Genomic DNA, 56,405 nt, shown 5'->3' with positions numbered 1-56,405 from the left:
TCTCGCGCGCGCGGGCGGGCGCGCGCGCCCGCGCCCGCCCCCGCGCGGGCGCGGGCGCGCGCGCCCGGGCGGCCCCTCCCCCCCCGCGCCCCCCCCCCCCCCCCCCCCGGGAGACCCTTTAGGCTTCGCCTCATGGCATTGACCTTCAACGAGGCGACCAAAGCTCTCCTCGACGGCAAGAACTTCCCGGTGCTGGCCACGCTGAACAAGGACGGCTCGGCCCAGACGTCGGTCCTGTGGGCGAAGCGGGACGGCGACACGCTGATCTTCGCGACGGTGCGCGGACGGCTCAAGGAACGCAACATGACCCGCGACCCGCGGGTGTCCGTGTCGATCTTCGACCAGGACAACCCGTACAACTACGTGGAGATCCGCGGCCGCGCGGAGCTGACCGACGAGGGCGGCCGGGAGCTGATCGACGAGCTGTCGCACAAGTACCTGGACAAGCCGTACCCCGAGGAGCCGCCGGAGGTCGTGCGCGTGCTGGTGCGCGTCATCCCCGAGAAGATCGTCGGCAACGCCGCCTGATTGCGTCCTCCGCAACTCGCCGCCGAATCGCCGGATTTCAGTGCGTGGGACGCCACAATTCGGCGGCGAGTCGCAGGTGGACGCGGCTAATGTGGCGGACGTGACCACGATTCGGGCTGTGCTCTTCGACTTCTCCGGCACGTTGTTCCGCCTCGAGCAGGACGAGACCTGGCTGACCGACCTCACCGACCACGACGGCGAGCGGCTCGACCTCGAGGCGCAGACCGAACTCATGCGGCGGATGACCGCCCCGGTCGGCCAGGTGGTCGACCTCGACGCCGAGCATCTGCACGCCTGGCACAACCGCGACCGCGACCCGGTGCTGCACCGGAAGGTCTACCTCGAGGTGCTGCGCCAGTCCGGCGTCCCGCGTCCCGAGCAGGCCGTCGCGCTGTACGACCGGCTGATCGACCCGAGCCAGTGGACGCCGTACCCCGACGCCGAGGCCGCGCTCAAGGGCGCCGCCGGCAAGGGGCTGAAGGTGGGCGTGCTGAGCAACATCGCCTTCGACATCAAGCCCGCGTTCACGCAGCGGGGCTGGGACACCCACGTCGACGAGTTCGTCCTCTCGTACGAGGTCGGCGCGGTGAAGCCGGAGCTGGAGATCTTCCGGACCGCCGTGCAGCGCCTCGGCGTACGCGCCGAGGAGACGCTGATGGTCGGCGACAGCGAGGAAGCCGACGGCGGGGCCAGGGCGCTGGGCTGCGAGTTCGCGCTGGTCGACCCGCTGCCCACGGCCGAGCGGCCGGACGCCCTGCTCGGCGCGCTGCGTGCGCACGGGCTGCTCTGAGCGGCCTTATCCCGCACTGCCACCTTCTGACCGGTTGCGACATCGACCACAGCGACCCCGTACCCTTTGAAGGGTGACCCTCCACCTTTTCGACACCGCGACCCGGAGCGTGCGGGAGTTTCATCCCGTCCGTAGCGGAACGGCGTCCATCTACGTGTGTGGGGCCACCGTGCAGGGCATTCCGCACATCGGGCACGTCCGCGGCTCGCTCAACTACGACGTGCTGCGCCGCTGGCTCGTCCACAGTGGACTCGACGTCGTCCTGGTCCGCAACGTCACCGACATCGACGACAAGATCCTGACCAAGGCCGCCGAGCACGGCAGGCCGTGGTGGGAGTGGGCGGCGACGCACGAGCGCGCGTTCGAGGACGCGTACGACCAGCTCGGCTGCCTGCCGCCGTCGATCAACCCGCGCGCGACCGGGCATGTCACCCAGATGGTGCAGCTCATGGAGCGCCTGATCGAACGCGGCCACGCGTACGCCTCCGACGGCGACGTCTACTTCTCGGTCAAGTCGTTCGACGCTTACGGCAGCCTGTCCGGGCAGCAGCTCGACGACGTCCAGCAGGGCGAGACGCCGACGAGGGGCAAGCGCGACCCGCGCGACTTCACGCTGTGGAAGAGCGCGAAGCCCGGCGAGCCGTCGTGGCCGACGCCGTGGGGCGACGGCCGTCCCGGCTGGCATCTGGAGTGCTCGGCGATGGCGACGACGTACCTCGGCGCCGAGTTCGACATCCACGGCGGCGGCGTCGACCTGGTGTTCCCGCACCACGAGAACGAGCGGGCGCAGTCGAACGCGGCGGGCGATCCGTTCGCGCGGTTCTGGCTGCACAACGCTTGGGTCACCATGTCCGGCGAGAAGATGTCGAAGTCACTGGGCAACACCGTGTCGATCCCGCAGATGCTGAAGGACTACCGGGCGCCCGAGCTGCGGTACTACCTCATCCAGCCGCACTACCGCTCGACCATCGAGTACTCCGACGGCGCGCTGTCGGAGGCCGCGCAGGGCTACCGGCGGATCGAGCAGTTCCTGCGGCGGGCCGCGAGCCAGGCCGGGGTGGTGCCGATCGGCAAGCTCCCCGCCGACTTCGCCGCCGCGATGGACGACGATCTGGCCACCCCGCAGGCGTTCGCCGTGGTCCACAACACGGTCCGCGACGGTAACGCGGCGCTGGACGCGGGCGACACTCCCAAGGCACTCGAAGTCGCCGCCGCCGTGCGCGCGATGACCGACGTGCTCGGTCTCGACCCGCTCTCCGCGCGCTGGTCCGAGGCGGGCGGCTCCGAAACGCCCACCCGGCAGGCGCTGGTCGAACTCGTGGAAGGGCTGCTCGCCGAACGGCAGCAGGCCCGCGCCGAGAAGGACTTCGCCCGCGCGGACGCCGCCCGTGACCGCCTCCAGCAGGCGGGCATCGTGGTGGAGGACACCCCCAACGGTCCACAGTGGACGGTCAGGAACTCCTGACCCGTCCCGGCCGTAACCGAGAACAAGGATCTTCAGCATGGCAGGCAACTCCCGGCGCCAGGGCGCTATCCGCAAGCCCGGCACCAAGAAGGGCCAGGTCGTCGGCTCCGGCGGCCAGCGCCGGAAGGCCCTCGAGGGCAAGGGCCCGACGCCCAAGGCGGAGGACCGGCCCGGACACAAGGCGTACCGCGCGGCCCAGGCGTCGAAGCGTCGTGACGAGCAGCGTACGAAGAAGGCCGACAAGCCGGAGCTGATCGCCGGGCGCAACCCGGTCGTCGAGGCGCTGCGTGCCGACGTACCCGCCGTCGCGCTGTACGTCGCGCTCAACATCGAGCTCGACGACCGCGTCAACGAGGCCGTCCGGCTCGCGGGCGACAAGGGCATCTCGATCCTGGAGATCCCGCGCGAGGAGCTCGACCGCAAGACGAACCGCGCGATGCACCAGGGCCTCGGCCTGCAGGTTCCGCCGTTCGAGTACGTGCACCCGGACGACCTGATGGCGGTGGCGCGGGACTCGGGCCAGACCCCGCTGTTCGTCGCGCTCGACGGCGTCACCGACCCGCGGAACCTGGGTGCGGTGATCCGTTCGGCGGCCGCGTTCGGTGCGCAGGGCGTGCTGCTTCCGGAGCGGCGCAGCGCCGGGATGACCGCCGTCGCGTGGCGGACCAGCGCCGGGACGGCGGCGAAGCTGCCGATCGCGGTGGCGACCAACCTGACCCGCCAGCTCAAGGCGTGGGCTAATGAGGGCCTCATGATCGTGGGTCTCGACGCCGACGGTTCGGTGGACATCGACGAGCTTTCGCTGGCGGCCGACCCGCTGGTCGTCGTGCTCGGGTCGGAGGGGCGCGGGCTGTCGCGGCTCGTGCGGGAGACGTGCGACGCGACCGTGTCCATCCCGATGGCCGCGGGTGTCGAATCGCTGAACGCGTCGGTCGCCGCGGGCGTGCTGCTCGCCGAGGTGGCGCGGCGCCGTCGTATCGCCGGACGGGTCTGAGTCAGCGCCTCATTGGGGCTTTGTCGGTAGTGGGCGGTTGCGTTCGCCCCGGGCCACGCCTGGCGCGGGCTTTCGCGCTGGTCAGCGACGTCGTGAATGGCACATTGGGGACGTTCAACGCCGTCGATGTCCCCTTCGCGACACTCCGGTGCCGGGTCTCATGTCCCGAACGCGTCGTTGGGGACGTTCACCGTCCCCAACGGAGCTTTCGCGACACCGACACCACCACAAGCCCGCCCTGCCAGCCACCAACGTCACCCCGCCACCACCGGGGACGGGAGCAAGGGACCTTTACTACCGCTCCCCTCGCGCGACGAGAGCGAGGGACCTTTGCTATCGCGCGGCGGGAGCGAGGGACCTTTGCTATCGCTCCGGCACCCGACCAGCGGGAACGTGACGCTTCTCGCGCGGCGATGACCGGGCTTCGGCCCACCGGCCGGGGCTAGCAGGTTAAGGTCACCAGCGGATAACCGAGGGGGTCCGCGACCGTGTCGTTCATTTCGCCACTGTTCCTGTGGTACTTCATGCCGGCGGTGCTGCTCGCCGTCCTGGTGTGCCCACGGAGCTGGCGCAACGGCATCGTCGCGGTCGGCAGCCTGCTGTTCTACACGATCGGCGCCGGGTCCTGGCTGCTCCTGCTGCTCGGCTGCATGGTGGTGAACTTCTTCGCCGGGCCGCTGCTGGAGGCGAGCCCGTGGGACATGCACGGCAAACGGCGCAAGCGGATCCTGATCACCGTCATCGCGTTCGACGTCACGATGCTGCTGATCTGGAAGTACGCCGGGTTCGCGACCCAGCAGATCGCGGCCGTCACGCACTGGTTCGGCGGCGACTTCCCGGTGGCGAACCTGGTCGTGCCGATCGGGATCTCGTTCTACACCTTCCACCACATCTCCTACGTGGTGGACATCTACCGCGGCGAGCGGCACGCGCTGCGGAACCCGATCGCGTTCGCCGCGTACATCGCGATGTTCCCGCAGCTGGTCGCCGGCCCGATCGTGCGCTACCGCGAGATCGCCGACCAGCTCCCGCAGCTGCGTTCGCACCGCCTCGACGACATCGCCGCCGGGTTCCCCCGGTTCGCGCTCGGGCTGTGCAAGAAGGCGATCATCGCCGACTCGCTCAGCCCGATGGTCGACGCCTGCTTCGCCACCCCGAGCGAGCACATGACCTTCGCGACCGCGTGGCTCGGCGCGATCGGCTACACGCTCCAGCTGTTCTTCGACTTCTCCGGCTACTCCGACATGGCGATCGGACTGGGCCGGATGCTGGGATTCCGCCTGCCGGAGAACTTCGCGCGGCCGTACTCGTCGGTGACGATCACGGAATTCTGGCGACGCTGGCACATGTCGCTGTCACGCTGGTTCCGCGACTACGTCTACATCCCGCTCGGCGGTAACCGCAACGGCGCCGGGCACACCTACCGCAATCTGTGCGTCGTGTTCGTGCTGACCGGTTTCTGGCACGGCGCGCAGTGGACGTTCCTGGTGTGGGGCTGTTTCCACGGCGCCCTGCTGGTCATCGAGCGTGCCTTCGGCTTCGACCTCGAACCGGCGAACCGCTGGACGCGCATCGCCCGGCGCGCGCTGACGATGGTGCTCGTCGTGTTCGGCTGGGTGTTCTTCAAGTCGGCGGATCTGCCACGCGCGCTGAACATGATCGGCCACATGCTCCTGCCCGACTTCGGCGGTCTCGGCGACGCCGTCGAGAGCGCGCTGACCAACCAGCGGCTCGTCATCCTGATCGCGGCGCTCGCCGTCGTCTTCCTGCCGTCGCATCCGGTGACCGGGCCGCTGCTGGAGTCCTCTCGCAGCAAACCCGCCAACGCGCTGCGCTTCGGGATCATGACCGTCGGGCTCGTCTACGCCGCCATCCTGGTCGCGACCGGCACGTTCAGCCCCTTCCTGTACTACCAGTTCTGAGCGACGGGGACCGCGCGTCTCGCCTGTGAGACTCCCGTCTGACGCTTCTTACTCGCCGCACTTGCCCGCGGACATCGACATCGGAGAAACTAGGACTTGGGGTAATCAGTTCTGGCGAACCGGCGTGCAGCCGTGTGGCTTGGTGGCCGCGTCGGGCAGACCGGTGCGTGAGACGTGACGATCCCTGGTGGTTGCCGGCCGGCCCGCAGCCCCTGGTAGCCCACCGGGGGCCGTGGCGGCGGCAGGCACGGGCCCGAGGTTCTTCCTGGATACGGAGAAACTAGCGTGTCCCACCACTTTTCGGCTGGTAAGAGCAGGCATGAAACCGCGCGGCGCCGGCCGAGGGTTTCGCACATTTGATGGTTAACTACTGACCGGATACGCTTGCACAGCGTGACTTGGTCACTGTCCGGCGTTCCCCCGAATTTCTTATTTCGCTGTTCACTTCGGGCGCGTAAAGTAACTCCCCGCGCTCGAACAGATACGCACTGCACATTTCGTTCGAGCGATCCGAGGAGGTGACCTGTGGCTGCGGATGCCGGGCGGCTCCGCCGTACTCCATTGCACGAGATTTTCTGGACGAGGACGAGTCTTCTGCTGTTCGTTCTCGTCGTGGTCGCTGGCCTCAGCCTGTGGATAGCGAGCACCATGGACGCCGGCGCGGGCAAGACCCTGCTCACGTCGCTCGGAAACGGCACGTTGATCTCCGCCGTGGTCGGATTCGGCCAGACCTTGATCACCGCGAGCGCTTCCCAGCGCGCGCTGGTGACGCCGGTGATCGAAGAAAGCCGCCGGGCGATGGAGGATCTCAGCGCCGAATACCGTTCCCTCAACAAGGAGTTCTTCCCGACGCACGTCTTCGAAGCGACCACCGATCCGGACCCCGCGTTCAACCGGGTGCTCATGACCGATCTGGACGCGACACGGCAGTACTTCTTCCGCGGCTTCTCCGGCCGGCACGCGGCGGCTCGATTGTTGTTGTCCCGCACGGAAAGAGAGTTGCGGGCCGTCATCGCCGACCCCCGGGACGCCGGGGCGATCAGCGGGCGGGCCCGCTATCTGCTGCGCCGCGAGGCTGGCGGCGTCGACCTCGAAGACATCCAGAGCAGACTCGACGAGGAAATCCACATCGGCCTCGCCGGGCTGTTCCTCGCCCGCGGCCGGTGCGCGCAGGTCGACATCACCGTGATCGCGGATCCGCCGCTGGACCGGCTGGAGATGTTCGACGACAGCGTGTGGGTGACGCTCTACAGCGACATCCGCGGCGCGACCAAACTGTACCCGCGCACGCTGCGGTTCACCGCGGGTTCCTTCCTGTACAACATGGAACGGGCCGAGTTCCTGCGCGTCTCGCAGGCGCGCAGCGGCCGCCAGTTCCGCATCACGCCCGCCACCACGCGGGCGGATTTCCTTGCCCTGTTCGAAAAAATCACCGGATCCGCGTTGACGCCGGAGCATTTCCGCGAGCTGGAAGACAAGTTCCATGCCTTCCGGGCGGAGTTCTCCGCCGCGGCCGAGCTAGGGAGCTGACCGACTTGCTCACCCGCTTGTCCCCTCTCACCGATTTGGCCACACAGTTGCGCTCGGCGGCCTTCCCGCTGACGCAGGACTGGGGCACAGTGGACACGTGGTTCCGATCCTGGGTGGCACAGACCGGCCTGCGCACCGAACTCCGCGACTGGTTGCGCTCGCTGAACCACAAGACGGCCGAAGCGATCCTCCGCAGTTCGCGGGAAACGACCACCCACTTCGCCTGGTGCCTGCGTGATTCGCCGAACGAACCGTTTTCGTTCTGGCTGCACGAATACAAACCGCTGGAAGACTGGCGCGAGGGCTACGCCGATACGGTGCACAACCACAGGTATCACTTCTGTACCACCATTCTCCGCGGTAACTACCTCCACGAGCGCTACACAACGACCCGGGATCGGTACACCGGGCTGATCACCGCGGTGCAGCTCAGGCGGCGCACGCTGTGCCAGACGGGTTCGTGCGCGGTGATGCACGCCGACGAATTCCATCGCATACCGGAGGCGGCCGAGCAGACGATGACCTTCCTGGTGAAATCACGGCCGGTGTCCAGTTCCAGTCTTTCCTTCGATCCCACCACCGGTGTCGGGCATCGTCACGTTCCGGTCGAGGTCCGATTGGGGGAACTGGCCACCCGCCTCTAGCTACACACCGACGTCAAAGACGCATACCATTACTCCACCCGTCTTATCCGGAAGCCGGGATCGGAGAGGTGTATGCGTACGCATCAGATTCCGTTACAGAATCGGACTATTCCGCCGTCGATCGTCGCCGCGGTCGAGCACCGAGTGCAGCAGTTGTGCTGGCGTTACGCCAAGCAACTTCCCTTCCACGGCTGGCATCACGTCAGTTTCGTCCGCGCGAAGGCACTCGGTTTCGCCGGGCACAACGGCGCCGACAGCACTGTCGTGGAGGTGGCCGCCCTCGTCCACGACGTGAACTATCTCGTGCTGCGGAACTCCCCGGCCGCCGCGGGCCGGAAGCTGCGGCTGGGGATCCTCGCCGAGTGCGGGGTGCCGGACGATGTCGCGCGGTGGATCGACGAAATCGTCGACGAGGCCGAGATGGCCACCCGTGGCCGCGACATCTCGCTTGAGGCTCAGGCGCTGAGTGATGCCGACACCCTGTTCAAGGCGCTCCCGGTGACGCCGGTGGTGCTGGCCCACCGCTACCTGCGCGAGAACGGCCTGAGTCTCCGCGAGCTGGCCCACAAGATCGTCGGGGAGCAATGCGACGTCCACGACGAGGGCTACTACTTCTACAACCCGGAAGCCGCCGCGACCTACTCGCGGTGGGCGATGGCGAATCTCCAGCTGTGGCAATGCATCAAGGAAGCCGTCGACGATCCGACCGTGGCCGAACTGCTCGACGCGGTGCACGCCGTGGACACGGCGGCGGCCGCGTCCTGACGCCCGGTACGGCTATTGGCCGTAGCCGCGCAGCTTCTCGACCACGTGCTCGATCTCCGCGGGCGGCAGCAGGCTCGGGCTGCCCGCGGAGCGCGCGAGCAGCCAGAGCTGGCACACCCATTCCAGCTGCTGGGCCCGGTGGTACGCCGCGCCCAGCCCGTCGCCGTAGGTGATGGTGCCGTGGTTGGCCAGCAGGCAGCCGCGGCGCTCGTCGAGCGCCTCGAGCATCGCCTTCGCCAGCCTTTCGGTGCCATAGGTGGCATACCGGGCCACCCGCGCCGTCGGTCCGATCGCCGCCAGCATGTAGTGGATCGGCGGAACCTCGTTGACCAGCGTCGACACCGCCGTCGCGTACACCGAGTGCGTGTGCACGACCGCGGTGACCGGTTTGCCGTCCGGATCGGCGGCCTCGTTGTACACGGTGAGATGCATGGGGAGTTCGCTGGTGGGCTTGAGTTCGCCGTCCACCGGCGAACCGTCGAGCGCGACCACCGGGATGTCCGCCGCGGTGAGTTTCTCGTAGTCGACCCCGGTCGGGGTCACCGCGACCCGATCCCCCACCCGCACGGACACATTGCCCGAGGTGCCGACGACCAGACCGTCCGTGGTCATCCGGCGTGCGTACGCGCAGACTTCCGCCCGCTCCTCCGCCAAGATCATTCAGAGCCTCCAGAGCCCGCGCGCGGCCGCGAGACTCGCTTGGTAGTCGGCGTATCCGCGCTCGTAGATCTCGACATTGCCCGGCCGGAATTCCACAGTACGCGCGTTGTCCGCCCAGCGATCACGATCGTAGGGCTGCCCGAGCGCGTCGGCCGCGGTGAGCACCGCGCCGCGGGCACCGACACCCGGATCACCGGGAATGACGATCGGACGGCCGAGCACGTCGGCGAAGATCCGGATCCATCCGGCCGAGCGCACCCCGCCGCCGCAGGCGTACAAGCGGCCGGAAAGCCCGGCTGCTTCGAAACAGTGCCGTGCCGCGTAGGCGACCGACTCGCAGAGCGCGCGCACCAGTTCGGCCCGCCCGGTTTCCAGGCTCAGCCCGGAAAACTGAGCCCGCGCCGTCGCGTCGACGAACGGGGCGCGTTCCCCGGAGACGGACAGGAACGGCAGCGCCTGCACTCCGCCGGCACCCGGCGTCGAACTCGCGAGGAGCGGGTCGATGTCCGCCACGTCGATGCCGAGCAGCTGGCACACCCAGTCGATCCCGGCCGTGCCCACCATCGCGGGCATGGCACGCAGGTACTCGCCGGGCTCCGGAGTACACAGGAACATCCCGGCGGGTTCGCCGTCCGGATCGAACGTCGCGTCCCTGGTCAGTACCTGGCAGGCGAGGGTGGTGCCCGCGGTGAGAATCCCGTCGCCGGGCTCACGCACGCCCGCGCCGATCGCGCTCGCCGGGAGGTCGAACGGGCCCGCCGTGACCGGCAGCCCTGCCGGAAGACCGAGCAACTCCGCGCCCCGGTTGTCCAGGCGGAAAACGGTTTTCGCGGGAGCCGGTTCGGCGAACAGCGAACGCCGGTGGGTGAGACCACAGGCCGCGATCGCGCTCTCGTCGTACTTCCTCGTCGCCGGGTCGAGGAAGGGCAGCGACGCGTCGGAGACGTCGACGGTGATCTCGCCGGTCAGCTGCTGCAGCACCGCGTCCACGCAGTACCCGGCCACCACGGCCCGATCGAGCGCCTCCGGCTCATGAGTGTCCAAAAAGGACATGATCGCCGCCGCGCAGCCGGGGAACATCCCCGAACCCGTGCGCCGGAACACCTCGCGGGTGACACCGTCCGCCTGCCATTTGGCCAGCAGCGCGTTCGCGCGCCCGTCCAGCCAGGAAATGGCGGGACGCACCGCGTCGCCGGCTTCGTCCCGCAGCCACAGCCCGTCACCCTGACCGGTGAGGGCGAGCGCGGTGACCGGCTCCGGCAGCTGGGCGGTGACCTCGCGGACGACCGTGGCGACAGTGCCCACGACCTGGCCGAGATCCTGTTCCACCCGGCCACCGGACAGGTGGTGCACCTCGGACCGGGTGCACGCGGTCGCGACCGACACCCCGGCCTCGTCGAAGACCACCGCCTTGGTCAGCGAGGTGCCGATATCGACGCCGACGATCATGGCCGCTGCCCGAGCACCTCGGGGTTGGCGAGGTTCGCGAGGGTTTCCCCGCGCGCGTACCGGCCGACCTCGGCCGCCACGATCGCGGCGGCCCGCTCGGCGGTCTGCCTGCTCGCACCGGCCAGATGGGGAGTGGCGACGACGTTCGGCACGTCCCGCAGAGCCCAGTCCGCGGGCGGCGGCTCGACGTCGTACACGTCCAGCGCCAGCGCGCCGAGCTTGCCGCTGCGCAAGGCTTCCGGGAGCGGGGCGTAGTCGAGCAGGCCACCGCGCGCGGTGTTCACCAGGATCGCGCCGTGTGGCAGCAACGCCAGCTTCTCCGCGTCGATGAGGTGCCGGGTCTGCTCGGTGAGCCGGGCGTGCAGGCTGACGACATGGCTGTTTCGCAGCAGTTCGTCCAGCTCGACGACGCGGGCGCCGTCCACTGCCACCGCGGCCGGGTCTGCATACGGGTCCGCGACCAGTACCTCGGCACCGAACGCGCCGAGGACCTTGGCCACCCGCGAACCGATCGCGCCGTAGCCGACGAGGCCGACGGTGGTGCCGTTGATTTCGAGACCTGCCTGGTCGTAGGCGTAGTAGTCGCCGCGCCAGGTGCCGCCGAGCAACTCCGCCGAGGACGTCGAAATCCGCCGCATCGCGGCGAGGATCATGCCGATCGCGAACTCGGCCGCCGCGCCGGCGTTGCGGCCGGGCGCGTACGTGACCGCCACACCGGCCTCCGTCGCCGCGGCGAGATCGACGTTCACCGGCCCACCCCGGCACACCGAGACCAGCTTCAGGTTCTCCGCCGCCGCGAAGACCTCCTTGGTGAACGGCGCCATCTGCGTCACGACGACCTCCGCGCCGCCGAGCGCGTCGATCACCTGCTGTTCGGTGCCGCTGGCCTCGTGCACGGTGCCGACGGGCCCGAACGGCTCGACCGGCCACGGCAGCTTCAACTCGGCGATCTCGTGATCACCGTCCAGCTCCGACCGGACCGCTGCGACCAGCAGATCGGGGCCGACGAAATGGTCTCCCGCAGCGAGAATGCGCAACGCTGCTCCTTCCCTCGCTGTTCCAGTAAGAACCCGTGCCGCGTGCTCGTCAACCGCGCGGCGAACGCTTCAGTGAGCTTTCTCGTACTCGGTGATGTGCGCGACCTTGCTCGCGCTGGGCGAGCCCGGATCGAAGCGGTACCCCACCCATTCGGTGACGATCTTCTTGGCCAGCTCGGGGCCGATCGCGCGGGCGCCGAACGTGATCACCTGGCAGTCGTTCGACTTGATCGACCGCTCGGCGGAGTAGGAGTCGTGCGCGACCGTCGCACGCACACCGGGCACCTTGTTGGCCGAGATCGCCATGCCGATCCCGGTGCCACAGACCAGCACCCCGCGATCGGCCTCACCGCGGGCGATCGTCTCGGCGGCCGCCAGCCCGAGCAACGGGTACGCCCGCTCGTCGGCACCGCTGGCCACGCCGAGATCGGTCACCTCGTCGACGCGTTCGTCGGCGAGCAACAGATCCCGCAGCTGGTCCTTCAGCCCGACCCCGGCGTTGTCCGCCGCCACCACGATCCGCATCAGTTCTCGTCCTTTCCCACAACCTCGCCGACAGCGGTGACCAGCAGCGAGAAGGAGACGGCCCCGGGGTCGGGGTGTCCCTTGCTGCGCTGCGCCAGCCGCGCGGCACGTCCCTTGGCGGGCACCAGGTGCGCTGTCGACTCGGCCGCCGTCACCGCCGCCGAAGCCGCCTTCCGCCATGCCTGCGCGACGTCCGCGCCGTCTTCCGCCTGTTCTCGCAGGACCGTGCGGAAGGGCTCGATCGCGTCCAGCATCGTCTTGTCACCGGGCTCGGCCTTGCCGAGTTCGACGAAGGCACGCACGGCTTTCTCCACCGCCGCCGCGAGGTGGCCCGCAGTGATCTCGTCGCCGCCGAGACCACTCAGCCCGGCGCCGGTTTCCGCCAGCAGGACGCCGTACAGCGCGCCGGACGCACCGCCCGCGGCGTCCGCGAAGGCCGTGCCCGCCGCGAGCAGTGCGCCGGAGATCGTCTCGCTTTCCCGCCGCGCCGCGGCCACCGCCGCGCGCATCCCGCGGGTCATGCCGAGCCCGTGGTCCCCGTCCGCCGCGACGGCGTCCAGCCTGCCCAGCTCGTCCTCGTTCGCCTCTATGCTCTGCAACGCCGCCGTCAGCGCCCTGTCCACCACGGTGCTGCCCGGCTGTGTCCCGGCCAGCAGTTCGTCCACTGTGGACTCCAGGTCGACCTTCGCCAGCACCGAACCGGTGTTGCGGTAGCCCGGGGTGTCACACGGCGCCGCGTACAGCTCGGCCAGTTCGTCGTCCAGCACCATGACCGACAGCGAAACGCCCGCCATGTCCAGCGAGGTCACGAACTCGCCGACCTCGGTGTGCAGCGGGCTCAGCCCCGCCGCGGCCAGCCGCTCGTGCACCCGGGTGTAGGTGACGAACATTTCCTCGTACTTGGTGCGGCCGAGACCGTTGAGCAGCACCACGATCCGCCCGTCACCCTCCGGAAGCTCGGGCAGCAGCCCATCGACCAGTTCGTCGGCCAGTTCGGCCGCGGACAGCCTGCCGACCGTGCGCACGCCGGGCTCGCCGTGGATCCCGAGCCCGAGTTCCATCTCCCGCTCGCCGACGGTGAACAGCGGCTCGGCCGCGCCGGGCAGCGTGCAGCCGCCGAACGCGACACCGAACGTCCTGATTCGCGCGTTCGCCTTCTCGGCCGCCGCGTACACCCCGGCGAGGTCATCACCGCGTTCGGCCGCGGCACCGGCGATCTTGAACACCAGGAAATCGCCCGCGACACCACGACGACGCTCGGGATTCTCCGCAGGACCGCTCGCGATGTCATCGGTGACCAGGATCGTGCGGCTCTCGACACCCTCGGCGGCCAGCCTGCGCGCGGCCAGTCCGAAGTGGAGCACGTCGCCCTGGTAGTTCCCGTATCCGAAAAGGACTCCGGCACCGCTCTCGGCCGCCCGCGCGGTGCGGTACACCTGCTCGGCGCTCGGGCTGGTGAACACGTCACCCACCACCGCGCCGTCGGCGAGGCCGGGCCCGACCAGCCCGGCGAACGCCGGGTAGTGCCCGCAGCCACCGCCGATGACCACCGCGACCTTGCCGGGCCGGGTGTCCTCACGGCGCACGACGCCGTAGGCGCCGGGCACCTTGCGGACCGTGCGGCCGTACGCGGTGGCGAACCCGTCCAGCCATTCGCGCTTGAACGTCTCCGCGGTACCGAGAGTCGTCATGTCATTCTCCTGCCGCCACCGGCTCACCGGCCAGATAGGCCAGCAGCTTCCGGCGCACGTCGTCATTGCTTTCCGCCACCGCGCTGGCCAGCTCCAGCGCGTCCGGCTTCGGCGGATACGTCGGGTTCGGCAGCGCGATCACGGTCAGCCCGGCGGCCGCGGCCGCGCGGATCCCGTTGCTGGAGTCCTCCACGCCGAGGCATTCCGCGCCGGACCGGCCGAGCCGGGACGCCGCTTCCAGGTACACGTCCGGGCTTGGCTTGCCCCTGGCCACTTCGGCGCTCGACACCGTCGCGGTGAACTCGCCGGTCAGCTCGTGCTTTTCGAGCACCGCGTCGATCACCCGGCGGGCCGCGGACGACGCGAGCGCGACCGGCACCCGCGCGCTGACCTCGCGCACCATGGCACCCGCACCCGGCAGCAGCGGCGCCTCACCGGCCTCGATCGACGCGATCATGCCGTCGACCACGGCCTGCTCCACTTCGCGTGCACGGCTCGGTTCGCCGCACCGGCGCGCCAGGTAAGCAGCCCATTCGGGGGCACTCATCCCCTGCACCGACGCGGTGTCCTCAGCCGTCCACTCGATCTGGTGCCGGGCCGCGTAGGCGACCCAGTTCTCCTCCCAGAGGTGTTCACTGTCGACCAGGACACCGTCCAGGTCGAATACCACCGCACCGAGCCCCATCAAGATCCCCTTTCACACGGACGATGTTAAGTTAACATCGTCTATGAGATGTTCGCAAGAGCGAGGAGGAACAGTGGTCACACGACTGCTGCTGGCCAGGCACGGCCAGACGGAGTGGCACGCGGAGAACAGGTACGCAGGCAGCAGCGAGGTGGCGCTGACCGAGGAGGGACTCCGCCAGGCGGAAGCACTCGCGGAGTACGCACGCGACGCGAAGCCGACGGCGTTGTTCTGTTCGCCTCAGCAGCGCGCCATCCGCACGATGGAGCCCACGGCGACCGCGCTCGGGATGACGCCGACGATCGTCGAAGGCCTGCGTGAATCGCACTTCGGCATCGCGGAGGGCCGGACCCGCGAGGAGCTGCGGGAGTCCGATCCCCTGGCGCTGCAACGGTTCCTGGCGAATCCGGTGGACGGCGCGTTCCCCGGCTCCGAACCGCCTGCCGAGGTCGCGGCGCGTGGGGTGGCCGCGCTCCGCGAGGTCGCCGCGGCCGCCGACGGTGGCACCGCGCTCGTCGTCGCGCACAACACGCTGCTCCGGCTGGTCCTGTGCGCGATGCTGGGCATTCCACTGAGGACGTATCGCACGGTGTTCCCGCGCGTGGACAACGTCGCGCTCACCGAACTGCGGATCGACGGCGAAAACACCGCCCTGCTCCGCTTCAACACCCCGGTGAACGCGCGATACTGAACCCATGTCCAGCGAGAAACCGACGAGCGGCAGCGCCCACTCCCGCGACCGCCGCCAGCAGATGCTGGTCGACACGATCTTCTCGAAGGGGTCGGCGTCGATCCTGGAGCTGGTGCGGCTGTCCGGCGTCAGTCACATGACCGTGCACCGGGACGTGGACGAGCTCGTGCGCAAGGGACTGGTCCGCAAGTACCGCGGCGGCGTTTCGGCCATGCCCTCGACGGTGTTCGAGAGCAACGCCGAGTACCGGATGCAGGCGCACGCGGAGGCCAAGGCGTCGATCGCGCGACGGGCGCTGGACGAGGTCGAGCCGGGGATGTCGGTCCTGCTCGACGACTCGACGAGCGCGCTGGCACTGGCCAAGCTGCTGGGCGAGGTCACGCCGCTGACCGTCGCGACGAACTACCTCGGCGCCCTCGACCTGCTCAAACAGCTCGACGAGGTCCGGCTGATCTGCATCGGCGGCGACTACTCCAGCACGCACGACTCGTTCCTCGGCATGCAGAGCCTGGAGGCGATCGAGCGGCTTTCGGTGGACGTCGCGTTCGTCTCGACGTCGGCGATGAACACCGAGCAGACGTTCCACCAGGAGCCCGAGATCGTGATGATCAAGCGGGCGATGCTGGCCAGCGCGCGGCAGAAAGTCCTGCTGATGGACTCGAGCAAGATGTCGCGCGCCGCGCTGCACCGGCTGGCCCCGCTTTCGGACTTCGACCTGCTGATCGTCGATGCCGGCACGGATCGCCACGTGCTCGACGAACTGCGGAACCGGGTGAAGGTCGCGGTCGCGGACTGAGTTCGCCGGGGCCGATGAGCCGAGGGACGCCCTGGGTGCACTGAACGCACCGAGGGACGCCCTCGTCGCAACCAATGCACCGAAGGGGCCCTTCAGCGCATCCAACGCACTGAAGGCGTCCTTCAGGGACAACCCAAGATCGACGCGGTGGGTAGCCGCGCGACGACGCCCCGAGTTAACACGAAGAAGTTCGAACTAACATCTTGTGTGCGAAGTTAACACGGTCCATGATACGTTGAACTCGACGCATGGAGGCGTGCATGAGCCAGACAACATCGGGGTTGTCCCCAGCGCGGAGCGGCGGATTCGCCCGCGTGCTCACGAGGTGGGGGCTGCCCGCACCCCTGTTCTGCGGGTACCTCGGCCTGCTGCTGTTCATGATCGGTGACGGAGTCGAATCCGGCTTCATCGCGCCGTTCATGGCGAGCAACGGGGCCGGCACGGAGATCAGGGCGTCCTATGTGATCACCGTGTACGGCGTCGCGGTGATGCTGGCGTCCTGGCTGTCCGGCGCGCTGTCGGATCTGTGGGGGCCGCGCCGGGTGATGATGGCCGGGCTCGCCATCTGGCTGGTGTTCGACGTCCTGTTCCTGGCCGCCGCGGTCGGCACCGGGAACTACCCGCTGATGCTGATCTTCTACGGGATCCGCGGCTTCGGCTATCCGATGTTCGCCTTCGGCTTCCTGGTGTGGATCACCGCGGTGGCACCGGTCGCGCGGCTCGGCGCGGCGGTCGGCTGGTTCTACTTCGCCTTCACCGGCGGGCTGCCCACGCTGGGCGCGCTCGTCGCCAGCTTCACCAACCCGCTGCTCGGGCACTACGGGACACTGTGGGTCTCGGTGGGCCTGCTCGCGCTCGGCGGCCTGATCGCGATCTTCGGCGTCCGGCAGCGCACCGGGTACTCGCGGCTCGCTCCGCCGGACGTGAAACCCGTGCAGAGCCTGGTGTCCAGCGTGTCGATCGCGTGGAAGAAGCCCCGGGTCGGGATCGGCATGATCGTCCGCGTCATCAACACCGCGCCCGAGTTCGGCATGCTCGTGTTCTTCCCGACGATCTTCATCAGCCAGATCGGGTTCGGCGAGAGCCGCTGGCTGCTGCTGGTGTCGGTGATCTACGGGACGAACATCTTCTTCAACCTGATCTTCGGCGTGCTGAGCGACAAGATCGGCTGGCGCACCACGATCTTCTGGTTCGGCGCGGTCGGCTGCGCGATCTCCATCCTGCTGCTGTACTTCGTCCCGGTGGCGATGGGCGCGCAGTACTACTGGCTCGCGCTGATCGTCGGCGCGCTGTACGGCGCGACGCTCGCCGGATTCGTGCCGATCTCGGCGCTGCTGCCCTCGCTGGCGCCTGACCACAAGGGCGGCGCGATGGCACTGCTCAACCTCGGCGCGGGCGCGGCCGCGTTCGTCGGCCCGGCGATCGTGAGCCTGTTCCTCGGCCCGGCAGGGGCCGCGGGCGTGGTCATCATCTTCGCGGTGCTCTACCTCGTCGCCGCGGTGCTGGTGCGCTTCCTGAAACTGCCCGAGGAGACCGAAAAGGCGATCGCGGAGGACGCGAGCCTGCAACAAGTCGGAGAGAAGGTCGCGACAGCGTGAACGAGCTGGTCACCATCGGCCTCGACGTCGCCACCGCGGGGGTCCGTGCCCTCGCGGTGCGCGACGGCACCGTGCTGGCCTCCGCCGCCGAACCGCTGGCCGCGCCGGTCAGGGACGGCAGCGGACACAGCGAGCAGGACGCGAGGTCGTGGTGGCCCGCGGCCGAGGCGGCGCTGGGGCGGGTCACCGCCGCGCTGCCCGGCCACGGCTCCGAGGTGGCCGCGGTGGCGATCGCGGCCACCTCGGGCACCATCGCCGGGGTCGATTCCCGCGGCGAGCCGGTCGGCCCGGCGCTGATGTACGACGACCGGCGCGGCGCCGAGTACAACGCGAAAGCGGCGGAGCTGGGTGCCGAACGCTGGCGGGCACTCGGGTCCGGGGTGTCGGCGACCTCGGCGCTCGGCCGGATCGCCTGGCTCGCCGAGCACGTCCCCGAGGTCACGAAGATCCAGCACACCGCGGACCTGATCGCGGCGAAGCTGACCGGCGGCCCGGTCGCGGCCGACTGGTCACACGCGTTGAAGAGCGGTTACGACCCCCGCGCCCGCGAATGGCCGCACGAGGTGTTCGCGGGGCTGGGCGTGCCCGAAAGCTTGCTCCCGCCGGTGGTCGCGCCGGCCACCGTGCTCGGCCGGGTCCCCCAGCCCGTCGCCGGGCTTCCGGCGGGCTGCGAGGTGGTCGCCGGGATGACCGACGGCTGTGCCGGACAGCTCGCGGCCGGTGCGGTCGCGCCAGGGCAGTTCGTCGGGATTCTCGGCACCACGTATGTCCTCAAGGGAGTGACGGCCGAACTGGTCCCGGATCCGGCCGGCGTCGTCTACAGCCACCGCCATCCCGACGGCTGGTGGTTGCCGGGCGGGGCCTCGAACACCGGTGGCGAGGCCGTTTCCGGCGAGCCTGATCTGCCCGCGCTCGACGCCGCGGCGGCCGCGCGCGGGCCTGCCGGGATCGTCGCCTATCCGTTGCGGCGCACCGGGGAACGCTTTCCGTTCGCCAGTGCGGAGGCCGAGGGGTTCGTGCTCGGCACCCCGGCCGACGAAGCCGAACTGCACCGGGCGCGGCTCGAAGGGGTCGCTTTCCTCGAACGTCTCGCCCTGGACCATCTACGCCGGCTCGGCGTGGCAATGACGGGCCCGTTGCTGGCGGCGGGCGGCGGCAGCCGCAGTCCACTGTGGACACGTATCCGGGCGAGCGTGACCGGGCTCGGCCTGCGCGTCGCCCCGAACGCCGAGACGGGCTACGGCGCGGCGTTGCTCGCCGCGGCCGGGGTGCTCCCGGGCGGTCTCACCGCGGTGTGCGGGGAGCTGCCCGGGGGCACCCTGATCGAACCCGAGGTGGCCGAGCAGGAGGCGCTTTCCGCTTCCTACCGGCGTTTTTGCGCAGCACTCCATGAACGCGGGTGGATCGACAGCGAGCTGTACGCCACCACGCAGCGCTGAACCGCGCGCTCAGCCTTCCCGCGGCGTGGGGCTCGGCGCGTTCTCGTCCGAGGTGACAGGCTCGGCGGCAGCGGGCTCGGCGGACTCGTCCGACGGAGTCAGCAGTCGGACAGCCTCCTGCACGGCGGCGTCGGTGGCGGCGAGCCGCTCCGCGACCTTCGCGCGCAGTTCGAGCGCCAGCGTCCGCTGCTTGTCGGCCTCAGCCTGCTTGGCGGTAGCGTCGGCGAGGGCGGCGTCGGTCTGCGCCTTCTTGGCCGTGATCTCCTCGGCCGCGATCCGGTCGGCCTCGGCGCGCTTGGCCGCTGCCTCCTCCTCGGCCTTCTTGTCCGCCTCGGCGCGGGCCTCCTGCGCGGCCTTGTCGAGCTGCTCGCGCTTCTTGCTCGCCTCGGCTTCGAGCCGCTCGATCTCCGCGCGGGTGTCGGCGAGCAGCTTCTCGCGTTCGTCCTGCGCTTCCTTGGCCAGCTTGTCACTCGTGCGCTGGGTCTCGTGGGCGTACTTGTCCGCCTCCTCCCGCGTCGAGGCCGCGTCCGCTTCGGCGGCGGTCCGCAGATCGGCGGCCTCCTCCTCGGCGAGCTGCATCATCATGCGGACGCGCTCGGCCATCGCACCGGCGCCGGTGGGGCTGGAGTTCAGCCGCACCAGTGCGGCCTTGGCCTCCGCCAGCTCCTGCTGCGCGTAGCTGAGCGCTTTCGAGAGTTCTCCGGACGTGGCGACGGCCTCGTCGCGACCGTGAGCCGCCTCCTTGAGCTGAGCGATCAGCTCCGTGAGGCGCTCGTCGACCTGACGCTGGTTGTAACCCCGGACGGTGACGGCGAATTGGGCTGTTTTGGGGGTGGGCTCGGACTTCTCGGGAGCGACCATTGCGCCACCTTAGTGAGCGCGGCTGCGCGCGCAAATACCGCCGAACGGCTTCATTACGATATTTGGTCCCCCCGGTCACGCATGGCATCCTGCTTTGTTGACAGGGTGTTAGCAGCCGCGCCGACGTACTCCCTGCCGCGGAGGCGCCATAGGACAGCGCGGGAGGCCACAGTGGACGTTCCGGCGATCCTCGACGACATCCGCGCCCACTGGCACGTCTACGCCACGATGCCGCTCATCGCCGCGCTGATCGGCTACCTCACCAAGCGGGTCGCGATCGAGATGATGTTCCGGCCGCTCGAATTCGTCGGCGTCAGGCCGGTCTTCGGCTGGCAGGGCGTGATTCCGGCGAACGCGCGGCGGATGGCGACCACCGCCGTCGATCTGCTGACCAAGAACCTCGTCGACCCGCGAGAGATGTTCGCGCGGCTCGACCCGGACGAGATGGTCAAGGAACTCGAAGAGCCACTGCTGAAGGCTGTCGACGACGTCACGCGGGAAGTGATGGAGCAATATCAGCCGCGGCTGTGGGAGTTGCTGCCCACGCAGGCGCAGCGGATGCTCGTCGATCAGGTCCGCGCGCAGGCACCCAAGGCCGTCAAGCGGCTGATGCGTGAAGTCTCGACGAACATCGACGAAGTCCTCGATGTCAACGACATGCTGATCAACGCGATGGTGCGGGACAAGTCGCTGACCAACCGGCTCATCCGCGAGGTCGCGGCCCCGGAGTTCAAGTTCATCGCGCGGTCCGGAATCTACTTCGGATTCGTGATCGGCCTCGTCCAGTTCGTCGCGTGGGCGCTGACGAAGCAGCCGTTGATCATGCCGCTCTTCGGCTTCGTCACCGGGTTCGTCACCGACTGGCTCGCCCTCAAGATGATCTTCTATCCGCGCGAACCGCGTGGTTTCGGTTTCTTCCGCTGGCAAGGCATGTTCCAGAAGCGACGTCGTCAGGTGGCGGCCGACTACGGCGCGCTCATCGCCGACGAGGTGCTGACCGTGCGCAACGTGATGGAGGCCGTGCTCGCCGGGCCGAAGTCGGACCGGCTGTTCGCGATGATCACCCGCGAGGTCCAGCGCACCATCGACACGCAGACGAGCATCGCGAAGCCGCTCGTCGCGCTGACGGTCGGCGGACGCCAGTACCAGGAGATGAAACGCGCGGCCGCGGCGAAGGCGATCGCGTACCTGCCGGAGACCGTCAAGCACGTCGAGAGTTACGCCACCGACGCGCTCGACGTCCGGAACACCATCGTCGAGAAGATGCAACAGCTCACCCCGATCGAGTTCGAGGGGATCCTGCGGCCCGCGTTCCGGCAGGACGAATGGAAACTGATCGCCGTCGGGGCGATCATCGGCGGTCTGGTCGGTGAACTCCAGGTGCTCCTGCTGCTCCACTGACCCGCCGACGAGCCCGAATCCGGAGTGCCCGCCCCGCACGGGATAACGTTCCGGGCGTGGACGCCGTCATCGCCGACCTGCACCAGCACTGGCAGGTCTACCTCACGATGCCGTTCATCGCGGCCTTGATCGGGTACGTCACCAAGCGGGTCGCGATCGAGATGATGTTCCGGCCGCTCGACTTCGTCGGCGTCAAACCGGTCTTCGGCTGGCAGGGCGTGCTCCCGGCGAACGCCGAGCGGATGGCGACCACGGCCACCGACATGCTGACGACGAACCTCGTCGATCCCAAAGAGATCTTCGCTCGCCTCGACCCCGCCCAGGTCGCCAAGGAGATCGAGCAGCCGCTGCTGCGCGTGGTGGAGGACGTCACCCGCGAGGTCATGGAGACCTATCAGCCGCGGCTGTGGGAAATGCTCCCGAACACCGCGCAGCAATTGCTGCTCAAGCGCGTCCAGGCCGAGGCGCCGAAGGCGATCACCAAGATCATGCGGGAGATCGCGGACAACATCGAGGACGTGCTCGACCTCAAGCACATGGTCGTGGAGAACCTGGTCCGCGACAAGGCCTTGCTGAACCGGCTGATCCGCGACATCTCGCGACCGGAGATGCGGTTCATCGCCCGCTCGGGAATCTGGTTCGGCTTCGCGCTCGGCTGTGTGCAGCTGGTGGTGTGGGCGCTGACGAAGTCGCCGATCGTGCTGCCGTTGTTCGGGCTGGGCATCGGCTGGGTCACCGACTGGCTGGCACTGAAGATGATCTTCCTGCCGCGCGAGCCGAAGCGGTTCTTCGGCGTGTACACCTGGCAGGGCATCTTCCAGAAGCGCCGGGACCAGGTCGCCGCCGACTACGGCGACATGATCGCGCGCGAGATCATCACGATCCCGAATCTGCTGGAGGCGGTGCTGCGCGGGCCGAAGTCGGACCGGCTGTTCACCATGATCACCCGTGAGGTCCAGCGGACGATCGACCAGCAGGCCAGCGTCGTCAAGCCGTTCGTCGCGATCGCTGTCGGGACGAAGCGGTTCCAGGAGATGAAGCAGGTCGCGGCGGAGAAGGCGGCGGAGCGCGTTCCGGAGACGATCCGGCACGCGGAGGCGTACGCGGTCAACGCGCTCGACGTGCGCAACACGATCGTCGACCGCATGCGCAGGCTGACCGCGCTGGAGTTCGAACAGCTGCTGCGCCCGGCGTTCCGGCAGGACGAGTGGAAGCTGATCGCGGTCGGTGCGTTGATCGGCGGCCTCGTCGGTGAACTGCAGGTTCTCGCCCTGTTGCACTGACTCGTGCGGTGTCCCGGTGACCCGCTAGTGTTCGGGTTGTCGACGAGAGGGAGGTCGCGTGGGCGCTGTCCTTGACGACCTCGCGCGGCACTGGCCGCTCTACGCCGCGATGCCGTTCATCGCCGCGCTCATCGGGTACGTCACCAAGCGCGTCGCCATCGAGATGATGTTCCGGCCGCTCGAATTCGTCGGTGTGAGGCCGGTTTTCGGCTGGCAGGGTGTCGTGCCGAAGCACGGCGGCCGGATGGCCGCGGTCGCCACCGAGCTGCTGACCGCGAACCTGCTCGACGTCAAGGAGATCTTCGCCCGCATCGACCCGGTGATCATCACGCGCGAGCTGGAGCAGCCGCTGCTGCGCGCTGTCGACGACATCGCCCGCGACGTGCTGGAAAAGCACCAGCCGCGATTGTGGGAGGCGATGCCGACGCTGGCGCAGGATCTGCTGATCAAGCAGGTCCAGGCCGGGACGCCGCGGCTGGTGCGGGACTTCCTCGACGAGATCCGCGAGCACCTCGACGACGTGCTCGACGTGCAGCACATGACCGTCGAGCGGCTCACCAGGGACAAGGCGCTGCTGGTCCGGCTGATCCGCGAGACGTCGCGGCCGGAGATGGCGTTCATCGCGCGGATGGGGATCTACTTCGGCTTCGGGCTCGGTCTCGTCCAGACGGTCGTATGGGCGCTGACCCGCGAGCCATGGGTGCTGCCGATCTTCGGCGGCTGCATCGGGCTGTTCACCGACTGGCTCGCGATCAAGCTGATCTTCGTCCCGCGCGAGCCGGTGCGCGTCGGGCGCGTGATCTTCCAGGGCAAGTTCCAGCGCCGCCGCGCCGAGGTCGCGCGCCAGTACGGCGAGCTGATCGCGAACGAGGTCCTGACCGTGCCGAACCTGCTCGACGCGATCCTCCGCGGCCCGAAGTCGGATCGCCTCGTCGCGCTCGTCGAACGGCTGGTCGCCCACGCCATCGACGAACGCGCCAGCGTCGCGAAGCCGATGCTGGCGCTGGCCGTCGGCGGACGTCAGCTGCGCGAGATCAAGCACGCCGCCGCCGAGAAGGCACTCGTCCAGCTGCCTTCGACGGCGCGGCACGCCGAGGGTTATCTCACCGAGGCGATGGACGTCGCGAAGATGGTCGAACAGCGGATGCTCGCGCTCACCCCGATCGAGTTCGAGGGTTTGCTGCGGCCCGCTTTCCGTCAGGACGAATGGAAACTGATCGCGGTCGGCGGTGTCATCGGCTTCGTCGTCGGTGAGCTGCAGGTCCTGCTCATGCTCGGCTGAGCAGCTCGCCCACCGGTTCGGGAGTGGACGTCGCCCGCACGTCGGAACGGCGGTCACGGGCCCACGCGACGATCCGGCAGATCACGTAGATCAGGAACGAGATCGCGGTGACGAACGCGCTCACCGGCAGGCCCGGCGCGAGCGAGAGCACGATTCCGCCCAGTGCGGCCACTTCCGCGAAGACGATCGAGAGGACCGTGGCCTTCCACGGGCTGGCGGTGATCCGCACGGCCGCGGCCGCGGGCGTCACCATCATCGCGACGACGAGCAGCGAGCCGACGACCTGGACGCTCAGCGCCGTCGCGACGCCGGCCAGCACCGAAAACAGCACGGTCAGCAGCGACACCGGGACCCCGCGCGCGACCGCGACGTTCCGGTCGACGCTGGCGAACAGCAGCGGCCGGTAGATCAGCGCGAGTACCAGCAGGATGGCGGCCGAGGCGACGACGAACATCGTGAGGTTCGTCGAGTCGATGGTGATGATCTGCCCGGTCAGGATGCCGAACTTGTTCGCCGACCGTCCTTTGTAGAGCGACAGCAGCAGGACGCCCATGCCCAGACCGAAGGACAGGATCACGCCGATCACCGAATCACGGTCGGCGTCGCGGGTGCCGAGGATGCCCAGCAGCAGCGCGGCGACCACCGCGCCGGCGAGCGCGCCGTACTCGACGCCGACGCCGAGCAGCAGCGCCGCGGCGCCGCCGGTGAGCGCGAGTTCCGAGGTGCCGTGCACGGCGAAGGACATCCGGCGCATCACGATCAGCGGGCCGAGGATCCCGGCCACGACGGCGAGGACCGCCGCGGCGAGCAACGCGGTCTGCACGCCCTGGACCTCGGTGATCAACAGCCAGGTCTTCTCGAAGTCGAACAGGTTGTCCACGCTCAGCTCACCCGCTCGTGCTCGTCGTGGTGCGGCTGGTCCTCGCACAACGCGCTCTGCGCGCCCGCGATGTGGATCTGCCCGCCGACCTTGAGCACCTCGATCCGCGTGCCATACAGCTCCGACAGCGTCTCGGAGTTCATCACCTCGTCCGGCTTCCCGATCCGGAACTGGCCGTTGACCAGGTACAGCACGCGATCGACGAATCGCAGCACGGGATTGATCTCGTGGGTCACGAACAGCACCGCGGTCCCCGCCGTGCGACGCCGCGCGTCGATCAGCTCGCTCACCGCGCGCTGATGCGCCAGGTCGAGCGAGAGCAGCGGCTCGTCGCAGAGCAGGACCTCGGGATCGCCGACGAGCGCCTGCGCGACCCGGAGCCGCTGCTGCTCACCGCCGGACAGCTTGCCGACCGGCTGCCGCGCGTACCGCTGGGCGCCGACGGCTTCGACCGCCTCGGCCACGCGCGCGTGCCGGGCGCGGATGCCGAACAGGCCGGTGCCCCAGCGATGTCCGTCGAGGCCGAGGCCGACGAGGTCGACGCCGCGCAGGGTCAGCGAATCGTCGATCGCCCGCTGCTGCGGGATGTAGCCGACGTGCCGGTTCGCCCCGCCGGGGCGCCCGCCCGCGATCTCGACCGAGCCCGAGGACAGGGCCTGCACGCCGAGCAGCGCCTTGAGCAGGCTGCTCTTGCCGGAGCCGTTGGGCCCCAGCACGGCGAGGAACTCGCCCGGTTCGACGTCGATATCGAGACCGGACCAGAGGGTCCGGTTCCCGAAGGCGAGACCCGCCCCGCGGATGCGCACCGCGGGACGGACCGCCGAACGCACACTGCCGGCTACCGCGGACACAGTTACTTCACGGCTCCCGCCAGCGTGTCGACAGTCTTGGACATCCAACCAATGTAGTCGGTCACACCGGCGGGAAGCGTCTCGGCCACATCGACCACCGCGACCCCGGCGCCCTTCGCGTCGGCCACCACCTGCTTGGTCACCGGCGTCTCCGTCTGCACGTTGTTGACCAGCGCCTTCACCTGCTTGCCGGTGATCAGCTTGCGGAACTGGTCGAGCGCCGCGGCGGGCACGTCGGACTCGTTCTCGACGGCCTTCGAGAACTCTTCCGGGGTCGCGTCGGTGACCTTCGCGGTCTGCAGCAGGTAGCGCGCGACCGGCTCGGTCGCGACGACCTTGGTGTCCGGGTGCGCGGTGCCGATCTCCGTGGCCTTCTTGACCAGCTCGTCGATCTTGCCCTTGAACGCCTTCGCGTTGTCGTCGAAGGTCTGCTTCGAGGCGGGCTGGATCTCGCCGAGACCGGCGGCGACCTGGTCGGCGATCTTCCCGACGCCCGGCAGGTCGTACCAGACGTGCTCGTTCTCGTTGCCGGTCGCGGCGATGTCGTAGGCGACCAGCTTCTTGGCGCCTGCGGCCTGGCCGGCGAGCTTGTCGAAGAACTTGTCGTACCCGCCGCCGTTGGCCAGCGTCAGCTTCGCGTTCTTCGCGGCGAGCGCGTCGTCGGCGGTGGTCTCGTAGGAGTGCGGGTCGGCCGACGGGTCGTGGATGATCGAGGTGACCTGGACCTTGTCGCCGCCGATGGCGCTGACGACGCTGCCCCAGACGTCGGTCGAGGCGACGACCTTCACCTTGTCCGAGGCGGAGGAAGCCGCGGACGGGTTCGACGGCTTGTCACCGCTGGAGCACGCTGCCGCGCCCAGGGCGAACACGGTCAGCGCCGAGGCGGCGGCGAGCACTCTCGTGGTGCGGCGGGAACTCATCGAAACACTCCTGCGGGGTGAGCCATACAGCTAATGGAAACCGTTGTCAGATTCACTTTACCCCATCCGGATGATCATGGGGCCATTCGTCCGGAGTGGCCCACCACACGGAGTAGCGGAAAACAGCCGACAGGACTCACATGGGGTGTCGCTTCTGCAAAACGATCTGAACCGTTACGGTTTGCTGATGGGCCGTCCTATTCGCACCAGGAGGCAGGCGACGCTGGCGTCGCTCGCGGCGGAACTCGGTGTGTCCAGGACTACCGTGTCGAATGCATACAATCGACCGGATCAACTGTCCCCGGAACTCCGCCGCCGTGTGCTCGAGACCGCCCGGCGGCTCGGCTACCCGGGTCCCGACCCGGTGGCCCGCTCGCTGCGTACCCGCAAGGCGGGCGCGGTCGGTCTCCTGCTGACCGAGAACCTCTCCTACGCCTTCCGTGACCCCGCGGCCGTCGGCGTCCTCGAAGGGCTCGCGCTCGCGTGCGAGGACGCCGGGGTCGGGCTGCATCTCGTCCCCGCGAGCCCCGGCCGCGAGGACGTCGCGGCCGTGCACCGCGCGGGTGTCGACGGGTTCGTCGTCTACTCGGTGCCCGACGACGATCCGCACCTCGGCGCGGTGCTGGAGCGCCCGGTGCCGACGGTGATCATCGACCAGCCGCGCGTCGAAGGCGTCGACCGGGTCGGCCCGGACGACGCGGCCGCGGTGACCGCGATCGCCGAGCACCTCGTCTCGCTCGGGCACCGCCAGGTCGGCGTCGTGTGCATGCGGCTGGCCCGCGAGCGCAACGACGACTTCGTCAACGCGGAACGGCAGAGCAGCGCGCACTTCCACGTCCAGCGCACCCGCCTGGAAGCGCTCGCCACGGCGTTCTCCGCGGCGGGCGTCGACTGGGCGAGCGTGCCGGTGGTCGAGCGGTTCGACCACACCGTGGACGACGGCGCGTCGGCCGCGCGGCAGCTGCTCGACGCGTACCCGCAGATCACCGCGGTGATCTGCACCTCGGACATCCTCGCGCTCGGCGCGCTCGCCGAGGCCGAACGCCGCGGCCTGCGGGTGCCGCAGGACCTGACGGTAACCGGGTTCGACGGGATCGCCGAGGCGGAACGCGCCGGGCTGACCACGGTCCACCAGCCGGTGCTGGAGAAGGGCAAGGTGGCCGGGCGGCTGCTGCTCGGCTCGGCCGAGCGCGTCGGGCCGAAGATCATCACGCTGCCCACCGAGCTGCGGGTCGGCCGGACGTCGGGCCCGCCGCGCACGGTCGAGGAGCCCTGGTTCGGCGGCTGAGCAGGCCGCTTCGCGAGGTTTCGGCCTCGTGATGTGCAACCCGAAAACATTGCCATGAAGGGTGCCGGGCGGTTCCAATGAGAGGGACCGCCCGCGCTGCGGGGACCCTTCACAGGCCGAAGGAGGCCTCGATGACCTCCATCGACATTCTGCTCAAGCGGAACGAGGAGCTGGGCAATGTCGTCCCCGGTGACCGTTCCTCGCCCCGGCCGTCACTGAACATCGCGATCCTGACCTGCATGGACGCCCGTATCCGGGTGTTCGAGATCTTCGGGCTGATCCAGGGCGAATCGCACGTGCTGCGCAACGCGGGCGGCGTCGTCACCGACGACATGATCCGCTCGCTCGCGCTGAGCCAGCGCAAGCTCGGCACCCGCGAGGTCCTGATCGTCCAGCACACCGAGTGCGGGCTGTCGATGGTGACCGAGGACGACTTCAAGGACGAGCTCGAAGAGGCGAGTGGTCTGCGGCCGACCTGGTCGGTCGAGGCGTTCCGCGCGGTGGAGGACAGTGTCCGGCGCTCGGTGGAGCGGGTCCGGCGCAGCGACTTCCTGCCGCACCGCGACAACGTGCGCGGCTTCGTCTACGACGTCAAGGCCGGGACACTGACCGAGGTCGCATAGCAGGGTAACTAAGCTCTACCGGGTGCCCGTAGACGCCGAAATCCTGGTCGACTGGTTCTCCGCACACGGTCGCGAGCTGCCATGGCGCGAGCCGGACTGCTCCGCTTGGGGCGTGCTGGTCAGCGAGATCATGCTGCAGCAGACGCCGGTTTCCCGCGTCCAGCCGATCTGGCTGGAGTGGATGGCGCGCTGGCCGGTGCCCTCGGCGCTGGCCGCCGAAGCGCAGGGCGAGGTCGTGCGGGCCTGGGGCAAGCTCGGGTACCCGCGCCGCGCGCTGCGGCTGCACGAGGCCGCCGGCGTCATCGCGGCCGAGCACGGCGACGTCGTACCGTCCGATGTGGACACCCTGCTCGCGCTGCCGGGCATCGGGGCGTACACCGCACGCGCGGTGGCGGCGTTCGCCTACGGCAAACGCGCCCCGGTCGTCGACACGAACGTCCGGCGCGTGGTGGCACGCGCGGTGCACGGCGCCGGGGATGCCGGACCGGCGTCGAACACCCGCGACATGGCCGACGTCGAGGCGTTGCTGCCCGCCGATGACGCGCCCGCGGCGAAGTTCTCGGCGGCGTTGATGGAGCTCGGCGCGTTGATCTGCACCGCTCGTTCCCCGCGCTGCGCGGACTGCCCGGTGCACGCCGAATGCGCGTGGCAGCACGCGGGAAAGCCCGCCTACGCCGGGCCCGCCAAGCCGGTGCAGAAATTCGCCGGCACCGACCGGCAGGTGCGCGGCCTGCTGCTCGACGTCCTGCGCGGCACCGAGGGTCCGGTGGAAAAGGCCAGGCTGGACATCGTCTGGCACGACGCGGGCCAGCGTGACCGCTGCCTGGATTCGCTGCTCGTGGACGGCCTGCTGGAGCAGACCCGCGACGGGCTTTTCGCACTCCCTGGCGAACACTGACGCACTAAGACGAAAGTCGGTGAATGATTGCCGTCGTCGCATACGCGGGCTAGCTTCTGCTGAACGCATTCGGCGAGGGAGGTCTTTCCATGACCGAGTCGGGGTTCGGCCGTCGTTCGTTCGTCAAAGGGAGTCTGACGGTCACCGCTGTGGGGGCGCTCGGGCTGGCGGGCGCGGGGAGAGCCGCCGCGTCCGTACCGACACCGCGGATCTACAGCACGTCGGACTGGCACGCGCGGCCGGCGTCCGGCGCGATCACCGTGGAGAACCACAAGCCGACGTACATCGTCGTGCATCACACGGTCGATCCTGGCAACAACACGGACACGTCACTGGAGCACGCCTTCCAGATCTCGCGCGACATCCAGAACTTCCACATGGACACCCGGGGCTGGATCGACACCGGTCAGCAGTTCACGAACAGCCGGGGCGGGTTCGTCACCGAGGGCAGGCACAGAAGCCTCGAAATCCTGCGCGGCGGCAGGCAGCACGTCCAGGGCGCGAACGTCGCCGATCACAACAGCGAGTGCCTCGGCATCGAGAACGAGGGGATCTACAGCAAGGAAGACGTGCCGCCCGCGCTGTGGAACTCGCTGGTGAACCTGGTCGCCTACATCGCACACCAGTACGGCATCGCCCCGGCGATGATCAAGGGCCACCGGGATTTCAACTCCACCGAGTGCCCCGGCACGGTGCTCTACAACCGGCTACCGGAACTGCGCGACGCCGTCGGCAAGATTCTCGGCGTCGCAGTGCGCGAGGAAACCCCGTGGCCGCTGCTCAAACCGGGTGATTCCGGGCGAAACGTCCTCCGCGCGCAGCGGTTGCTGCGGGCCAAGGGCGTCGAGGTCCCGGCCGACGGGGTGTTCGGTGCGTCCACAAAGGACGGTGTCGCGGCGTTCGCGGCGCGGCACGGGCTCTCGCGGGACACCTGCACCGCGACGGCGGCGACCGACGAGACCGGCTTCCTCGGCGCCGACGTCTGGCCGCTGCTGGTCCCGTCCGGGCAGCCGGCGGGCGTGTTGCGCGCCGAACTCAGCGGCTGAGGACGCCGGAGAGAAAGGCTTCGACGGCGCCCCGGTAGGTCTCCGGGGCCTCGTCGTGGACGATATGGCCGGAATCCGGGACGACCAGGTGACGAGCGCCGGGGACACGCGCGGCGACCGACGCCTGCTGCCCGGCGGGCATCGCCGTGCGCTCGCCTTCGAGCACCAGCAGCGGGCAGCGGACGGCGTCCACAATGGACCAGTAGTCGCGGCGGCCCCATTCGGCGGCGATCTCGTACAGGGTGTCCATGTCGGCGATGAGGTGGTAGCCGTCTTCGCGTTCCTCGACGCATTCGACGAAGTAGTCCCCGACCTCGCCGAAGAACTCCCGCACGTGAGCGAGTGATTCGAACGGCGTCGGCCAGGTCTCGAAGTACCCGCGCCAGGTCTCGACGGTGCGGCCGCGCTGATCCGGCGCGAAGTCCTCGGACACCACCGCGCGCACCAGCTCCGGGAATTTCGCCGCAGTGGCCCAGGCGTGCAGCCCGCCCATGGAATGCCCGATCAGCACGGCCTGCTCGCCCCCGAGCGAACGCACCGCGTCGGCGACGTCCTCGGCGAAGCTCTCGGTGGTCCACGGCCCGGTCCGCGCCGCGCGGCCGTGCCCGCGCGCGTCAAGTCCGTACACCCGCCCGTATGGCTTGAGCCATTGCGCGACGCGCCACCACGTCCGTGCCCGGCCCATCAGGCCGTGCAGCAGGACAACGGGCACGTCACCCGTTCCGCCGAAGTCGACGAGCATCCCGCCTCCCGTCCCGATCATCGCCGCTGACGCTACCCGGTCGGCCGAACGCGACCGGCCGACCCGGAACCACCACCCTAAGGTGGCTCCTATGCGCCGCCGCGGAATCGCCCTTCTCGCCGGCTGTGTGGTGATGCTGGCCGCGGGCTGCACCGCCGCGGACAGCCATCCCACGCCGCCGCCACCGCCGCCGCTGCACCCCGCGCCGGGTGCGGCCACCGCGGGCGATCCGTACTACCCCGACGACGGCAACGGCGGCTACGACGCGCTCGACTACCACGTCGACGTCGGCTACGACCCGGCGAACGGCAAGCTCGACGGCGACACCACGGTCACCGCGAAGGCGACCCAGGACCTGAACCGCTTTTCATTGGACCTGCGCGGTTTGGACGTCCGAGGCGTGGACGTCGAGGGCAAACCGGCGACGTTCACCAGGGAAAAGGGCGTGAAGCTGGTCGTCACGCCCGCCGAACCGCTGCGCTCGGGCAGCACGTTCCGCGTCCGGGTGCGCTACGGCGGCGACCCGTCCGCGACGCCGCACGGCGGCGGGAGCGAGAACGGCTGGCAGCGCTCGAAGGACGGCGGCGCGTACATGGTCGGCGAGCCGCACTCGGCCGCGTTCTGGTACCCCGTCAACGAAACCCCGCGCGACAAGGCGACCTTTTCGGTCACCGCACACGTTCCGGACGGCTGGACGGTGATCTCGAACGGCCGCGAACAGGGCAGCAGCTCGGCGGGCGGCAGGACGACGACGTCATGGGCGGAGCCGAACCCGATCGCGAGCTACCTGACGACGATCGCGATCGGCAAGTTCACCGTCGACCGGATGGCACTGCCCGACGGCACGCCGATCGTCAACGCCTACGCGCCCGAATCGGGCGGCCACGGCGAACCCTCGATCCGGCTGCCGGAGATCATCGCGTTCCTGGCGGGCAAGTTCGGGCCCTACCCGCAGAGCGCGGCCGGCGGGATCTTCCTCAACGAGGACATCCACTTCTCGCTGGAAACCCAGGGCAGGCCGACCTACGCGAAATGGGCCGAGCTGCTGACCGTCGTGCACGAGACCGCCCACCAGTGGTTCGGCGATTCGGTGTCGCTGAACTCGTGGTCCGACATCTGCCTCAACGAGTGCATCGCGTCGTACGCGCAATGGCTGTGGGCCGAGGCCAAGGACAACCAGAACCTCGACGAGCGCTATCACGCCGCGGTGGAGATCTTCGGCGGCAACACGGATTTCTGGGCGTCGAAACTGGTCGACATGGGCAGCGGGCACGAGTTCCAGGGCGTGTACGGCAAGGGGATCCTTGCCGTACACGCGTTGCGCCGCAAGATCGGCGACGACGCCTTCAACCGTGTGCTGCGCGAATGGCCGGACGCGCACCGGCACGCCAACGCGTCGTGGGCGGAGTTCGAGGCGCTGGTCACCAAGGCGTCCGGGCAGGATCTGCGTTCCTTCTTCGACGACTGGTTCCGCGGCACCAAGAAACCCGCCGACGAAAACCTCTACCCCGGCTCCCTGAAGGGCTGAGGCGCGGCACCGGCGAACTCGCGTACCCAGGTGGACGACACGACGTTGGGTCGCTCGTGTCGTCCATCCAGGTACGCGAGTCGTCTGTCCGCGTACGCGTGTCGTCCGATCAGGCGTCCCGGCTGCCCAGCAGGGACCGCGTGAGCGCGCCGCGCGCGTCGTTCATCTCGGCCAGTGCCCCGGCCAGTTCGGCGTCGCCGACCACGATCTCGCCGTCCGCCGGGTGCTCGGTGATCGCCCGCAGGGACGCGCGGCGCAGCAGTTCCTTGACGAACGAGGCCGTGACACCGTCGGTGCCCTCGACGATCGGCGCCAGGTCCGCGGTCAGTTTCAGCCCGCGGCCGTAGAGCCGCAGCAGCGCCTCCCGGCCCGCCGCGTCGGGGAGCGGGATCTCGACGGCCAGGTCGACCCGGCCAGGCCGGTCGGCCAGCGCGCGTTCCAGTTCGCCGGCGCGGTTCGTGGTGAGCAGGAAGGTGACGTCGGCGTCGCGGCCGATGCCGTCCATCGCGTCGAGCAGGCTGAACAGCAGCGGGTTCCCCATCGGCGTGTGGCCGCGGTCCTGTGCGATGAGGTCGACGTCCTCGAGCACCACGATGCTCGGCTGCAGGCGCCGCGCGAGGCTCGCCGCGCTCGCGATGAACCGCATCGCGATGCCGGTCAGCACCACCACCGTGTTCCCGGGGAGCCTGCCCATCAGGTACCGCACGGTGTGGGTCTTTCCGGTGCCCGGCGGGCCGTGCAGCAGCAGGCCGCGCTTGAGATGCTGGCCCGCCGCGAGCAGCCGGTCGCCGTGCTCGGCGATGCCGACGATGTGCCGCTCGATCGAGTCGAGCACGCCGTCGGGCAGGACGACGTCCTCTCCGGCCAGGTCCGGGCGCGGCAGGAACGTCAGCAGCTCGTTGCCGCGGTTCTCGCTGACGCCGAACGCGAGGACCTGGCCGCGCAGCACGTCGTGCTCGGCCATCAGCTGTTCGATCCGGTCGCGGACGGCGGTGGCGATGGCGCGGTCCGCCGCGAGCACCTCCAGCCGGCACTGCTGCTGGCCGTACTGCAGGTTCGCGCCGCGGACGCCGAGGACGACCGGTTCGCCGCCGGGCGCGGTGGTCGCGGCCAGGCCGAGCTGGACGACCTCGGTGACCTCGTCCGGTCCGATCGCGACGGTGGTGAAGTCGACGGCGCCGAGCTCGTAGAGGCCCTGCTTCCCGGCGGCCACCAGCATGCCGACGAGTTCCTCGTGCCCGCGGTGGGCACCGGCGATCCCGAACCAGTCCGGCGTCGTCCCGCGCTCGGCGAGGTACGCGTCGACACCGCGCTGGACGTTCGCGTGCTCCCAGGCCTCCCACGCCTGGCCGACCACGGTGACCTTCGGCAGCGTCACGCCGAGATGCCCGGCCACCTTGTCGACGAGTTCGTTGCCTTCCCCGCTCGCGCCCACCGAATCGGCGGTCGCGCGGATGATCCGGTGCAGATCCGCCGCCAAAGCGGCACTGTCCCCGTATTCGTCAGCACTCCCCATTCCCCCAGCATGACACGAAGGGGATGATCAAGCCGACTCATCGACGAGCGGCTGTCCGTAATCGGGAAGCTCGTTATCGTTGAATACTTTTCGCATATGCGAGACAGATCATCGCCTGGGCGTACGAAACGCGATTCCTCGTCGAAGACGTCCGGGTGGCGAGGGCCTTGTTTGTTCCGGCGGGCGAACGGCAGGCTCCAGCCCCATCGGCTGTGACGGCCGCCAAGCCGATTCCGGGGCCGGAGATCAGTACGCTGGTGGCATGACTGTCGTGAAGATCAACGCCATCGAGGTCCCCGAGGGCGCGGGCCCTGAGCTGGAGAAACGCTTCGCCGCACGGCTGCACTCGGTCGACGACCAGCCGGGGTTCCTCGGGTTCGAGCTGCTCCGCCCGGTCAGCGGGGAAAGCCGCTACTTCGTCTACACGAAGTGGGAGACCGAGGAGCACTACCAGGCCTGGGCCGCCGGTCCGGCGCGCGAGGCGCACTCCGGCGAGCGCGCCAAGCCGGTCGCCTCCGGGGCGAGCCTGCTGGAATTCGAGGTCGTCACGGCCAGTAAGCCGGGTGAGTGACCTCGGCAGAGCCGCCGAACTGATCGCCGGTGCCGGTGCGCTGCTCGTCTGCGCCGGCGCCGGGATGGGCGTGGACTCCGGCCTGCCGGACTTCCGCGGCGGCGAAGGATTCTGGCGCGCCTATCCGCCTTACGCCCGGCTGGGCCTGCGGTTCGAGGAGCTGGCCGACCCGCGTCACTTCGCCGACGATCCCGAGCTGGCGTGGGGTTTCTACGGCCACCGGCTCGACCTGTACCGGCGGACGGCACCGCACGCGGGCTTCCGGCTGCTGCGGACGTGGGGTTCCCGGCTCCCCGGCGGCGTCCGGGTATTCACGTCCAATGTGGACGGGCAGTTCCAGCGGGCGGGATTCGGCATGGTGGCCGAGGCACACGGGTCGATCCACCATCTGCAGTGCCTGGACGGCTGCACCGACGAGATCTGGGCGGCCGACACCGCCGAGGTCGACATCGATGTCGAAACCATGCGTGCCCGGTCGCCGCTGCCGTGCTGCCTGCGCTGCGGCGGGCTCGCGCGGCCGAACATCCTGATGTTCGGCGACGTCTCGTGGCAGCCCGCCCGCAGCGATGCCCAGCTGACCGAACTGGCAACGTGGCGGCGCGCCCACCGCGATGTCGCGGTCGTGGAGCTGGGTGCCGGGCAGGCCGTGCCGACCGTGCGCCGCTACGCCGAACTGGCGAGCGCGGCGACCGGCGCGTTGATCCGGATCAACCCCCGCGAGCCCGAGATCCGGCACGGCCGGGGCGTGTCGATCGCCGCGGGCGCGCTGGACACGCTCACCGCCCTCGACGACCTGCTGAGCTGAAGGGGACTTTCCTCGCATCACATGCGACGAAAGTCCCCTTCAGCTCATGTCACGAGACGAAAGTCCCCTTCAGCCCGCCTCTCACGGGAGCTGGATCTCGGCGTAGATCGCGCGGTGATCGCTGCCCGGCACCTTGAACACCCGGAAGTCGCGCACCGCGGCCCGCCGGTCCACGACGACGTGGTCGAGCGCGACGAGCGGCGCCGCGGTGTGCCAGGTCGGGGTGAGCGACTTGCCGCGCTCCTGCGCCGCGTCGAGGTACCCCCTGGCCAGCACGGTCCGGAAGGCGGCGTGGTCCAGCGTCGCGTTGAAGTCCCCGGCGAGGATCCGGATGCCGTGTTCGCCCTCGGCCGCGGAGAGGTCCTTCATCTCCCGTTCCCAGCGCCGCGAATCGACGTCCGGTGAGATCGGGTGCACCGCGACCAGTTCGATCACGACGCCGTCGCCGAGATCGGCACGCGCGCCCGGCTGTTTGGCGGCGGATTCCCCGGTCAGCTGCGTCTCGGTCAGCGGGAAGCGCGACACGATCCCGGAGCCCTCGACACCGGGGTCCGTGTGCACCACGCGGTACGGCAGCAGGGTGAACAGCCCGGCCTGGTCCAGCCGCCGGAGCGCGTCCGGGGTCAGCTCGACGAGGTTGAGCACGTCGACCTGGTTCGACCGGACCAGCTCGACGATCTCCCGCGGGTCGGCCGAGCCGACGTACAGATTCGAGGCGAGCACGCGCAGTGTCCGCCCCTGCACCGCGCGCTGCTCGACGGCGGAGAACCTCGGCACCACCAGCACCGCCACCGCGCCGGCCACCACCAGCGCGAGTACCCCGAGCGTCCAGCGGCGGAGCACCAGCGCGAGCACCGCCACCAGCACCGCGAGCGGCGCGACGTACGGCGTGAGCGACAGCGGGGCGAGGGTGTACCAGTTGCCGTCGAAGCCCACGAACCGCAGCGCTGCGACGCAGGCCAGCGCCAGCACCACGAGCGCCAGCAGAAAGGTCACCCATCCGCGCCGCGCCCTGACTTCCCCTTCGACCACCATGCGGCCGAGTATGCCGATCCCCGGCCCGGCACCGGCGGCTGCCGGCCGGACCTCCACAAGACCTCCACACGACACGCACCGCTGACACCGCCGCACCGGCACTGGCAGCGACGTCCGCCGCCTGACAGCGCGCTGTGCGCGGCCTATCAGCGCGCCGGTCCACTCTGGTCTCAAGCGACAGCGAAGGGAGACGTGATGTCGCACGCGATCCGGGCCGAAGGCCTGGTCAAACACTTCGGGGAGACGAAGGCGCTGGACGGGGTGGACCTCGAGGTCCCGTTCGGCAAGGTGGTCGGGGTGCTCGGGCCGAACGGCGCGGGGAAGACGACGGCGGTCCGCATCCTGGCGACGCTGCTCAAGCCGGACGCGGGCCACGCGACCGTCGCGGGCTACGACGTGGTGAAGGATCCGGTGCGGGTCCGCTCGATGATCGGGCTGACCGGGCAGTACGCCTCGGTCGACGAGGATCTCAGCGGCACCGAGAACCTGATGCTCATCGGCAGGCTGCTCAACCAGTCCCGAGCGAGCGCCCGCGCCCGCGCCGAGGAACTGCTGGAGCGGTTCGAACTGACCGACGCGGCGAAGCGGCCGATCAAGACCTACTCCGGTGGGATGCGGCGGCGGCTGGACCTCGCGGCGAGCCTCGTCGGCAAGCCCGAGGTGCTTTACCTCGACGAGCCGACCACGGGCCTGGACCCGCACGTCCGCAACGAGGTCTGGCAGGTCGTGCGCCAGCTCGTCGGCGAGGGCGCGACGGTCCTGCTCACCACGCAGTACCTGGAGGAGGCCGACCAGCTGGCCGACACGATCACCGTGTTCGACCACGGCCATGTCGTCGCCAACGGCCGCGCGGACGAGCTCAAGCGCCGTGTCGGCGGGCAGACGCTCCAGGTGCGCCCCACCTCGCTCACCGACCTCGACACGGTGCAGCGCATCCTCGGCGAGCTGACCGGTGTCCGTCCACATCGGAACGACGACACCGGGCTGCTCACCGCGCCGGTGTCCGATCCGGTTCTGCTGTCCACTTTGGTCCGCAAGCTGGACGAAGCCGGGATCACCGCCGACGAGCTGGCGCTGCGGCTGCCCAGCCTGGACGAGGTTTTCCTGGCACTGACCGGGCACGCGGCCGAAGAGTCCATCGAGGACAAGACACTCGAAAGGAGCCTGGCATGACCACGCTCATCGCCGATGCCAGGGTCCCGGCCTCGCACATCAGCGTCGGCAGGGGCCTGCAGCACGCGCTTTCCCTTGCCTGGCGGGGAATCCTGAAGATCAGGAAGAATCCGGAACAGCTGCTCGACGTCACGCTGATGCCGATCATCTTCCTGATGATGTTCACCTACCTGTTCGGCGGCGCGCTGGGCGGCAACATCGAGAACTACCTGCAGACGCTGGTGCCCGGCGTCATGGTGATGAACATCATGCAGGCCAGTATGACCATCGGCACGCAGATGAACACCGACATCACCAAGGGTGTGTTCGACCGGTTCCGCAGTATGCCGATCGCCCGGTCGGCGCCGCTGATCGGCGCGGTGCTCGCGGACATCGTGCGATACCTGGTGTGTCTCGTGGTGCTGATGATCGTGGCCACGATCATGGGTTTCCGGGTCACCACCGGGCCCGCGGAGTTCGTGCTGAGCGCGCTGCTGGTCATCGCGTTCGGGCTGTGCTTCTGCTGGATCTCGGTGTTCGTCGGGATGATGATGCGCAGCAGTGGCGCGGTGCAGGGCGTCATGTTCATCTTCATCATGCCGCTGACCTTCGGCAGCAACGTCTTCGTCGCCAACACCTCGACGATGCCGGGCTGGCTCCAGGCCTGGGCGGACATCAGCCCGGTGAGCCAGCTGACGAACGTGTTGCGCGGGCTGCTGACCGGGGCACCGATCGGCAACTCGCTCGCCGGTTCGCTGGCCTGGATGGCCGGAGCCGTGCTGGTGTTCTTCCCGCTCGCGACGTGGGCCTATCGCAAGCGGGTCTGAATAAGGGGAAGAAAAAGGGGGTGGCGCCGCGAGTGGGACGATGTCCTACTCGCGGCGCTCCGCTGCCGCGAGCAACCGGTCGAAGGCGTCCTTTTTGGACACATTCCGCGCCTCGGCGAGGATTTCTTCGTAACGCGGCGCGGAAAGCTCCTCGCGAAGCAAACCTACGAGCCGGCGTGTTTCCGGGTCACCATGGTCGAAAGTGCCCCGGAGCCGCGCGGCGAGGCCGAGCACGGTCGCCGCTTCCTCCGGCTGCCCCTGCCGCAGGCGGATCACGGCGAGCAGATCGGCCGACGCGGCCAGGTCCGGGAAGTCCGGGCGGCCACCGCTCTTGCGCATCGCGGCCAGTGCCCAGCCTTCCGCCTCGTCGAGCCGTCCGTCCGCGATGTCGAGGCGGGCCGTGATGGTCCCGGTCCACTCGTGCAGGATCTCGCGCGGGATCGAGAGCTCTTCCGATCTCTCCTTGATCGCGGGGATCCGGTCCCGCGCGGTCCCGTATTCGCCCCGCTGCACCAGTATTTCCAGCTCGCCGAGCATGGTGATGATGTCCAGCTGCCGGTTTCCCGCCCCTGCCGCATACCGCCGTGCGGCTTCGATTTCCCGTTCCGCCTCGACAAGATCGCACGCCCGCACGTGTTCGAGAATCAGCCGCCACCACTGCTGCGCGATGTCGTCCGGTGACTTCAGTTCGAGCGCGAGACGAAGACCCTCCTGATAGGACGCTATCGCCTCCGCGCTGTTGCCCCGCTGGGAAAGGTTCAGCGCCTGGAAACTGCGAGCCATCGACGTGCCCCAGCGATCCCCGACATCCTTGAACCCGGTGAGAGCGTGTTCGAGGGCGGCGTCGGCGGCGTCCAGCTCCCCGGAGTCGATCAGCACGAAGCTCTCGGCCCAATACGCGGCGGAGCGCGCCCACAGGTCGGGCATGCCCTTGGTCCGTTCGATCTCCTCTTGCGCCAATTCCTTGTCGCCGTTGAGGAAGGCCAGCATCGGCATCGCGAGAGCGAAGGCGGGGAACCGCTCGATCGCGTGCGAGTCCAGGCAGTCGGCCACCAGCTCCCGCACCCGTTCGGACGAGGGCATCTCCGACGGCATCAGCATCATGGCCTCGATCATGCGCATCGCCGCGCGGAAGTCCGGACGCAACCGGTCACCGAACTCGAGCACCTGCGCGACCAGGCTTTTCGCCAGCTCCCCCTGCCCGAGCGTCGACATGTACCAGAACAGGCCGCCGAGCAGCCGGGACGCTGCGTCCACTTCGGACAATTCGATCGCCGAGCGCAGCGCGGCGAGCATGTTGGCGTTCTCGTCCTCGTAGCGGGCGATGATGTCGAGCTGCTCCCGGGAGCGCAGCTTCGGTTCCAACCGCTCCACGAGTTCGACGTAGTAGCCGAGCATCCTGGCCCGCACCACGTCTTCTTCGTCCGCTTCGGACAGTCGCTCCCGCGCGTACACCCGGATCGTCTCGAGCATCCGGTACCGCTGCTCGCCCCTGCTGTCCTCCACGGCATCCACAATGGACTTCTCGACGAGCGAGCCGAGGACGTAGAAGATGTCCGCCTCGGCGAGTACGTCGTCGGCACAGACGGCCTCGATCGCCTCCACACAGGCGCCGGTGGCGAACACCGACAGGCGCCTGGCCAGCATCAGTTCGGCCTCGGTGAGCAGATCCCAGCTCCACTCGACCACCGCGCGCAGGGTCCGCTGGCGCGGCAGCGCCGTGCGGCTTCCCGAGGTGAGCAGCCGGAAGCGATCGTCGAGCCGGCGCGCGATCTGCGCGACGGTCATCGACCGCAGTCGCGCCGCGGCCAGTTCGAGCGCGAGCGGCATCCCGTCGAGGCTGCGGCAGATCCGCGCGACATCGTCCACAGTAGACGCGTTGAGCACGAAGTCCGGCCGCACCGCGACGGCCCGGTCCAGGAACAGCCGCATCGCACCCAGCTCGCCCGCTTCCTCGACGGACGCCTGTTCCCCCGGCACCGGCAGCGGGCCGAGCGGGCACAGCACCTCACCGGTGATCGCCAGCGGCTCCCGGCTGGTCGCGATCACCCGCACCGACGGCACCCTGGTGAGCAGCGCGTCCACCAGCTCCGCGGCGACGTCGATGACGTGCTCGCAGTTGTCGAGCACCAGCAGCGATTCCGCACCGCCGAGGATTTCGACGATGTGCTCCATCGGTGTCTCGGCCGTTCTGCGCCGGATATCGGCCTCGTGGCTGCGCAGATCGCGGACTTCCAACGCGTTCCCCAGCGCACCGAGGACGTCCTGCGGATCGCGGACGCCTGCCAGCGGCACGAACCACACCCGGCCCCGCTGCTGGGCGGGATGTCGCGACGCGGCTTCGATGGCGAGCCGGGTCTTTCCCGCGCCACCCGGGCCGACCAGGGTCACCAGCCGGGCGCCGTCGAGCAGTTCGGCGAGCAGCTTCAGTTCGTCGTCCCTGCCGACGAAGCTGTTCAGCCGGGTCGGGAGCCGATCGGTGGCCGGCGCGAGCGGCGCGAACTCGCCCCGCAACGCGGCGAGGTGGACTTCCTGCAGTTCGGCGGACGGATCGACGCCGAGCTGATCGGCGAGCGTTTCCCGGATGGCCGCGTACACGGCCAGCGCGTCGGATTGCCTGCCCGCCGCGCACAGCGCCCGGACCCGCAGGCCGGCCAGGCGCTCCCGCAGCGGATGTTCGCCGGCGAGCGCGGTGAGATCAGCAAGCACCTCGGCGTGCCGTCCCGCGCGGATCCGCGCGTCGTAGAGATCCTCGGCCGCCTCGATCCGCAGTTCTTCGAGCCGTGCCGCGGGCGCACCGGCGAAGGGCGCGTCCAGGGCATCCGCGAGCGCGGCGCCACGCCACAACTCCATCGCTTCGGCCAGCAGCTCCGCTGCCCGCGTTTCCCGGCCCGCGGTGAGTTCACGACGGCCGTCGGCGGCGAGCCGCTCGAACCGGGACACGTCGACGTCGTCCGGCTGGAGCGCCAGCCGGTATCCGGCGGCGCCGGACTCGACGACCCCGGCGCCCAGCGCCTTGCGCAGCCGGGACACCAGCGACTGGAGCGCGTTGGCCGCGTCGGCGGGCGGCGTGTCACCCCACAGACCGTCGATCAGGGCCTCGGCGGAGACCGGCCGCCCGGGGTCGAGGGCCAGCCTGGCCAAGAGCGTGCGGAGCCGGGCGCCGCCGATCTCGATCGGGGTACCGTCGTCCTCCACCGCCCGCAACGGGCCCAGCAGCGCCACGCGCATGACTCCAGCTTTCCAGAACCGTGGGGGCCGCCATGCCCGGACGTCCCGGAAGGGTGTCCGAATGCCCCGACGTAGGTGTGAATTTTCCGGACAAACCGGGCCGCCAACAGTGAAATCATGCGCGCCGGAAGATACGTTGCAGCGACTTCGTGTCCATGTAGACCGACGGGAGCTTCAATGAGGGGTCAGCACCACTGGCGCAAACCGGTCGTGGCCGTGGCGGCCGTGCTTGCCGGGATCAGCCTGAGCAGTGGGGTCGCGGCCGCGGGCGAGGACGGCTGGGGGCAGCCGACGCCGGGCAGCGACGGAGCGGGGGACAGCTACTACCCACAGGACGGCAACGGCGGCTACGACGTCGCCGACTACAACCTCAAGGTCAGCTACGACCCGCCGACGCGTCAGCTCACCGGCGTCCAGGACATCTCGGCGCGGGCGACGCAGTCGCTCAGCTCGTTCAACCTGGACCTGCAGGGCCTCACCGTCGACTCGGTCGAGGTCAACGGCCGCGCGGCGAAGTTCGCGCGCACCGGGGAGCACGAGCTCGTGATCACGCCGGCGAAAGCGCTTCACCGCGGCCAGCCGTTCGGCGTCAAGATCGCCTACCACGGCGTCCCGGCCGCGATCAACGATCCGAAACTGGGGCCCAACGGCTGGCAGTTCGGCAAATCGGGCGGCGCGTTCGCCGCCGGCGAGCCGAAGTCGGCGTCGACCTGGTACCCGGTCAACGACACCCCGCTGGACAAGGCCACCTTCCACCTGGCGATCACCGTGCCCGACGAATGGGGCGTGATCTCGAACGGCCGCGAGCGCGGAACCCACAAGACGCCGCAGGGCACCACGCACGTCTGGGCGGAGGAAACCCCCGTCGTGCCGTACATGACGACGGTCGCGATCGACAAATGGACCTTCGAACGCTCGAAGCGTGCCGACGGAACGCCGATCGTCAGCTCGTACGCGCCGGGCACACCGGATTCCACCAAGCAGGCCGAGGCCAAGCTCCCGGAGATCCTCGACTTCCTGGAGTCGAAGTTCGGGCCGTACCCGGTGGACGCGGCGGGCGGGATCTTCCTCGCCGAACCGATCGGGTTCTCGCTGGAGACGCTGAGCAGGCCGATCTACTCGGGGCGGGCGGGCAACGTCCAGACGATCGTGCACGAGAACGCCCACCAGTGGTACGGCGACTCGGTCGCGGTGAAGCACTGGAAGGACGTCTGCCTCAACGAATGCTTCGCCTCGTACGCGCAGTGGCTGTGGTCCGAGGCCAAGGACGGCCAGGACCTCAAGACGCGTTACCTGAACACGGTGAAGGGCGCGACGCCGGCGTTCTGGGCGGGCAAGCTGTACGACATGGGGCCGGGCAACGAGTTCACCTACGTGTACTCGAAGGGCCCGCTCATGCTGCACGCGCTGCGGAACACCATCGGCCAGCAGGCCTTCGACCGGGTGCTGAAGAGCTGGCCCTCGGCACACCGCGACGGGAACGCGAGCATGCAGGAGTTCCAGCGCTTCACCGAGCGGTTCGCGCACCAGAACCTGCAAGGCTTCTTCGACGCGTGGATCTACGGGAACGGCAAGCCCGCGGATCAGTACCTCTACCCGGGTGACCTGAAGCCCGCCGCCTGATCGCGGTCCGCAATGCCGTCAAGGCCACCTTACGGGCGACACACGCCCGTAAGGTGGCCTTAACGGCATGAGGAGGCAGGAACGTGGTGAAGGTGCTGGTGACGGGGTTCGCGCCGTTCGGCGGCGAGGCGGTGAACCCGTCGTGGCAGGCGGTGTCCGCGCTCGCGGCAGGCCGTGACGACGTCGTCGCGGTCGAGCTGCCGTGCGAGTTCGACGCCTCGCTTCCCGCACTGCGCAAGGCAATCGAGCAGCACGGCCCGGCACTCGTGGTGTGCACCGGCCAGGCGGGCGGCCGCCCGGACGTCACACCGGAGCGCGTCGCCATCAACCTCGTCGACGCGCGGATCCCGGACAACGCGGGCACGCAGCCGGTGGACGTCCCCGTGATCGCCGACGGCCCGGCGGCGTACTTCAGCACACTGCCCGTCAAGGCCTGCGTCGCGGCGATCCGGGACGCGGGCGTGCCAGCCTCGGTCTCGCACACGGCCGGGACGTACGTGTGCAACCAGGTCTTCTACGGCCTCATGCACCTGCTGGCCACGGACTTTCCCGGGACGCGCGGCGGGTTCGTGCACGTGCCCTACAGCCCGGAGCAGGTCGCCGCCGCGGGAACCGGCGCCCCGAGTCTCGACGTGTCGCGCACGGCCGGGGCGCTCGCGGCACTCGTCGACACCGCGCTGGCGGTGACCGAGGACCTCGCCGTCCCCGCGGGTGCCCTGCATTGACGCTCAGGCCGGTTTGACCTGTTCGGTGAAGTAGCCGGCCATGCTCGCGGCGGTCGGTTTGCCGGCCCGGTCGAGCAGCACGACGACGCCGACCGCCGGTTTCCCGTCGACCTGGAACAGCACGAATCCCGCGTCGCCGCCGGTCGCGCCGGCAACGTAGCTGCCACGCTGGCCGCCGCCGGTCCAGGTCCCGTTGACGTTCTTGGCCGAGTTCAGGTCCAGGTTCGCCCGCGCGGCGACCGCGGCGGTGTCGATCCCCTGGTAGTAACTGATCGTCGTGACCCGGTTGACCTTGCCCGAAAGGTCGGCCCGCACGGTGCAGTCGACCGCCGCGACGGCGTTCAGCGTCTTGGCCGCCGCCGGGTTGCCGGAGCACTGGGTCCGGTCGGGCACGGTGCCCGCCAGCGCCCGCAGGCACGGCGTGAACCCGGCCTGGTCGAAGGTGGTCGCGGCGGCGCAGTTCTCGGCAGGTGCCGCCGCGGGTGTGTCGCTCTTGCTCACCAGGAGCACGGTGGTCACGACGACCGCGATCACCACCAGCACGGCGGCACCGATGAGCAACGGCTTCTTCGCCGAATGCCGGGGTTCCGGCCGCGGAGCCCGCCACGCCTGCCCCATCGGCCCTGGCGAAGGCGGCGGGCCGGGACGCTGCGGCACGGGCGGCGGGCCGGGCCAGGGTTGCCGCGCCGGAGGCGGTGCCACCGGCGGCCGGACCGGCGCGAAGGCGGGCACGGTGAGATTCGGGTCGGCGCCGCCGAGCGGCACGTGGTGCAGGCCGAACGCGACGGCCGTCTCCGGCTGGTCCTGTGTCGTCGGCACGACGCCGAGTTGCTGGGCGAGCAGTCCGGCCAGCAACGGCATCCGGCTCGGCCCGCCGACGAGGTAGATCCCGCCGAGCCGATCGGGCGTCAGCCCGGCCCGCCGGACGGTCGTGGCCAGCAGTTCGGCGCTGCGCAACAGGCTCGGCCGGACCAGCGCCTCGAGTTCGTCCCTGGTCACCAGGACGTCCCCGAACGGCTCCGGCATCGGCACCTCGGTCCGCGGGTGCCGCGACAGGCTTTCCTTGGCGTCACGGACATCCTGCAGCAGCGCACGGCGCAGCCTGCGGTCGGCCGTCGTGTGCGGGCGCAGCAGCCGCTGCCACTGCGCGGGATCGGCGTGCGACACCGACCGTCCGATGTGGACAAGAAGCGCCTGGTCGATGTCGAGGCTGCCGAGATCGGGCAGCCCATCCTCGGCGAGGACCGCGAACCCGTGTTCGGTGATCCCGACGACCGAGCAGTCGAAGGTCCCCGCACCGAGGTCGTACACCGCGATCGGGCCGAGGCGGCGCGACGGCTGATCGCCCAGCGCCGCGTAGTGCGCCGCGGCCGCCACCGGCTCGGGAACGAGCCGGACGTCGGTCAGCCGGGCCTTGGCCGCGCTGCGCCGCAACACCTCCTGCCGCGTCGCGCCCCAGCCCGCCGGGTGGGAGATGCGCACCTGATCCGGCGGCCGGTTCAGCTGCCGCTCGGCCTCCTCGCCGATCCGGCGCAACACCGCCGCGAACGCGTCGGTCACCTCGACGACCGCGTCGCCGAGCAACAGCGTCCCCTCGTCGATACGGCGCTTCGGATTGGGCTCGAACCGGCTCGGCTCGAGCCGAGCCCGGCGCTCCGCGTCCTGCCCCACGACGAGCAGGCCGTCCTCGCCCGCGTACACCGCCGACGACATCGTGACCGACCCGTCGATCTCGATGGCACGGGGTCCACGCCCGAACGCGGACAACACGCCCACCGTGCTCGAAGTGCCGAAATCGATCGACAGAACGTCCACGCCTCACCCTCCCCGGACCGGCCAGCGCATCGTCTCACGCCGGATGGGGCGCGCCGTCGGCCTACCGGGCGTCGCGCGTTCGCGACGCCGCTCAATCCGACGCCCTCACACCCGGACGTACGTGAAGGCCGAATTCGGGGCGCTGAGCGCCCTCATGGGGGCCTTCAGAGACATCTCACCACTCGCTGCTTGGCGACTCTGGTCTCGCTCGTCCCGCGGCAGCCCGACGGAGCTGCGCCCGCTGGAATCCGAGCACATGCGCCTCGGTGGCCTCACGAGCCGCGACGCGAGCGGCTAAAAGGCGAAAGGGCGGCTCCCCGCCAGGGGAACCGCCCTCTCGTCAGGCTCGAACCGGGATCAGTCGTTCTCGGCCTCGGTGGCGTCGTCACCGCTGCTCGCGCCGATGCTGACCGGCGGGGCGTCGGGGACGGACGTCGGCTTCTTCTCACCCCGGAAGGTGAAGTGGGCCTTGTCGTCCTTCTCGTCCGTGTCGCCGCTCCAGCCTTCGACGTCGACCAGGATGATCTGGCCCGCCTCGACCTCGCCGAAGAGGATCTTCTCCGACAGCTGGTCCTCGATCTCGCGCTGGATGGTCCGGCGCAGCGGCCGGGCACCGAGCACGGGGTCGAAGCCACGCTTGGCCAGCAGCGCCTTCGCCTTCGAGGTCAGCTCCAGCTCCATGCCCTTGACCTTGAGCTGGGTCTCGACCCGGCCGATCATCAGGTCGACCATCTCGATGATCTGTTCCTGCGTCAGCTGGTGGAACACGATGATGTCGTCGATCCGGTTCAGGAACTCCGGCCGGAAATGCTTCTTCATTTCCTCGTTAACCTTTTGCTTCATCTTCTCGTACCGGTTCGTCGAGTCCGAACCGGAACCGAAGCCGAGCGACACGGACTTCGAGATGTCCGAGGTACCCAGGTTCGAGGTGAAGATCAGCACCGTGTTCTTGAAGTCGACCGTGCGGCCCTGGCCATCGGTCAGGCGGCCGTCCTCCAGCACCTGCAGGAGCGTGTTGTAGATCTCCTGGTGCGCCTTCTCGATCTCGTCGAACAGCACCACCGAGAACGGCTTGCGCCGCACCTTCTCGGTCAGCTGGCCACCCTCTTCGTAGCCGACGTAGCCCGGAGGGGCACCGAAGAGCCGCGAAGCGGTGTAGCGGTCGTGGAACTCACCCATGTCGATCTGGATGAGCGCGTCGTCCTCGCCGAACAGGAACGACGCCAGCGCCTTGGACAGCTCGGTCTTACCGACACCGGACGGACCGGCGAAGATGAACGAGCCGGACGGGCGCTTCGGGTCCTTCAGGCCGGCGCGGGTACGGCGGATCGCCTGGGACACGGCCTTGACCGCGTCCTCCTGGCCGATGATCCGCTTGTGCAGCTCGTCCTCCATGCGGAGCAGACGCGTGGTCTCCTCCTCGGTGAGCTTGAACACCGGAATGCCTGTCCAGTTGGCCAGGACCTCGGCGATCTGCTCGTCGTCGACCTCCGCGACGACGTCCAGGTCACCGTCCTTCCACTGCTTCTCCCGCTCGCCCTTCTGGCCGAGCAGCGTCTTCTCCTCGTCCCGCAGCCGGGCGGCCCGCTCGAAGTCCTGCGCGTCGATCGCGGACTCCTTGTCCCGGCGCACGTCGGCGATCTTCTCGTCGAACTCACGCAGGTCCGGCGGCGCGGTCATCCGGCGGATGCGCATCCGCGCGCCCGCCTCGTCGATCAGGTCGATCGCCTTGTCCGGCAGGAACCGGTCGTTGATGTACCGGTCGGCCAGCGTCGCCGCGGCCACCAGCGCCGAGTCGGTGATCGAGACGCGGTGGTGCGCCTCGTACCGGTCGCGCAGGCCCTTGAGGATCTCGATGGTGTGCTCCAGCGACGGCTCGCCGACCTGGATCGGCTGGAACCGGCGCTCCAGCGCGGCGTCCTTCTCGATGTACTTGCGGTACTCCTCGAGCGTGGTCGCGCCGATGGTCTGCAGCTCACCACGCGCCAGCATCGGCTTCAGGATCGACGCGGCGTCGATCGCGCCCTCCGCGGCGCCCGCCCCGACCAGCGTGTGCAGCTCGTCGATGAACAGGATGATGTCGCCGCGGGTCTTGATCTCCTTGAGGACCTTCTTCAGCCGCTCTTCGAAGTCACCGCGGTAGCGCGAGCCCGCGACCAGCGAACCCAGGTCGAGGGTGTAGAGCTGCTTGTCCTTGAGCGTCTCCGGGACCTCGCCCTTGACGATGTTCTGCGCCAGGCCCTCGACGACGGCGGTCTTGCCGACGCCGGGCTCGCCGATCAGCACGGGGTTGTTCTTCGTGCGCCGCGAGAGGACCTGCATGACCCGCTCGATCTCCTTGCCGCGCCCGATCACCGGGTCCAGCTTGCCCTCGCGGGCGGAGACGGTCAGGTTGCGGCCGAACTGGTCCAGCACCAGCGACGAGGACGGCGTGCCCTCGCCACGGCCGGAGCCGGTCTCGGCGGACTCCTTGCCACCCTGGTAGCCCGAGAGCAGCTGCAGCACCTGCTGACGCACCCTGTTCAGGTCCGCACCCAGCTTGACCAGCACCTGCGCGGCGACGCCCTCGCCCTCGCGGATCAGGCCGAGCAGGATGTGCTCGGTGCCGATGTAGTTGTGGCCGAGCTGCAGCGCCTCGCGCAGCGACAGCTCCAGCACCTTCTTCGCCCGCGGCGTGAACGGGATGTGCCCGCTCGGCGCCTGCTGGCCCTGGCCGATGATCTCCTCGACCTGCTGGCGCACGCCCTCGAGGGCGATACCCAGCGACTCCAGCGCCTTGGCGGCGACACCTTCACCCTCGTGGATCAGACCCAGGAGGATGTGCTCGGTGCCGATGTAGTTGTGGTTGAGCATCCGGGCCTCTTCCTGGGCCAGGACAACCACCCGCCTCGCGCGGTCGGTGAACCTCTCAAACATGTGCACTCCCTCGACTGCTGCGCCGGCGGCCCGTTTCCATCGCGTGCTTGCACCGCGATGGATTCAGCACCGTGAGACCACTCTAGTAGCCAAGTCGTCGCGCTGGCGTACCACTACGGCTGTTGGCGGCCCGATCGCACCCGTACGGCTATCCGCACGGACATCTCTCATCATCCGGTTGCCCTGCACCTTTACGTCAAGCACAACGTGTGTCCGGCCACCCGGATTCCTCCGGATGGGCCGTGTCCGCTCACCGCGAACAGATGCGCAACCTGGAAGTTCCCACTTCCTGGTTACCCGATTGGCGCAACATCGAAAAGTATGTAAGGTTAGGCACGCCTAATCAGTACGGGTGTCGCCGCACCGGCAAGGAGGGCCGCGGGTGAACCATCAGCGGTCCTTCCGCGACGCACGCGAGGTCGGCGACGGCCTCGCGGCTTCGCTCCTGCGGGTCGGAGGGCTGCAGGAACGGGGCGAGATCCGCCGGGACGTCCCCGACGGCTGGCTGCGGTGTTCGGACCTGCTGGCCGATCCCGAGCGGTTCAAGGACTGGCGGAAGCTGCTCGGTGACTGGCTGTTCACCGAGTACGGCGAAGCCCCCGAGCGCACGACCGCGAGCTACGTCATGTCGTGGTACCTGCACGTGCCCGCCTACGTCGGCGCGCTGCTGCTGCACCACGAGCGCAGAGTCCCGTCGTTGAAGCCCGCGGAACTGGCGTTCGAGCTGGGCGACGACCGGCCGCATCCGGTCGGGATGGCCGTGCTGGGCGACGACTTCTACTGCCTGCCGACCGACCCCGGCTCCGCGCTGCCGGAGGCGACGGTGGTGCCCGACGAGCGCACCCTCGCCGCGGTGCTGCGGGCGCACTACATCGCCCACGCCGCGAAGTTCGTCCGCGCCTACGCGCCGGGCAGCAGGCTCGGCCGCCGGATGCTGTGGGCCGCCGCGACCGACGCGCTGGACAACTCCCTCTGGTGGGCGGGCAAGCAAGGCGGCACCGCCGAGGCCGAAGGCGCGGGCGTCGCCGACGCGGCCCTCGTGCTCGACACCCGGTTCCCGCCGCTGACCTCGCCCTCGACCCTGCGCATGGAGACCGGCCCCGACGGGCACCGCGAGTGGACCCGCCGCCGCGAAAGCTGCTGCTTCTCCTACCTCCTGCCCGACGAAACCGAATGCGCGGAGTGCCCCCGCACCTGCTCCCGGTGAGTTCTCCATCCAGTCACGCGAGATGCGCCCCCAATCACGCGAGACACGCGTCCGGACACACGAGATGTCCGTCCGGGCACGCGAACTGCCCGCCGGGACACACTCAGGGGCGCCACGACGGGTCCCGGCCGGTCGCTCCCAGCGCGCGGTCGAGCATCGGCGCGGACTCGGGAACGGCGACCTCGGGGCCGTAGACCTTCATTTCCCGCGCCTGCTCGCCCATCGCGACGGCACCGGCGTGCACCGCGGCGGCGATCTCCGCCGCACAGGCGAAATCCCGGCCGGCGGCACGCGCGAGATCCCAGCCGTGCAGCACGAACTCGCCGAGCACCATCTCGCCGACGACACTCGAAGGCAGTTCGGTGCGCCCCAGCGACGTCATCCCCGTCCATGCCGCGGACGCCGAGAAAACGTCTACCAACGTGCTCGTCTGGTTCTCCAGCGCCGCCGCCCAATCACCGGTGACCAGGTCCACATCGGTCTCGCCACCCGTGACGGCCGGCGGTTCCTCCCGGCGCCCGGCGGCCAGCAGCCACGGACCCCAGTAGAGCAGGTGATTGACCAGACCTCGCACGTCGAAGGCCTCGCACGGCGTGCGAACGGTGAGGTCATCCGGAGTGAGCGAAGCGGCGACACGCTGGAATTCGGCCGCTGCCGAAGGGACGAATGCGGAGTGGTCAGCCATGACTCCATCCAGCCACCGCGGAGAGCGAAAGGTATAGAAGGAACGCGACAGCTATCGTGATCCGGTGCCCGATCACCGGATCCCCCGGGGCATCATCAACGAGCGCGTTGCCCGAACGAAGTTCACGCTCACCCGGCATCCGCCCGCGCCCGCTCTGACGCCATTCGTGCAGTACTACTGGATACTGCGCTGGGATCTTCGCGGGCAGCCGCCGTTCGAACAGCGCGTCCTGCCGAATCTCTCGGTCCACGCCGTGTTCTTCCCCGGCGCCGATGGCGTGTACGGACCGATGCACGACGTGTTCTCCTATCGCCTCGAGGGCAGGGTGCACGGTCTCGGTGTCCGGTTCCGGCCGGGATGTTTCCGGCCTTTCCTCCGTCAGCCGGTCCGCAATATCACGGACCGCTCGATCCCGCTGGCCGAAGTCTTCGGCCCGGCGGCCGAAGCGACGACGGAATCGATCAGGAACGTGAACGGAGATCACGAAATGGCCGGGGCGGCCGACAAGCTGCTGACCGCAAATCCGCCCGTTCTTCCCCCGGCGGCCGCCCGCGCCAGCGAGACGGTCGAAACAATCGCCGCCGATCCGGGAATTACCCGGGTCGGCCAGCTGTGCGCGGCCACCGGTCTCGACGTCCGTTCCCTGCAACGACTGTTCGCCGAACACATCGGCTGCACCCCCAAGTGGGCCATCCGGGTATATCGGCTGAACGACGGGGCGCGACGGATCTCGGGGACGGAGCGGCCGGATTACGCCGGTCTGGCGGCACAACTGGGCTATAGCGACCAGTCCCACTTCACCCGCGATTTCCGCACAGTAACCGGCCTGTCGCCCGGCGAGTACGCCAGGGCGGCCCGCGAAGATCGTGAACAACCCCGGACATGAAGAAAGCCGCCGGAGGAATTCCCCCGGCGGCTTGGCGGCGAACTACGCCGTCAGTTCTTCTTGTGGTAGGCCTCGACCACCTCGGACGGGATGCGGCCACGGTCGGAAACCGCGTAGCCGTTCTTGCGGGCCCAAGCGCGAATGGCCTGGTTCTGCTCGCGGTCGACGGTCGCCGGGCGGGCCGACGCCTTGGCGCCGACGGCCGGGCGAATCGGGGCGCGCTTACGGCCACCGGCGCGACGGGCGTGCTCTACATACTGCGCCAGAACGTCCCGCAACTCCTCGGCGTTTTCCGCGGAGAGGTCGATCTGGTAGGCAACACCGTCCAAACCGAACTCAACGGTCTCCTCCGCCTCGGTACCGTCGATGTCATCGACCAGCGAGACGAGCACCTTCTGTGCCATCTGTTTCCTCCTGGGCTTGCTACTCGAAACGATCTGGTTACGGGGCGAGCCCCGGAACAGAAGACTTTGTCTAGCACATTAATACCCGCTGATCCGGGCTAACGCAAATCTCGTTTGAGATAACCGTCAGCTATCCGTCACACGGCCGGGTTATTCGGGCCGCACGAGGGGGAAGAGGATCGTCTCCCGGATACCGAGGCCGGTCAGCGCCATGAGCAACCGGTCGATCCCCATTCCGACGCCGCCGCTCGGCGGCATTCCGTACTCCAGGGCGCGCAGGAAATCCTCGTCGAGCCGCATGGCTTCACTATCACCCTGTGCGGCGAGCTGCGACTGTTCGGTGAGGCGTTGCCGTTCCACGACCGGATCGACCAGCTCGGAGTAACCCGTCGCCAGTTCGAATCCACGGATGTAGAGGTCCCACTTCTCCGCGACTCCCGGCCTGCTCCGATGCTGCCTGGTCAGCGGAGAGGTCTCCAGCGGAAAATCACGGACAAATGTCGGAGCGTGGAGATGATCACCGACGAGGTGCTCCCACAGTTCCTCCACCAGTTTGCCGTGGCCGAGCTTCGGATCGACCTCCAGGCCCCTGGCCTCGGCGAACGCCAGCAACTTGCCGGCAGGCGTCTCCGGGGTGACCTCTTCACCCAGCGCGTCCGACAACGACTCGTACATTCCCAGCGTCGTCCACTCACCGGAAAGGTCGTACTCCGAACCGTCCGCGAGGGTGACCACCTGGGTACCCAGCACCGTCTCGGCCGCTTCCTGGATCAACTGCCGCGTCATGACCGCATTGGTGTCATATGTCGCATAGGCCTCGTAGTACTCGAGCATCGCGAACTCCGGGGAGTGCGAGGAGTCGCTGCCCTCGTTCCGGAAGTTTCGGTTGATCTCGAAAACCTTCTCGATACCGCCCACGACGCAGCGCTTGAGGTACAGCTCCGGCGCGATCCGCAGATACAGATCGAGGTCGAAGGCGTTCGAATGCGTGACGAACGGACGTGCCGCCGCCCCGCCGTGCAGCGTCTGCAGCATCGGCGTCTCGACCTCGGTGAAACCGCGACGGTGGAATGAGTCGCGCAGCGAACGCAGTACGCCGGCGCGGGTTCGCACGACATCACGTGCCTTCGGCCGCAGGATCAAGTCGACATAGCGCTGCCGGATCCGGGTTTCCTCGGCGAGCTCCTTGTGCGCGACCGGGAGCGGGCGCAATGCCTTCGAGGTCAGCCGCCAGCCGTCGGCGAGCACGGAAAGCTCGCCACGCTTGGAAGTGATCACCTCACCGTGCACGAATACGTGGTCGCCGAGATCGACGTCCGACTTCCACGCCGCGAGCGCGTCCTCACCGACCTTCGCGAGGCTGATCATCGCCTGCAATTCGGTCCCGTCGCCCTCGCGGAGACTGGCGAAACACAGCTTGCCGGTATTGCGGATGAACATGACCCGGCCGGTCACGCCGACCAGCTCGCCGGTGGCGGTGTCGGCGGGCAATCCGGAATGCGCGGCACGCACCTCGGCCAGCGAGTGCGTTCGCGGCACCTCGACCGGGTAAGGGTCGATCCCTTCCGCGAGGATGCGCTCACGCTTGTCCCGGCGGACCCGCAGCTGTTCGGGCAGATCGTCTTCGGGTGGCGTGGCGCCGGAAGAGGGATTGGTGTTCATACCCCATAGCCTACGAACTCACCGTTCGGCTACGCCAACCGGATTACCGTTCGCGGAGCGAACATGAAGGTTTTCCGTCGTTTAACCTGGGCTGGTGAACGAACCGATGGCTGATCCCGATCAGGAACTGCGGGCCAGACGGGCCGCGTCGTTCGGCTCGCACGCGGCCGCATACGCCCGGCATCGCCCCGGCTACCCGCGGAAAGCATTGTCCTGGGGCCTTTCCGGGGCCGCCCCGGCACCCCTGCGGGTCGTCGATCTCGCCGCGGGCACCGGCAAGGTGAGTCTCGGCCTGATCGGACTCGGGGTGCGCGTCACCGCGATCGAACCGGACCCGGCCATGCTCGCCGAGTTCTCCCGGCTGTTGCCCGAGGTCACGGCGATGACCGGGACCGCGGAAAACATCCCGCTCGCCGATGGTTCGGCCGACGCGGTCGTCATCGGCCAGGCCTTTCATTGGTTCGACGCCGACGCGGCGCTCGCCGAAATGGCGCGCGTGATTCGGCCGGGTGGAGTAGTCGTGGCCCTGTGGAACCACGACGACGAATCCGTGGCTTGGGTCGCCGAGTTCCGCGAACTCACCAGGACCGGGGTCAGCCGGGTATGGCTCGACAACCCCGGCGATGTGCCGACACATCCGGCCTTCGACACGTTCGAACGGGAGATTTTCCCGCACTCCCAGCGGCGCACCGCAGAAAGTCTCGTGGAAACCGTGGCCACGCATTCGCATATGCTCGTCGCCTCACCGGAGCAGGCGAACACCACGTTGAGCACGGCTCGAGCTTTCCTCGAGTCGAATCCGGAGACCGCCAACGGCGAGTTCGACCTGCCGATCATCACGTCCGTTTTCCGCGCGAGGCGGCGATGACCTCGATGGATCGGACCGACTGGGCGGAAGTGTTCACCGCGGTGTTCGGCGCGCCCTCGTCGGCGGTGATGGCGCGGGTCCACGCCGAGGTGCTGGGCGACGAATATCCGGCGGACCTGGATGTGTACAGCTTCGTCACCAAAACGGACCTGGGGAGATTCACAGCGAATGCACAGGTGTCGGCGGGTGACAGAATCGCCGACATCGGCTGCGGCCGCGGCGGCCCTGGGCTGTGGGTTTCCGCGCAGCGGAATGTCTCGCTGATCGGAATCGATATAGCGGAGACCGCGCTGGAGTCGGCGCGACGGCTGGCCGAGACACTGGGCAGGTCCGATCGGGCGGAATTCCGCCTCGGCAGCTTCGCCGAAACGGGCTTGCCCGCCACCTCCGTGAACGCCGTGATGAGTGTCGACTCGTTGTTGTTCGCTCCCGGCAAAGCGGCCGCGCTCACCGAACTGGCCCGCATCCTCGTTCCCGGCGGCCGACTGGTGCTCACGACCTGGGATTTCCATGGTCAACCCGTGAATATGCCGCCACAGGTGCCGGATCACCGGCCCCTGCTCGAGGCCGCGGGATTCGACGTCCGCGCCTACGACGAGGTCGAGTCGTGGCGGGAACGGCAGATCCGGATCAACGAATTGATGCTCGACGCGGTCGACGCGCTCGCCGGGGAAAGCGGAGGAGATCCCGCCAGGATCGTCGCGAACCTGAAGCAACAGCGCGGCAACCTGGATCTGATGACCCGCCGCGTGCTGATCGTCGCCGAACGTCGCTGATTGCGCACAACGCAGTGCGAAACGCATTCGGCGTAGCCGCCGGATGGCGACGGAAATCACCGGGCGGCGAGGCGGGCCGGTGCTACCGTCGGAAGTGGCCCCCCACTCGGGGACGGCCCCGGACGAGAGCGTCGTACCCGGTCAGGACAAGACGACGCAGTGACCATCACTGCGAAGGGTTCCGACCATGTCCTGGCTTGTCCTTGTCCTCTCCGGTTTTCTCGAGACCGTCTGGGCCGCCGCGCTCGGCGCCTCGAAGGGCTTCTCGAAACTCGTCCCCAGCATCACGTTCGGGGTCGCGCTCGTACTCAGCATGTGCGGGCTCGCCTACGCGCTCCGCGAGATCCCGCTCGGCACCGGGTACGCCGTCTGGGTCGGCATCGGCGCGATCGGCACCGCGATCTACGGCATGGTGGCGCTCGGCGACCCGGCAGGCGTCGCCCGCATCTCGTGCCTCGTGCTGATCGTGGCGGGCGTCGTCGGGCTGAAACTCCTGCACTGAAACTCCTGCGCCAGAGACCTTGACCTCCAGTTAACTCGACCGTCGAGACTGAGGGAGAACCCATCGACGAAGGGGAAACCTCATGCGAGTACCGCGTCTGCGCGGCCGCGGCCTCGGCAGGGTGCTGATCTCGGTCACCTCACTGGCGACCGCCGTCGGCCCCTACAAGGCCGACTGGAACGAGACCCATGTGCACAACCCGGCCTGGCCGCCCCACGCCAAATTCCACAACGGACAGACGATGAGCCTCGGGCTCGCACTGGGCGTGGGAAGTCTGTACCAGCTGTGGCGGGCGCCGGGCGCGGCGCGCCCGAGCCAGGCCACCCCTGCCCCCCCGGGGGGCCGGTTCGGGGGGACGCCGCTGTGGGCGCGCGCCGACCCCGGCCC

The 56,405-nt window shown here is 69.1% G+C and carries 51 protein-coding genes and 1 riboswitch; of the genes, 32 read left to right on the top strand and 19 right to left on the bottom strand.

The genetic code is table 11. The features are described from left to right. The first annotated feature begins 132 nt into the window (after positions 1-132). From ACFWX1_RS27485 to ACFWX1_RS27450, 8 genes are all read left to right on the top strand, one after another. Entirely contained in the window at positions 133-528 is a 396-nt protein-coding gene (locus ACFWX1_RS27485) for a PPOX class F420-dependent oxidoreductase (protein WP_378392042.1), read from the top strand. A 100-nt stretch (positions 529-628) separates the two neighbouring features. Next, complete coding sequence (locus ACFWX1_RS27480; protein ID WP_378392040.1) at positions 629-1,318, top strand: HAD family hydrolase; 690 nt, start codon at positions 629-631, stop codon at positions 1,316-1,318. Between the two features lie 73 nt (positions 1,319-1,391). Further along, complete coding sequence (cysS, locus tag ACFWX1_RS27475) at positions 1,392-2,783, top strand: cysteine--tRNA ligase (RefSeq protein ID WP_378392038.1); 1,392 nt, start codon at positions 1,392-1,394, stop codon at positions 2,781-2,783. 37 nt (positions 2,784-2,820) lie between these two features. Beyond that, the gene (gene rlmB / locus ACFWX1_RS27470; RefSeq protein WP_378392036.1) at positions 2,821-3,777 is read left to right on the top strand and encodes a 23S rRNA (guanosine(2251)-2'-O)-methyltransferase RlmB; all 957 of its coding nucleotides are present in this window, start codon (positions 2,821-2,823) and stop codon (positions 3,775-3,777) included. A gap of 488 nt (positions 3,778-4,265) precedes the next feature. Continuing rightward, on the top strand, positions 4,266-5,699 hold the full coding sequence (locus ACFWX1_RS27465) for an MBOAT family O-acyltransferase (RefSeq protein ID WP_378392034.1): 1,434 nt from the start codon (positions 4,266-4,268) through the stop codon (positions 5,697-5,699). A gap of 648 nt (positions 5,700-6,347) precedes the next feature. Next, positions 6,348-7,229, top strand: a complete 882-nt coding sequence (locus tag ACFWX1_RS27460; RefSeq protein WP_378392066.1) for a hypothetical protein — start codon at positions 6,348-6,350, stop codon at positions 7,227-7,229. Between the two features lie 5 nt (positions 7,230-7,234). Next, entirely contained in the window at positions 7,235-7,873 is a 639-nt protein-coding gene (locus ACFWX1_RS27455; protein ID WP_378392032.1) for a hypothetical protein, read from the top strand. 72 nt (positions 7,874-7,945) lie between these two features. Beyond that, entirely contained in the window at positions 7,946-8,638 is a 693-nt protein-coding gene (locus tag ACFWX1_RS27450) for an HD family phosphohydrolase (protein ID WP_378392030.1), read from the top strand. Between the two features lie 12 nt (positions 8,639-8,650). Here ACFWX1_RS27450 and ACFWX1_RS27445 read toward each other — a convergent pair whose 3' ends face one another. The 6 genes from ACFWX1_RS27445 to ACFWX1_RS27420 all read right to left on the bottom strand — a co-directional run bounded on the left by ACFWX1_RS27445 (position 8,651) and on the right by ACFWX1_RS27420 (position 14,685). Then, on the bottom strand, positions 8,651-9,298 hold the full coding sequence (locus tag ACFWX1_RS27445; RefSeq protein WP_378392028.1) for a class II aldolase/adducin family protein: 648 nt from the start codon (positions 9,296-9,298) through the stop codon (positions 8,651-8,653). Continuing rightward, a complete protein-coding gene (locus ACFWX1_RS27440; protein WP_378392026.1) occupies positions 9,299-10,747 on the bottom strand; it encodes an FGGY family carbohydrate kinase in 1,449 nt (482 codons plus the stop codon). It lies immediately after the preceding gene. Beyond that, the gene (locus ACFWX1_RS27435; protein ID WP_378392024.1) at positions 10,744-11,784 is read right to left on the bottom strand and encodes a 2-hydroxyacid dehydrogenase; all 1,041 of its coding nucleotides are present in this window, start codon (positions 11,782-11,784) and stop codon (positions 10,744-10,746) included. The genes ACFWX1_RS27440 and ACFWX1_RS27435 overlap by 4 nt, the downstream gene beginning before the upstream one ends. Before the next feature lie 69 nt (positions 11,785-11,853). Then, on the bottom strand, positions 11,854-12,309 hold the full coding sequence (locus tag ACFWX1_RS27430) for an RpiB/LacA/LacB family sugar-phosphate isomerase (RefSeq protein WP_345406389.1): 456 nt from the start codon (positions 12,307-12,309) through the stop codon (positions 11,854-11,856). Next, the gene (locus ACFWX1_RS27425; RefSeq protein ID WP_378392022.1) at positions 12,309-14,000 is read right to left on the bottom strand and encodes a dihydroxyacetone kinase family protein; all 1,692 of its coding nucleotides are present in this window, start codon (positions 13,998-14,000) and stop codon (positions 12,309-12,311) included. The genes ACFWX1_RS27430 and ACFWX1_RS27425 overlap by 1 nt, the downstream gene beginning before the upstream one ends. 1 nt (position 14,001) lies before the next feature. After that, complete coding sequence (locus ACFWX1_RS27420; RefSeq protein ID WP_378392021.1) at positions 14,002-14,685, bottom strand: HAD family hydrolase; 684 nt, start codon at positions 14,683-14,685, stop codon at positions 14,002-14,004. A 73-nt stretch (positions 14,686-14,758) separates the two neighbouring features. Here ACFWX1_RS27420 and ACFWX1_RS27415 point away from each other — a divergent pair, with 73 nt between their 5' ends. The 4 genes from ACFWX1_RS27415 to ACFWX1_RS27400 all read left to right on the top strand — a co-directional run bounded on the left by ACFWX1_RS27415 (position 14,759) and on the right by ACFWX1_RS27400 (position 19,209). After that, positions 14,759-15,376, top strand: a complete 618-nt coding sequence (locus tag ACFWX1_RS27415; RefSeq protein ID WP_378392019.1) for a histidine phosphatase family protein — start codon at positions 14,759-14,761, stop codon at positions 15,374-15,376. 4 nt (positions 15,377-15,380) lie between these two features. Further along, entirely contained in the window at positions 15,381-16,172 is a 792-nt protein-coding gene (locus tag ACFWX1_RS27410) for a DeoR/GlpR family DNA-binding transcription regulator (RefSeq protein WP_378392017.1), read from the top strand. Positions 16,173-16,432: 260 nt separating this feature from the next. Beyond that, the gene (locus ACFWX1_RS27405) at positions 16,433-17,770 is read left to right on the top strand and encodes an MFS transporter (protein ID WP_378392015.1); all 1,338 of its coding nucleotides are present in this window, start codon (positions 16,433-16,435) and stop codon (positions 17,768-17,770) included. Then, the gene (locus tag ACFWX1_RS27400) at positions 17,767-19,209 is read left to right on the top strand and encodes an FGGY-family carbohydrate kinase (RefSeq protein ID WP_378392013.1); all 1,443 of its coding nucleotides are present in this window, start codon (positions 17,767-17,769) and stop codon (positions 19,207-19,209) included. Before ACFWX1_RS27405 ends, ACFWX1_RS27400 begins: the two co-directional genes overlap by 4 nt. Positions 19,210-19,218: 9 nt before the next feature. Here ACFWX1_RS27400 and ACFWX1_RS27395 read toward each other — a convergent pair whose 3' ends face one another. Further along, positions 19,219-20,070: a hypothetical protein gene (locus ACFWX1_RS27395; protein ID WP_378392011.1), complete on the bottom strand. Its 852-nt coding sequence runs from the start codon at positions 20,068-20,070 to the stop codon at positions 19,219-19,221. A gap of 171 nt (positions 20,071-20,241) precedes the next feature. Between ACFWX1_RS27395 and ACFWX1_RS27390 the strand changes: the two genes are divergently transcribed. Genes ACFWX1_RS27390 through ACFWX1_RS27380 form a run of 3 tightly spaced genes read left to right on the top strand, consistent with a single transcriptional unit; the run spans position 20,242 to position 24,036 of the window. Continuing rightward, positions 20,242-21,471, top strand: coding sequence for a DUF445 domain-containing protein (locus tag ACFWX1_RS27390; protein WP_378392009.1), 1,230 nt, complete (start codon positions 20,242-20,244; stop codon positions 21,469-21,471). A 56-nt stretch (positions 21,472-21,527) separates the two neighbouring features. Further along, positions 21,528-22,754 (top strand): DUF445 domain-containing protein, encoded by a 1,227-nt coding sequence (locus ACFWX1_RS27385; protein ID WP_378392007.1) that lies wholly within the window; start codon positions 21,528-21,530, stop codon positions 22,752-22,754. 58 nt (positions 22,755-22,812) lie between these two features. Next, entirely contained in the window at positions 22,813-24,036 is a 1,224-nt protein-coding gene (locus ACFWX1_RS27380) for a DUF445 domain-containing protein (protein ID WP_378392005.1), read from the top strand. Here the strand turns inward: ACFWX1_RS27380 and ACFWX1_RS27375 are convergent. Genes ACFWX1_RS27375 through ACFWX1_RS27365 form a run of 3 tightly spaced genes read right to left on the bottom strand, consistent with a single transcriptional unit; the run spans position 24,023 to position 26,687 of the window. Next, the gene (locus tag ACFWX1_RS27375) at positions 24,023-24,916 is read right to left on the bottom strand and encodes a metal ABC transporter permease (RefSeq protein ID WP_378392003.1); all 894 of its coding nucleotides are present in this window, start codon (positions 24,914-24,916) and stop codon (positions 24,023-24,025) included. The genes ACFWX1_RS27380 and ACFWX1_RS27375 overlap by 14 nt on opposite strands. Before the next feature lie 2 nt (positions 24,917-24,918). After that, the gene (locus ACFWX1_RS27370; protein ID WP_378392001.1) at positions 24,919-25,767 is read right to left on the bottom strand and encodes a metal ABC transporter ATP-binding protein; all 849 of its coding nucleotides are present in this window, start codon (positions 25,765-25,767) and stop codon (positions 24,919-24,921) included. 2 nt (positions 25,768-25,769) lie between these two features. Beyond that, a complete protein-coding gene (locus ACFWX1_RS27365) occupies positions 25,770-26,687 on the bottom strand; it encodes a metal ABC transporter solute-binding protein, Zn/Mn family (protein WP_378391999.1) in 918 nt (305 codons plus the stop codon). Between the two features lie 187 nt (positions 26,688-26,874). Here ACFWX1_RS27365 and ACFWX1_RS27360 point away from each other — a divergent pair, with 187 nt between their 5' ends. The 4 genes from ACFWX1_RS27360 (at position 26,875) to ACFWX1_RS27345 (ending at position 30,542) form a co-directional block, all read left to right on the top strand. After that, the gene (locus ACFWX1_RS27360; protein WP_378391997.1) at positions 26,875-27,975 is read left to right on the top strand and encodes a LacI family DNA-binding transcriptional regulator; all 1,101 of its coding nucleotides are present in this window, start codon (positions 26,875-26,877) and stop codon (positions 27,973-27,975) included. Between the two features lie 131 nt (positions 27,976-28,106). Continuing rightward, entirely contained in the window at positions 28,107-28,598 is a 492-nt protein-coding gene (locus tag ACFWX1_RS27355; protein WP_378391995.1) for a beta-class carbonic anhydrase, read from the top strand. Between the two features lie 22 nt (positions 28,599-28,620). Next, on the top strand, positions 28,621-29,496 hold the full coding sequence (locus tag ACFWX1_RS27350; protein ID WP_378391993.1) for an A/G-specific adenine glycosylase: 876 nt from the start codon (positions 28,621-28,623) through the stop codon (positions 29,494-29,496). An 89-nt stretch (positions 29,497-29,585) separates the two neighbouring features. Next, on the top strand, positions 29,586-30,542 hold the full coding sequence (locus ACFWX1_RS27345; protein WP_378391991.1) for an N-acetylmuramoyl-L-alanine amidase: 957 nt from the start codon (positions 29,586-29,588) through the stop codon (positions 30,540-30,542). On the opposite strand, the gene ACFWX1_RS27340 is transcribed toward ACFWX1_RS27345, so the two are convergent. Then, positions 30,532-31,305: an alpha/beta fold hydrolase gene (locus ACFWX1_RS27340; protein ID WP_378391989.1), complete on the bottom strand. Its 774-nt coding sequence runs from the start codon at positions 31,303-31,305 to the stop codon at positions 30,532-30,534. The genes ACFWX1_RS27345 and ACFWX1_RS27340 overlap by 11 nt on opposite strands. A 70-nt stretch (positions 31,306-31,375) precedes the next feature. On the opposite strand from ACFWX1_RS27340, the gene ACFWX1_RS27335 reads away from it, so the two are divergent. Then, complete coding sequence (locus ACFWX1_RS27335; protein ID WP_378391987.1) at positions 31,376-32,812, top strand: M1 family metallopeptidase; 1,437 nt, start codon at positions 31,376-31,378, stop codon at positions 32,810-32,812. 109 nt (positions 32,813-32,921) lie between these two features. On the opposite strand, the gene ACFWX1_RS27330 is transcribed toward ACFWX1_RS27335, so the two are convergent. Further along, the gene (locus ACFWX1_RS27330) at positions 32,922-34,328 is read right to left on the bottom strand and encodes an AAA family ATPase (RefSeq protein WP_378391985.1); all 1,407 of its coding nucleotides are present in this window, start codon (positions 34,326-34,328) and stop codon (positions 32,922-32,924) included. Positions 34,329-34,590: 262 nt separating this feature from the next. Here ACFWX1_RS27330 and ACFWX1_RS27325 point away from each other — a divergent pair, with 262 nt between their 5' ends. Both ACFWX1_RS27325 and ACFWX1_RS27320 read left to right on the top strand, forming a co-directional pair. After that, on the top strand, positions 34,591-34,899 hold the full coding sequence (locus ACFWX1_RS27325; RefSeq protein ID WP_378391983.1) for an antibiotic biosynthesis monooxygenase family protein: 309 nt from the start codon (positions 34,591-34,593) through the stop codon (positions 34,897-34,899). Further along, a complete protein-coding gene (locus tag ACFWX1_RS27320; protein WP_378391981.1) occupies positions 34,892-35,704 on the top strand; it encodes an NAD-dependent deacetylase in 813 nt (270 codons plus the stop codon). Before ACFWX1_RS27325 ends, ACFWX1_RS27320 begins: the two co-directional genes overlap by 8 nt. An 81-nt stretch (positions 35,705-35,785) precedes the next feature. Here ACFWX1_RS27320 and ACFWX1_RS27315 read toward each other — a convergent pair whose 3' ends face one another. Then, the gene (locus ACFWX1_RS27315) at positions 35,786-36,739 is read right to left on the bottom strand and encodes an endonuclease/exonuclease/phosphatase family protein (protein ID WP_378391980.1); all 954 of its coding nucleotides are present in this window, start codon (positions 36,737-36,739) and stop codon (positions 35,786-35,788) included. Between the two features lie 195 nt (positions 36,740-36,934). On the opposite strand from ACFWX1_RS27315, the gene ACFWX1_RS27310 reads away from it, so the two are divergent. Together ACFWX1_RS27310 and ACFWX1_RS27305 are read left to right on the top strand one after the other, a co-directional pair. Beyond that, positions 36,935-37,912 carry an ATP-binding cassette domain-containing protein gene (locus ACFWX1_RS27310; RefSeq protein WP_378391978.1) on the top strand — a complete coding sequence of 326 codons (978 nt, stop codon included), beginning with the start codon at positions 36,935-36,937 and terminating at the stop codon, positions 37,910-37,912. Beyond that, positions 37,909-38,718 (top strand): ABC transporter permease, encoded by an 810-nt coding sequence (locus ACFWX1_RS27305; RefSeq protein ID WP_378391976.1) that lies wholly within the window; start codon positions 37,909-37,911, stop codon positions 38,716-38,718. Before ACFWX1_RS27310 ends, ACFWX1_RS27305 begins: the two co-directional genes overlap by 4 nt. A 45-nt stretch (positions 38,719-38,763) precedes the next feature. Here the strand turns inward: ACFWX1_RS27305 and ACFWX1_RS27300 are convergent, their stop codons facing one another. Next, positions 38,764-41,949 carry a BTAD domain-containing putative transcriptional regulator gene (locus tag ACFWX1_RS27300; RefSeq protein WP_378391974.1) on the bottom strand — a complete coding sequence of 1,062 codons (3,186 nt, stop codon included), beginning with the start codon at positions 41,947-41,949 and terminating at the stop codon, positions 38,764-38,766. A gap of 177 nt (positions 41,950-42,126) precedes the next feature. Here ACFWX1_RS27300 and ACFWX1_RS27295 point away from each other — a divergent pair, with 177 nt between their 5' ends. Both ACFWX1_RS27295 and pcp read left to right on the top strand, forming a co-directional pair. Then, on the top strand, positions 42,127-43,572 hold the full coding sequence (locus ACFWX1_RS27295) for a M1 family metallopeptidase (RefSeq protein ID WP_378391972.1): 1,446 nt from the start codon (positions 42,127-42,129) through the stop codon (positions 43,570-43,572). A gap of 83 nt (positions 43,573-43,655) precedes the next feature. Beyond that, entirely contained in the window at positions 43,656-44,297 is a 642-nt protein-coding gene (pcp, locus tag ACFWX1_RS27290) for a pyroglutamyl-peptidase I (protein WP_378391970.1), read from the top strand. Positions 44,298-44,300: 3 nt separating this feature from the next. Here pcp and ACFWX1_RS27285 read toward each other — a convergent pair whose 3' ends face one another. After that, entirely contained in the window at positions 44,301-46,112 is a 1,812-nt protein-coding gene (locus ACFWX1_RS27285; RefSeq protein WP_378391968.1) for an Hsp70 family protein, read from the bottom strand. Positions 46,113-46,469: 357 nt separating this feature from the next. Beyond that, entirely contained in the window at positions 46,470-49,028 is a 2,559-nt protein-coding gene (locus tag ACFWX1_RS27280) for an ATP-dependent Clp protease ATP-binding subunit (protein WP_378391966.1), read from the bottom strand. 382 nt (positions 49,029-49,410) lie between these two features. On the opposite strand from ACFWX1_RS27280, the gene ACFWX1_RS27275 reads away from it, so the two are divergent. Further along, positions 49,411-50,235 (top strand): (2Fe-2S)-binding protein, encoded by an 825-nt coding sequence (locus ACFWX1_RS27275; RefSeq protein WP_378391964.1) that lies wholly within the window; start codon positions 49,411-49,413, stop codon positions 50,233-50,235. Between the two features lie 103 nt (positions 50,236-50,338). On the opposite strand, the gene ACFWX1_RS27270 is transcribed toward ACFWX1_RS27275, so the two are convergent. Beyond that, complete coding sequence (locus ACFWX1_RS27270; protein ID WP_378391962.1) at positions 50,339-50,920, bottom strand: TIGR03086 family metal-binding protein; 582 nt, start codon at positions 50,918-50,920, stop codon at positions 50,339-50,341. Positions 50,921-50,984: 64 nt separating this feature from the next. On the opposite strand from ACFWX1_RS27270, the gene ACFWX1_RS27265 reads away from it, so the two are divergent. Next, positions 50,985-51,806, top strand: a complete 822-nt coding sequence (locus tag ACFWX1_RS27265) for a DUF6597 domain-containing transcriptional factor (protein WP_378391960.1) — start codon at positions 50,985-50,987, stop codon at positions 51,804-51,806. A gap of 50 nt (positions 51,807-51,856) precedes the next feature. Here ACFWX1_RS27265 and ACFWX1_RS27260 read toward each other — a convergent pair whose 3' ends face one another. Further along, a complete protein-coding gene (locus ACFWX1_RS27260) occupies positions 51,857-52,210 on the bottom strand; it encodes an Lsr2 family protein (protein ID WP_345406481.1) in 354 nt (117 codons plus the stop codon). A 150-nt stretch (positions 52,211-52,360) separates the two neighbouring features. Further along, a complete protein-coding gene (lysS, locus tag ACFWX1_RS27255) occupies positions 52,361-53,872 on the bottom strand; it encodes a lysine--tRNA ligase (RefSeq protein WP_378391958.1) in 1,512 nt (503 codons plus the stop codon). Positions 53,873-53,966: 94 nt separating this feature from the next. Between lysS and ACFWX1_RS27250 the strand changes: the two genes are divergently transcribed. The 4 genes from ACFWX1_RS27250 to ACFWX1_RS27235 form a co-directional block, all read left to right on the top strand. Beyond that, positions 53,967-54,740, top strand: coding sequence for a class I SAM-dependent methyltransferase (locus tag ACFWX1_RS27250; protein ID WP_378391956.1), 774 nt, complete (start codon positions 53,967-53,969; stop codon positions 54,738-54,740). Then, positions 54,737-55,516, top strand: coding sequence for a class I SAM-dependent methyltransferase (locus ACFWX1_RS27245; protein ID WP_378391954.1), 780 nt, complete (start codon positions 54,737-54,739; stop codon positions 55,514-55,516). The genes ACFWX1_RS27250 and ACFWX1_RS27245 overlap by 4 nt, the downstream gene beginning before the upstream one ends. 92 nt (positions 55,517-55,608) lie before the next feature. Further along, positions 55,609-55,677, top strand: a riboswitch (guanidine-III (ykkC-III) riboswitch). A 26-nt stretch (positions 55,678-55,703) separates the two neighbouring features. Then, on the top strand, positions 55,704-56,018 hold the full coding sequence (locus tag ACFWX1_RS27240; protein ID WP_378391952.1) for a DMT family transporter: 315 nt from the start codon (positions 55,704-55,706) through the stop codon (positions 56,016-56,018). An 82-nt stretch (positions 56,019-56,100) separates the two neighbouring features. After that, positions 56,101-56,405, top strand: a 305-nt coding sequence (locus ACFWX1_RS27235; protein ID WP_378391950.1) for a DUF6640 family protein, incomplete at its 3' end; no start/stop codon positions are given.

Origin of the sequence: Amycolatopsis sp. NPDC059021, from assembly GCF_042739895.1 — a bacterium.
Taxonomy (GTDB): Bacteria; Actinomycetota; Actinomycetes; order Mycobacteriales; family Pseudonocardiaceae; genus Amycolatopsis.
Note: the sequence above shows the minus strand (reverse complement) of the source record. Positions and strands in the feature narration are given on the sequence as shown.

Excerpts from the sequence above, each read along its gene's own strand:
- ACFWX1_RS27440 (WP_378392026.1), bottom strand. The coding sequence starts at position 10,747 with ATGATCGTCGGCGTCGATATCGGCACCTCGCTGACCAAGGCGGTGGTC.
- ACFWX1_RS27260 (WP_345406481.1), bottom strand. The coding sequence starts at position 52,210 with ATGGCACAGAAGGTGCTCGTCTCGCTGGTCGATGACATCGACGGTACC.
- ACFWX1_RS27280 (WP_378391966.1), bottom strand. The coding sequence starts at position 49,028 with ATGTTTGAGAGGTTCACCGACCGCGCGAGGCGGGTGGTTGTCCTGGCC.
- ACFWX1_RS27365 (WP_378391999.1), bottom strand. The coding sequence starts at position 26,687 with ATGAGTTCCCGCCGCACCACGAGAGTGCTCGCCGCCGCCTCGGCGCTG.
- ACFWX1_RS27420 (WP_378392021.1), bottom strand. The coding sequence starts at position 14,685 with ATGGGGCTCGGTGCGGTGGTATTCGACCTGGACGGTGTCCTGGTCGAC.
- ACFWX1_RS27305 (WP_378391976.1), top strand. The coding sequence starts at position 37,909 with ATGACCACGCTCATCGCCGATGCCAGGGTCCCGGCCTCGCACATCAGC.
- ACFWX1_RS27330 (WP_378391985.1), bottom strand. The coding sequence starts at position 34,328 with ATGGGGAGTGCTGACGAATACGGGGACAGTGCCGCTTTGGCGGCGGAT.
- ACFWX1_RS27245 (WP_378391954.1), top strand. The coding sequence starts at position 54,737 with ATGACCTCGATGGATCGGACCGACTGGGCGGAAGTGTTCACCGCGGTG.
- rlmB (WP_378392036.1), top strand. The coding sequence starts at position 2,821 with ATGGCAGGCAACTCCCGGCGCCAGGGCGCTATCCGCAAGCCCGGCACC.
- ACFWX1_RS27315 (WP_378391980.1), bottom strand. The coding sequence starts at position 36,739 with ATGGTGGTCGAAGGGGAAGTCAGGGCGCGGCGCGGATGGGTGACCTTT.
- ACFWX1_RS27460 (WP_378392066.1), top strand. The coding sequence starts at position 6,348 with ATGGACGCCGGCGCGGGCAAGACCCTGCTCACGTCGCTCGGAAACGGC.
- ACFWX1_RS27325 (WP_378391983.1), top strand. The coding sequence starts at position 34,591 with ATGACTGTCGTGAAGATCAACGCCATCGAGGTCCCCGAGGGCGCGGGC.
- ACFWX1_RS27240 (WP_378391952.1), top strand. The coding sequence starts at position 55,704 with ATGTCCTGGCTTGTCCTTGTCCTCTCCGGTTTTCTCGAGACCGTCTGG.
- ACFWX1_RS27340 (WP_378391989.1), bottom strand. The coding sequence starts at position 31,305 with ATGATCGGGACGGGAGGCGGGATGCTCGTCGACTTCGGCGGAACGGGT.
- ACFWX1_RS27335 (WP_378391987.1), top strand. The coding sequence starts at position 31,376 with ATGCGCCGCCGCGGAATCGCCCTTCTCGCCGGCTGTGTGGTGATGCTG.
- ACFWX1_RS27430 (WP_345406389.1), bottom strand. The coding sequence starts at position 12,309 with ATGCGGATCGTGGTGGCGGCGGACAACGCCGGGGTCGGGCTGAAGGAC.
- ACFWX1_RS27485 (WP_378392042.1), top strand. The coding sequence starts at position 133 with ATGGCATTGACCTTCAACGAGGCGACCAAAGCTCTCCTCGACGGCAAG.
- ACFWX1_RS27300 (WP_378391974.1), bottom strand. The coding sequence starts at position 41,949 with ATGCGCGTGGCGCTGCTGGGCCCGTTGCGGGCGGTGGAGGACGACGGT.
- ACFWX1_RS27270 (WP_378391962.1), bottom strand. The coding sequence starts at position 50,920 with ATGGCTGACCACTCCGCATTCGTCCCTTCGGCAGCGGCCGAATTCCAG.
- lysS (WP_378391958.1), bottom strand. The coding sequence starts at position 53,872 with ATGAACACCAATCCCTCTTCCGGCGCCACGCCACCCGAAGACGATCTG.
- ACFWX1_RS27410 (WP_378392017.1), top strand. The coding sequence starts at position 15,381 with ATGTCCAGCGAGAAACCGACGAGCGGCAGCGCCCACTCCCGCGACCGC.
- ACFWX1_RS27405 (WP_378392015.1), top strand. The coding sequence starts at position 16,433 with ATGAGCCAGACAACATCGGGGTTGTCCCCAGCGCGGAGCGGCGGATTC.
- ACFWX1_RS27295 (WP_378391972.1), top strand. The coding sequence starts at position 42,127 with ATGAGGGGTCAGCACCACTGGCGCAAACCGGTCGTGGCCGTGGCGGCC.
- ACFWX1_RS27345 (WP_378391991.1), top strand. The coding sequence starts at position 29,586 with ATGACCGAGTCGGGGTTCGGCCGTCGTTCGTTCGTCAAAGGGAGTCTG.
- ACFWX1_RS27310 (WP_378391978.1), top strand. The coding sequence starts at position 36,935 with ATGTCGCACGCGATCCGGGCCGAAGGCCTGGTCAAACACTTCGGGGAG.
- ACFWX1_RS27425 (WP_378392022.1), bottom strand. The coding sequence starts at position 14,000 with ATGACGACTCTCGGTACCGCGGAGACGTTCAAGCGCGAATGGCTGGAC.
- ACFWX1_RS27355 (WP_378391995.1), top strand. The coding sequence starts at position 28,107 with ATGACCTCCATCGACATTCTGCTCAAGCGGAACGAGGAGCTGGGCAAT.
- ACFWX1_RS27445 (WP_378392028.1), bottom strand. The coding sequence starts at position 9,298 with ATGATCTTGGCGGAGGAGCGGGCGGAAGTCTGCGCGTACGCACGCCGG.
- ACFWX1_RS27360 (WP_378391997.1), top strand. The coding sequence starts at position 26,875 with ATGGGCCGTCCTATTCGCACCAGGAGGCAGGCGACGCTGGCGTCGCTC.
- ACFWX1_RS27395 (WP_378392011.1), bottom strand. The coding sequence starts at position 20,070 with ATGGTCGCTCCCGAGAAGTCCGAGCCCACCCCCAAAACAGCCCAATTC.
- ACFWX1_RS27450 (WP_378392030.1), top strand. The coding sequence starts at position 7,946 with ATGCGTACGCATCAGATTCCGTTACAGAATCGGACTATTCCGCCGTCG.